Annotated in this window: 53 protein-coding genes, 7 tRNA genes and 1 other RNA gene (1 of these 61 cut by a window edge); 31 read left to right on the top strand and 30 right to left on the bottom strand. The window is 73.5% G+C overall.

The annotated features are described in order from the left end of the window. Window positions 1-1364, bottom strand: the 5' portion of a protein-coding gene (purF, locus tag ABT160_RS19275; protein WP_351648859.1) for an amidophosphoribosyltransferase. Its footprint begins 163 nt before the window's first position; only the first 1364 of its 1527 coding nucleotides appear in the window; it begins with the start codon at window positions 1362-1364; its stop codon lies off the left edge, out of view. A 447-nt stretch (window positions 1365-1811) separates the two neighbouring features. On the opposite strand from purF, the gene ABT160_RS19270 reads away from it, so the two are divergent. Further along, complete coding sequence (locus ABT160_RS19270) at window positions 1812-1904, top strand: putative leader peptide (protein WP_351648858.1); 93 nt, start codon at window positions 1812-1814, stop codon at window positions 1902-1904. Window positions 1905-2025: 121 nt separating this feature from the next. Further along, complete coding sequence (locus ABT160_RS19265; RefSeq protein ID WP_351648857.1) at window positions 2026-3429, top strand: sulfatase family protein; 1404 nt, start codon at window positions 2026-2028, stop codon at window positions 3427-3429. A 4-nt stretch (window positions 3430-3433) separates the two neighbouring features. Here ABT160_RS19265 and ABT160_RS19260 read toward each other — a convergent pair whose 3' ends face one another. From ABT160_RS19260 to purS, 7 genes are all read right to left on the bottom strand, one after another. Beyond that, on the bottom strand, window positions 3434-4255 hold the full coding sequence (locus tag ABT160_RS19260; RefSeq protein ID WP_351648901.1) for an META domain-containing protein: 822 nt from the start codon (window positions 4253-4255) through the stop codon (window positions 3434-3436). A 134-nt stretch (window positions 4256-4389) separates the two neighbouring features. Next, entirely contained in the window at window positions 4390-5184 is a 795-nt protein-coding gene (locus ABT160_RS19255; protein ID WP_351648856.1) for a maleylpyruvate isomerase family mycothiol-dependent enzyme, read from the bottom strand. A gap of 23 nt (window positions 5185-5207) precedes the next feature. Then, entirely contained in the window at window positions 5208-6041 is an 834-nt protein-coding gene (locus tag ABT160_RS19250) for a M23 family metallopeptidase (protein ID WP_502984264.1), read from the bottom strand. Between the two features lie 44 nt (window positions 6042-6085). Further along, entirely contained in the window at window positions 6086-6583 is a 498-nt protein-coding gene (locus ABT160_RS19245) for an ArsR/SmtB family transcription factor (RefSeq protein ID WP_351648854.1), read from the bottom strand. Between the two features lie 104 nt (window positions 6584-6687). Further along, a complete protein-coding gene (gene purL / locus ABT160_RS19240; RefSeq protein WP_351648853.1) occupies window positions 6688-8937 on the bottom strand; it encodes a phosphoribosylformylglycinamidine synthase subunit PurL in 2250 nt (749 codons plus the stop codon). Beyond that, a complete protein-coding gene (gene purQ / locus ABT160_RS19235; RefSeq protein ID WP_351648852.1) occupies window positions 8937-9626 on the bottom strand; it encodes a phosphoribosylformylglycinamidine synthase subunit PurQ in 690 nt (229 codons plus the stop codon). The genes purL and purQ overlap by 1 nt, the downstream gene beginning before the upstream one ends. After that, complete coding sequence (purS, locus tag ABT160_RS19230) at window positions 9623-9868, bottom strand: phosphoribosylformylglycinamidine synthase subunit PurS (RefSeq protein ID WP_351648851.1); 246 nt, start codon at window positions 9866-9868, stop codon at window positions 9623-9625. Before purS ends, purQ begins: the two co-directional genes overlap by 4 nt. Window positions 9869-10208: 340 nt before the next feature. Here purS and ABT160_RS19225 point away from each other — a divergent pair, with 340 nt between their 5' ends. From ABT160_RS19225 to ABT160_RS19190, 8 genes are all read left to right on the top strand, one after another. After that, complete coding sequence (locus ABT160_RS19225) at window positions 10209-10559, top strand: histone-like nucleoid-structuring protein Lsr2 (protein WP_351648850.1); 351 nt, start codon at window positions 10209-10211, stop codon at window positions 10557-10559. Window positions 10560-10670: 111 nt separating this feature from the next. Next, a tRNA-Gly gene (locus tag ABT160_RS19220) sits at window positions 10671-10742 on the top strand. Window positions 10743-10822: 80 nt separating this feature from the next. Next, window positions 10823-10895: transfer RNA gene (locus ABT160_RS19215), tRNA-Gly, on the top strand. Window positions 10896-11032: 137 nt separating this feature from the next. Next, entirely contained in the window at window positions 11033-11950 is a 918-nt protein-coding gene (locus tag ABT160_RS19210) for an ABC transporter ATP-binding protein (RefSeq protein WP_351648849.1), read from the top strand. Window positions 11951-11953: 3 nt separating this feature from the next. Further along, a complete protein-coding gene (locus ABT160_RS19205) occupies window positions 11954-12760 on the top strand; it encodes an ABC transporter permease (protein WP_351648848.1) in 807 nt (268 codons plus the stop codon). Between the two features lie 50 nt (window positions 12761-12810). Next, window positions 12811-14100 (top strand): sensor histidine kinase, encoded by a 1290-nt coding sequence (locus tag ABT160_RS19200; RefSeq protein WP_351648847.1) that lies wholly within the window; start codon window positions 12811-12813, stop codon window positions 14098-14100. Next, window positions 14097-14735 (top strand): response regulator transcription factor, encoded by a 639-nt coding sequence (locus ABT160_RS19195; protein WP_351648846.1) that lies wholly within the window; start codon window positions 14097-14099, stop codon window positions 14733-14735. The genes ABT160_RS19200 and ABT160_RS19195 overlap by 4 nt, the downstream gene beginning before the upstream one ends. A gap of 22 nt (window positions 14736-14757) precedes the next feature. Continuing rightward, window positions 14758-14830, top strand: a tRNA-Gly gene (locus ABT160_RS19190). A 55-nt stretch (window positions 14831-14885) separates the two neighbouring features. Here the strand turns inward: ABT160_RS19190 and ABT160_RS19185 are convergent. From ABT160_RS19185 to ffs, 6 genes are all read right to left on the bottom strand, one after another. After that, the gene (locus ABT160_RS19185; RefSeq protein ID WP_351648845.1) at window positions 14886-15785 is read right to left on the bottom strand and encodes a phosphoribosylaminoimidazolesuccinocarboxamide synthase; all 900 of its coding nucleotides are present in this window, start codon (window positions 15783-15785) and stop codon (window positions 14886-14888) included. A gap of 140 nt (window positions 15786-15925) precedes the next feature. Then, on the bottom strand, window positions 15926-17380 hold the full coding sequence (locus ABT160_RS19180; RefSeq protein ID WP_351648844.1) for a N,N-dimethylformamidase beta subunit family domain-containing protein: 1455 nt from the start codon (window positions 17378-17380) through the stop codon (window positions 15926-15928). A gap of 234 nt (window positions 17381-17614) precedes the next feature. Next, entirely contained in the window at window positions 17615-19234 is a 1620-nt protein-coding gene (locus ABT160_RS19175) for a M48 family metalloprotease (protein ID WP_351648900.1), read from the bottom strand. A 248-nt stretch (window positions 19235-19482) separates the two neighbouring features. Further along, entirely contained in the window at window positions 19483-20733 is a 1251-nt protein-coding gene (purD, locus tag ABT160_RS19170) for a phosphoribosylamine--glycine ligase (protein WP_351648843.1), read from the bottom strand. Between the two features lie 49 nt (window positions 20734-20782). Continuing rightward, on the bottom strand, window positions 20783-22915 hold the full coding sequence (locus ABT160_RS19165) for a DNA polymerase III subunit gamma and tau (RefSeq protein WP_351648842.1): 2133 nt from the start codon (window positions 22913-22915) through the stop codon (window positions 20783-20785). A gap of 42 nt (window positions 22916-22957) precedes the next feature. Beyond that, window positions 22958-23056, bottom strand: an RNA gene (ffs, locus tag ABT160_RS19160) — signal recognition particle sRNA small type. A 108-nt stretch (window positions 23057-23164) separates the two neighbouring features. On the opposite strand from ffs, the gene ABT160_RS19155 reads away from it, so the two are divergent. The 4 genes from ABT160_RS19155 to ABT160_RS19140 all read left to right on the top strand — a co-directional run bounded on the left by ABT160_RS19155 (window position 23165) and on the right by ABT160_RS19140 (window position 26473). Then, window positions 23165-23252: transfer RNA gene (locus tag ABT160_RS19155), tRNA-Ser, on the top strand. Window positions 23253-23377: 125 nt separating this feature from the next. Further along, a complete protein-coding gene (locus tag ABT160_RS19150; RefSeq protein ID WP_351648841.1) occupies window positions 23378-24139 on the top strand; it encodes a class I SAM-dependent methyltransferase in 762 nt (253 codons plus the stop codon). A gap of 58 nt (window positions 24140-24197) precedes the next feature. Then, window positions 24198-24824, top strand: a complete 627-nt coding sequence (locus tag ABT160_RS19145) for an HhH-GPD-type base excision DNA repair protein (protein ID WP_351648840.1) — start codon at window positions 24198-24200, stop codon at window positions 24822-24824. A gap of 164 nt (window positions 24825-24988) precedes the next feature. Next, the gene (locus ABT160_RS19140) at window positions 24989-26473 is read left to right on the top strand and encodes a M28 family metallopeptidase (protein ID WP_351648899.1); all 1485 of its coding nucleotides are present in this window, start codon (window positions 24989-24991) and stop codon (window positions 26471-26473) included. Between the two features lie 89 nt (window positions 26474-26562). On the opposite strand, the gene ABT160_RS19135 is transcribed toward ABT160_RS19140, so the two are convergent. Continuing rightward, window positions 26563-28272 (bottom strand): helicase HerA-like domain-containing protein, encoded by a 1710-nt coding sequence (locus ABT160_RS19135; RefSeq protein WP_351648839.1) that lies wholly within the window; start codon window positions 28270-28272, stop codon window positions 26563-26565. 105 nt (window positions 28273-28377) lie between these two features. Between ABT160_RS19135 and ABT160_RS19130 the strand changes: the two genes are divergently transcribed. Further along, window positions 28378-28674, top strand: a complete 297-nt coding sequence (locus ABT160_RS19130) for a type II toxin-antitoxin system VapB family antitoxin (RefSeq protein WP_351648838.1) — start codon at window positions 28378-28380, stop codon at window positions 28672-28674. An 86-nt stretch (window positions 28675-28760) separates the two neighbouring features. Next, window positions 28761-29390, top strand: coding sequence for a LytR C-terminal domain-containing protein (locus ABT160_RS19125; protein ID WP_351648837.1), 630 nt, complete (start codon window positions 28761-28763; stop codon window positions 29388-29390). A gap of 82 nt (window positions 29391-29472) precedes the next feature. Here ABT160_RS19125 and upp read toward each other — a convergent pair whose 3' ends face one another. Continuing rightward, window positions 29473-30108, bottom strand: a complete 636-nt coding sequence (upp, locus tag ABT160_RS19120; protein WP_351648836.1) for a uracil phosphoribosyltransferase — start codon at window positions 30106-30108, stop codon at window positions 29473-29475. Between the two features lie 88 nt (window positions 30109-30196). On the opposite strand from upp, the gene ABT160_RS19115 reads away from it, so the two are divergent. The 4 genes from ABT160_RS19115 (at window position 30197) to ABT160_RS19100 (ending at window position 31751) form a co-directional block, all read left to right on the top strand. After that, complete coding sequence (locus ABT160_RS19115) at window positions 30197-30397, top strand: hypothetical protein (protein ID WP_351648835.1); 201 nt, start codon at window positions 30197-30199, stop codon at window positions 30395-30397. Window positions 30398-30601: 204 nt separating this feature from the next. After that, window positions 30602-31147, top strand: coding sequence for a tRNA adenosine deaminase-associated protein (locus ABT160_RS19110; RefSeq protein WP_351648834.1), 546 nt, complete (start codon window positions 30602-30604; stop codon window positions 31145-31147). 41 nt (window positions 31148-31188) lie between these two features. Further along, window positions 31189-31617 carry a tRNA adenosine(34) deaminase TadA gene (tadA, locus tag ABT160_RS19105; RefSeq protein ID WP_351648898.1) on the top strand — a complete coding sequence of 143 codons (429 nt, stop codon included), beginning with the start codon at window positions 31189-31191 and terminating at the stop codon, window positions 31615-31617. A gap of 46 nt (window positions 31618-31663) precedes the next feature. Then, window positions 31664-31751, top strand: a tRNA-Ser gene (locus tag ABT160_RS19100). Window positions 31752-31853: 102 nt separating this feature from the next. Here ABT160_RS19100 and ABT160_RS19095 read toward each other — a convergent pair. After that, on the bottom strand, window positions 31854-32249 hold the full coding sequence (locus ABT160_RS19095; RefSeq protein ID WP_351648833.1) for a hypothetical protein: 396 nt from the start codon (window positions 32247-32249) through the stop codon (window positions 31854-31856). Beyond that, window positions 32246-32530 carry a hypothetical protein gene (locus tag ABT160_RS19090; protein WP_351648832.1) on the bottom strand — a complete coding sequence of 95 codons (285 nt, stop codon included), beginning with the start codon at window positions 32528-32530 and terminating at the stop codon, window positions 32246-32248. Before ABT160_RS19090 ends, ABT160_RS19095 begins: the two co-directional genes overlap by 4 nt. A 386-nt stretch (window positions 32531-32916) precedes the next feature. On the opposite strand from ABT160_RS19090, the gene ABT160_RS19085 reads away from it, so the two are divergent. The 5 genes from ABT160_RS19085 to ABT160_RS19065 all read left to right on the top strand — a co-directional run bounded on the left by ABT160_RS19085 (window position 32917) and on the right by ABT160_RS19065 (window position 36423). Then, the gene (locus tag ABT160_RS19085; protein ID WP_351648904.1) at window positions 32917-33072 is read left to right on the top strand and encodes a hypothetical protein; all 156 of its coding nucleotides are present in this window, start codon (window positions 32917-32919) and stop codon (window positions 33070-33072) included. Between the two features lie 26 nt (window positions 33073-33098). Then, window positions 33099-33392, top strand: coding sequence for a Dabb family protein (locus tag ABT160_RS19080; protein WP_351648831.1), 294 nt, complete (start codon window positions 33099-33101; stop codon window positions 33390-33392). A gap of 191 nt (window positions 33393-33583) precedes the next feature. After that, window positions 33584-34423, top strand: coding sequence for an RNA polymerase sigma factor SigF (locus ABT160_RS19075; RefSeq protein ID WP_502984260.1), 840 nt, complete (start codon window positions 33584-33586; stop codon window positions 34421-34423). Window positions 34424-34659: 236 nt separating this feature from the next. Beyond that, the gene (locus ABT160_RS19070; protein WP_351648830.1) at window positions 34660-35538 is read left to right on the top strand and encodes an RNA polymerase sigma factor SigF; all 879 of its coding nucleotides are present in this window, start codon (window positions 34660-34662) and stop codon (window positions 35536-35538) included. Window positions 35539-35634: 96 nt separating this feature from the next. Next, window positions 35635-36423, top strand: coding sequence for a hypothetical protein (locus ABT160_RS19065; protein WP_351648829.1), 789 nt, complete (start codon window positions 35635-35637; stop codon window positions 36421-36423). A 33-nt stretch (window positions 36424-36456) separates the two neighbouring features. Here the strand turns inward: ABT160_RS19065 and ABT160_RS19060 are convergent, their stop codons facing one another. After that, window positions 36457-36678 (bottom strand): hypothetical protein, encoded by a 222-nt coding sequence (locus tag ABT160_RS19060; protein WP_351648828.1) that lies wholly within the window; start codon window positions 36676-36678, stop codon window positions 36457-36459. A 180-nt stretch (window positions 36679-36858) separates the two neighbouring features. On the opposite strand from ABT160_RS19060, the gene ABT160_RS19055 reads away from it, so the two are divergent. The 3 genes from ABT160_RS19055 to ABT160_RS19045 all read left to right on the top strand — a co-directional run bounded on the left by ABT160_RS19055 (window position 36859) and on the right by ABT160_RS19045 (window position 40752). Further along, on the top strand, window positions 36859-37314 hold the full coding sequence (locus tag ABT160_RS19055) for a MarR family winged helix-turn-helix transcriptional regulator (protein WP_351648827.1): 456 nt from the start codon (window positions 36859-36861) through the stop codon (window positions 37312-37314). 80 nt (window positions 37315-37394) lie between these two features. Then, window positions 37395-39785, top strand: coding sequence for an MFS transporter (locus ABT160_RS19050; RefSeq protein ID WP_502984263.1), 2391 nt, complete (start codon window positions 37395-37397; stop codon window positions 39783-39785). 148 nt (window positions 39786-39933) lie between these two features. Next, the gene (locus tag ABT160_RS19045; protein WP_351648825.1) at window positions 39934-40752 is read left to right on the top strand and encodes a YceI family protein; all 819 of its coding nucleotides are present in this window, start codon (window positions 39934-39936) and stop codon (window positions 40750-40752) included. A gap of 105 nt (window positions 40753-40857) precedes the next feature. Here ABT160_RS19045 and ABT160_RS19040 read toward each other — a convergent pair whose 3' ends face one another. Continuing rightward, window positions 40858-41541, bottom strand: a complete 684-nt coding sequence (locus ABT160_RS19040; protein WP_351648824.1) for a GAF and ANTAR domain-containing protein — start codon at window positions 41539-41541, stop codon at window positions 40858-40860. A gap of 246 nt (window positions 41542-41787) precedes the next feature. Here ABT160_RS19040 and ABT160_RS19035 point away from each other — a divergent pair, with 246 nt between their 5' ends. Beyond that, entirely contained in the window at window positions 41788-42189 is a 402-nt protein-coding gene (locus tag ABT160_RS19035) for an STAS domain-containing protein (RefSeq protein WP_351648823.1), read from the top strand. On the opposite strand, the gene ABT160_RS19030 is transcribed toward ABT160_RS19035, so the two are convergent. The 10 genes from ABT160_RS19030 to ABT160_RS18985 all read right to left on the bottom strand — a co-directional run bounded on the left by ABT160_RS19030 (window position 42186) and on the right by ABT160_RS18985 (window position 52628). Continuing rightward, entirely contained in the window at window positions 42186-42938 is a 753-nt protein-coding gene (locus tag ABT160_RS19030; RefSeq protein ID WP_351648822.1) for a TetR/AcrR family transcriptional regulator, read from the bottom strand. The two genes, ABT160_RS19035 and ABT160_RS19030, sit on opposite strands and share 4 nt — an antisense overlap. Before the next feature lie 80 nt (window positions 42939-43018). Further along, window positions 43019-44548, bottom strand: coding sequence for an MFS transporter (locus ABT160_RS19025; protein ID WP_351648821.1), 1530 nt, complete (start codon window positions 44546-44548; stop codon window positions 43019-43021). Window positions 44549-44664: 116 nt separating this feature from the next. Then, complete coding sequence (locus tag ABT160_RS19020; RefSeq protein ID WP_351648820.1) at window positions 44665-46776, bottom strand: glycosyltransferase family 39 protein; 2112 nt, start codon at window positions 46774-46776, stop codon at window positions 44665-44667. Beyond that, on the bottom strand, window positions 46773-48080 hold the full coding sequence (locus tag ABT160_RS19015; protein ID WP_351648819.1) for a bifunctional glycosyltransferase family 2/GtrA family protein: 1308 nt from the start codon (window positions 48078-48080) through the stop codon (window positions 46773-46775). Before ABT160_RS19015 ends, ABT160_RS19020 begins: the two co-directional genes overlap by 4 nt. A gap of 25 nt (window positions 48081-48105) precedes the next feature. Continuing rightward, window positions 48106-49611 carry a sensor histidine kinase gene (locus tag ABT160_RS19010; RefSeq protein ID WP_502984262.1) on the bottom strand — a complete coding sequence of 502 codons (1506 nt, stop codon included), beginning with the start codon at window positions 49609-49611 and terminating at the stop codon, window positions 48106-48108. Beyond that, on the bottom strand, window positions 49608-50366 hold the full coding sequence (locus tag ABT160_RS19005; protein WP_502984259.1) for a response regulator transcription factor: 759 nt from the start codon (window positions 50364-50366) through the stop codon (window positions 49608-49610). The genes ABT160_RS19010 and ABT160_RS19005 overlap by 4 nt, the downstream gene beginning before the upstream one ends. Before the next feature lie 75 nt (window positions 50367-50441). Then, on the bottom strand, window positions 50442-51317 hold the full coding sequence (locus tag ABT160_RS19000; protein WP_351648818.1) for an amidohydrolase family protein: 876 nt from the start codon (window positions 51315-51317) through the stop codon (window positions 50442-50444). Between the two features lie 30 nt (window positions 51318-51347). After that, on the bottom strand, window positions 51348-52205 hold the full coding sequence (locus ABT160_RS18995) for a DUF2797 domain-containing protein (protein WP_351648817.1): 858 nt from the start codon (window positions 52203-52205) through the stop codon (window positions 51348-51350). Between the two features lie 67 nt (window positions 52206-52272). After that, window positions 52273-52345: transfer RNA gene (locus ABT160_RS18990), tRNA-Arg, on the bottom strand. A gap of 192 nt (window positions 52346-52537) precedes the next feature. Further along, window positions 52538-52628, bottom strand: a tRNA-Ser gene (locus ABT160_RS18985). A 188-nt stretch (window positions 52629-52816) separates the two neighbouring features. Between ABT160_RS18985 and ABT160_RS18980 the strand changes: the two genes are divergently transcribed. Both ABT160_RS18980 and ABT160_RS18975 read left to right on the top strand, forming a co-directional pair. After that, window positions 52817-53290, top strand: a complete 474-nt coding sequence (locus tag ABT160_RS18980) for an SSI family serine proteinase inhibitor (RefSeq protein WP_351648816.1) — start codon at window positions 52817-52819, stop codon at window positions 53288-53290. Between the two features lie 217 nt (window positions 53291-53507). Next, window positions 53508-55456, top strand: a 1949-nt coding sequence (locus ABT160_RS18975) for a PAS domain-containing protein (RefSeq protein ID WP_351648815.1), incomplete at its 3' end; no start/stop codon positions are given.

The raw sequence follows: 55456 nt of genomic DNA, 5'->3' as shown, positions 1-55456 counted from the left end.
TCGATCATGCCGTCGATGGAGATGTACGACAGCGAGTCGGCGCCCAGGGACTTGCCGATCTCGTCGATCGTCATGCCGTTGGCGATCAGCTCGGCGCGGGTGGCGAAGTCGATGCCGAAGAAGCACGGCCACTTCACCGGCGGCGACGAGATCCGGATGTGGACCTCGGCGGCACCGGCCTCGCGGAGCATCTTGACCAGGGCGCGCTGGGTGTTGCCGCGGACGATCGAGTCGTCGACGACCACCAGGCGCTTGCCCTTGATGACTTCCTTGAGCGGGTTGAGCTTCAGCCGGATGCCGAGCTGCCGGATGGTCTGGGACGGCTGGATGAAGGTCCTGCCGACGTAGGCGTTCTTGACGAGGCCCGCGCCGAAGGGAATGCCGCTGGCCTCGGCGTACCCGATCGCGGCGGGGGTGCCGGACTCGGGCGTCGCTATCACCAGGTCCGCGTCGACCGGGGCCTCGGCGGCCAGCCTGCGGCCCATCTCGACGCGCGAGAGGTAGACGTTGCGGCCGGCGATGTCGGTGTCGGGGCGCGCCAGGTACACGTACTCGAAGACGCAGCCCTTGGGCTTCGCTTCCGCGAATCGTGAGGTGCGCAGTCCGTTCTCGTCGATGGCGACGAGCTCGCCCGGCTCGATCTCGCGCACGAAGCTCGCGCCGCAGATGTCGAGGGCGGCGGACTCGGAGGCGACCACCCAGCCGCGCTCCAGGCGGCCGAGCACCAGCGGGCGGATGCCCTGCGGGTCACGGGCCGCGTACAGCGTCTGCTCGTCCATGAAGACGAGGGAGAAGGCGCCCCGGACCTCGGGGAGGACCTTCGTGGCAGCCTGCTCGATGGTGAGCGGCTTGCCGTCGTCGTCCGTCTGGCCCGCGAGGAGCGCGGTGACCAGGTCGGTGTCGTTGGTGGCGGCGACCTGGGTGGCGCGGCCGTTCTCCTTGGGCAGGGCGGCGACCATCTCGGCGAGCTGCGCCGTGTTGACCAGGTTGCCGTTGTGTCCCAGGGCGATGGAGCCGTGCGCGGTCGCCCGGAAGGTGGGCTGCGCGTTCTCCCACACCGAGGCTCCGGTGGTGGAGTAGCGGGCGTGTCCGACCGCGATGTGGCCCTGGAGGGAGCCGAGGGAGGTTTCGTCGAAGACCTGGGAGACGAGGCCCATGTCCTTGAAGACGAGGATCTGGGAGCCGTTGCTGACCGCGATTCCCGCGGATTCCTGACCCCGATGTTGGAGGGCGTAGAGCCCGAAGTACGTGAGCTTTGCGACCTCTTCGCCCGGCGCCCAGACCCCGAAGACGCCGCAAGCGTCCTGGGGGCCCTTCTCGCCGGGGAGCAGATCGTGATTGAGTCGACCGTCACCACGTGGCACGGCTCCGAGTGTAGGCGAGATCGACCACTGGTCCGAATTGGGGACGGGGGCGGACCGGGGTCGCACGGCGCGCTGGACGGCGCATCGGCTCGTACGTTCCTACGACCCGGCGCTCCGTTCGCGCCTGTGGAAGTGCCCGAAAAAGGGCCTCCCCCGCGTCCGTTCTTTGCTATTACGCCCCGGTTGGCGCGGGCGCCCCGGCTCCGCCCCGCCGCCACCCGCACCCCTCTGACCAGCCCTTTCACCCCACCTGTCACGGACAGCCGCCGAGTGCGCACGCAACTGCCCGGCGGGGCCCTCCCGAGGGCGCGCGGCGCACGGGGCCGACGGCCCCCGACCGGGGCCCGGAGTGTGACGGAGTTCGCAGCCGCACCGACGGCTCCCGGCCGCCCGGTCGCCCCGGGGCGACCTTGACAGGGGCACGGCCCCTCGGTCAGGCTCCGGGCCATGCAGCCCCTCGGTGACGGGTCCGTCACGCTCGTGGAGCGCCGCCACGTCGACCTGGTCCGTGTCGCGAGCGCCATCTGTCGCTGCCCGTAGCCGGAGCGCGCCGCCCGAGCGGCCACCGCGCTCCGTCCCGTACGCCTTCCCCTCCCCCCTTCTCCAGCCGCGCGCCCCGAGGCGCCCGCGGCCGGGTCGACGTACCGCTACAGGAGTCCCCTTGTCCCCGCACGACCGCACCCTGTCCCGGCGCGCCCTGGGCGGCGCCGCCCTCGCGGGCGCAGCCACCGCGGCCCTCGGCGAGGGCACCGCCCACGCCGCCGCCGAGCGCCCCTTCCGCGCCGCCCGCTCGCTGGGCCGCGGCGCCCGGCGCCCCAACATCCTGTTCGTCCTCGGCGACGACCTCGGCTGGGCCGACCTGTCCTCCTACGGCTCGCCGCACATCAGGACCCCGCACCTGGACCGCCTCGCCCGCCAGGGCGTCCGCTTCACCGACGCCTACTCCGGCTCCGCCACCTGCTCCCCCACCCGCTTCAGCCTCTACACCGGCCGCTACCCCGGGCGTACGAAGGGCGGGCTCGCGGAGCCGATAGCCGACCGGTCCGTCGGGCTCGACCCCACCCACCCCACGCTGGCCTCGCTGCTGCGCGGCGCCGGGTACGCCACCGCCCTGATCGGCAAGTGGCACTGCGGCTACCTCCCGGACTACAGCCCCACCCGGTCCGGCTGGGACGAGTTCTTCGGGAACTTCGGCGGCGCCCTGGAGTACTACTCCAAGCTCGGGCTCGGCGGCGAGTACGACCTGTACGAGGGCGACGCGGAGTACCGGGACCTGCGCTACTACACGCGGATCCTGACCGAGCGTGCCGTCGAGTACGTCGGGCGCGACCACGACCGGCCCTGGCTGCTCAACCTGAACTTCACCACCCCGCACTGGCCCTGGATCGCCGACGGCGACACCGCGACCAGCGCCGAGGTGGTGCGCCGGATCAAGGCGGGCGACGGCGGGGCCCTGTGGCACCAGGACGGCGGCTCGCTGGCCACGTACAAGAAGATGGTCGAGGACCTCGACCGCTCGGTGGGCCGGGTGCTCGACGCGCTGCGGCGCTCCGGGCAGGAGGACGACACCCTGGTCGTCTTCGCCAGCGACAACGGCGGCGAGCGCTTCTCCTACACCTGGCCGCTGAGCGGCAACAAGGCCTCGCTCCTCGAAGGCGGCATCCGGGTCCCCACCGTGCTGCGCTGGCCCGCCCGGATCGAGGGCGGCCAGGTCAGCCACGAGCCGGTGTTCTCCCCGGACTGGACGGCCACCCTCCTGGAGCTGGGCGGCGCCCGCCCGCACCCGGCCCACCCGCTGGACGGACACAGCCTCGCCGGCTACCTGCTGCGCGGGGCGGAGCTGCCCGAGCGGGACCTGTTCTGGCGGGTGCGCGGGGAGCGGGCGCTGCGGCGCGGCCCGTGGAAGTACTACCGCGGGAAGTCCGGCCGCGACCAGCTCTTCGACCTCTCGGCCGACCAGCGCGAGCAGGCCGACCGGGCCCCGTTCGAGCAGGCCAGGCTCGCCGGGCTGCGGGCCGCCTGGGAGCGGGTGGACGCGACGCTGCTGCCCTACCCGGCCGCCTGACGGCTCAGGACCCGGCGCCCTCCGGGGCGGCTCCGGCCGTCGCGCTCAGGCCCTGCCCGGACGGTCCGGTCAGGGTCAGGGTGCGGTGGTCCAGCTTGTACGCGACCTTGCCGTCGAGCACCTTGAGCAGGGCCTGCTCCAGCTCCTGGGCCGGGCCCTGGCACAGCTTGCGGGTGGTGGCCAGGCGGCCGAAGGCGAAGGTGGAGCCGGTGGCGGGCGCGGTGGCGGTGAAGGTGTTGCAGCCCAGGCTGCCGCGCACCGACCCGTCCTCGCCGAGGACCAGGTGCGCCCCCTTCTCCGTACCGGCGGGCAGGGAGCGTGCCGTGCCGCCCGAGGTGAGCGCGTCGACGGTCCAGGTGGTGCCGGTCAGCGGGGCGTCCGGCTCGGCGGTCAGCGCCACGGCGTCGCCGGAGGCGGTGGTCAGCGTGAGCCGGTCGTCGGTGACCTTCGCCGTCAGCTTCCCGGTGAGGGCGTGCTTGAAGGCGGTCTCGAAGTCCTGGACCTTCTGCTCGCAGGCCATCTGGGTGCTGACGCCCGGCTTCACGGTGACGGTGTCGCCGGAGACGGCGGCCGTGGCCTGGAAGTGGTTGCAGCCGTAGCTGCCCCGGGCCCCGCCCTTGGTGTCGATCTCGACGTGGGCGCCCGCCGGGGCGGCGGTGCGCCGGCCGCCCGCGGTCACGCTCTCGACCGTCCAGTGCAGTCCGGTCACGGGCGCGTCCTCGGCGACCGAGTCGCCCGCCTTCGGACCCGAGGCCGATTCGGTCCCGCAGGCGGTCAGGGCGAGCAGGGCTACGGCGGTGACGGCGGTGATGCGCTGCTTCTCCATGGGGGTGGGACGGGCCGGGGGAGCCTCCGGTTCCACCTTTTCTGTCATGCGCGGCTCAGGCTGCGACCCGGCCCGCCGCCCGACGGGCCCTCGTCTTCCGTCCTGCGCGGCCCAGGCCGCGGCCCGACGGACCCTCACCCCATCAGGGGCAGCAGCTCCGAGAGGTCCGCGCGCTCCCCGCTCGCGCTGATCCGCGCCGCGTCCTTCTCGTGCGCCCAGGTGGTGCGCCCGGTGGCGAGCCGGATCCAGGTCAGCGGGTCGGTCTCCACCACGTTCGGCGGGGTGCCCCGGGTGTGGCGCGGACCCGCCACGCACTGCACCACGGCGTGCGGGGGCACCCGCACCTCCACCGAGCCGCCGGGGGCCCGCACCGCGAGCGCGTCGGCGAGCAGCCGGGTGCAGGCGGCGAGCGCCTGGCGGTCGTACGGGACGCCGAGGCCCGGCACCGCGTCGTTCAGGTCGTCGGTGTGGACGACGAGTTCGACGGCCCGGGTGACCAGGAAGTCGCCGAGCCGCATGGCGCCGACCCGCACCGGCACGACCCGCTCGTCGCCGGCCGCGTCCAGGACCGCGCGGCAGTCCTCCTCGGCGCGGGCGAGCAGCTCCGCCGTCGTGGCGCCCGCCGCCAGGGCCCTGGTGTCCTCGTCGATGCTCCCGGAGACCGCGGCCGTGGCGAACGGCCAGTCCAGGAGCGCCAGCCCGGCCTTCGGCGGCTCGGGCAGCGCCAGCGCGCGCGGCACAGACCCGAGCACCATCGCCAGGTGCGCGGCCAGGTCCCGCACCGTCCAGTCGCCCAGCCGGGTCGGCGCCGCCAGCCGCTCCTCGTCCAGCGTGAGCAGGGCGTCCCGCACGTGCCCGAACTGGGCGAGCACGGCGGCGCGGGTGCGGGCGGGGTCGTAGCTGCGGGGGCGCTTCCTGGCGGGTGGCATGGGGGCGAGCCTACGCAGTCGGGTCAGCGTCCCGCGGCGCCGACCGGGCCCGGCACCGTGAACTCCTCGCCGTTGCCCGGCACCCCGACACCGGACCAGCTGAAGGGCACGCCCCGGGCCGTCGTCAGGTCGGGTCCGTCCATCAGCTGGAAGTGCACGTGCGGCTCGCTGGAGTTGCCCGAGTTGCCGCACTCGGCGAGCACCTGGCCCCGCGCCACCCGGTCCCCGGGCCGCACCCGGAGCGAGCCGCGCCTGAGGTGCGCGTACACCGCGTGCGTACCGCCGCCCAGGTCGAGCACGACGTGGTTGCCCAGGACGCGGCGCGGGCCCGCGAGGCCGCGCACGTCCGACTCGACCAGCAGCAGGTAGAGCACGCCCGGCAGCGAGGTGCGGCTGAAGTGGTCGCGCTGGCGGTCCTCGGCGTGCACCACCGTCGCGTCGGCGACGGCGAGCAGCGGCGCGCCGAACGCGGGGTAGGAGCCGTTGCGCCGCAGCAGCGGCCACAGCCAGGAGAAGCCGGGGCGCGGCCGCTCGTCCGACTCGGCGGTGACGTCGATCGCGTACGTCTGCGCCAGCAGGTGCGTGCCGTGGCTGGGGACCCGGTCCGCCGGGCTGTTCAGCGCCGACCAGCGGCCGGCCACCGGGGCCGCCACCTCCACCGGCTCCGGCACGGGCAGGTCCGGGTCGGGCCGGGCGCCGCGCCGCAGCGCGAACTGCAGGGCCAGCGCGGCGAGCAGCGGGAGCCACCCGCACCAGTAGCCGTACGGCAGGTCGACGAAGAACGAGGCGACCGCCTGGGCCACGAAGGCCAGCACGAGCAGCCGGACGAGCAGCGCGGTCGACTTCCGTCTGTGCAGGGCCATGTTCACGGCGACTTCCCCCGGTTCCTTGTTCCCGCCCGCTACGGGCGGGCGGCGGTGAGCGCCACGAGCAGCGGCACCACGCGGGCCGCCGGGACCTCGTAGTGCCCGCGGCCCGCGGCGTGCAGCCAGCCCGCGCCGGTCAGCTGGCGCAGGTGGTGGTAGACCTGCCCGGTCGTGCCGGTCTCGGGCAGCTCGGCCAGTTCGGCGGCGGTGCTGCGGCCGCCGAGCACCTCGCGCAGCAGCCGCAGCCGTACGGGATGACCGAGCGCGGCGAACGCGTCGGCCGTCGCGGACCAGTCGTCGTCGAGGAGCTGCTCGGTGAGCGCGCCGTACTGCCACTCGTACCGCTCCCCGCGCGGCAGCCGTACGGCTCCGGTGAAGAGCACCCCGCCGGACTCGCTCCCCGCCTGCTCCAGCTGGGACTTGAGCCCTTCGAGCGCCCAGAGCGCGCCCTCGCCGGGCGCGGCGGGCGGCGCGGAGCCCTCCAGTGCGGCCATGCGCCGCTCCAGCTCGGCGACGCGCTGTTCCAGGTCCATGCCGGTAGATTACGTAATTACGTAAGTACGCACAAGAGTGGGTGCGGACATGCCGGGAGCCCCCGTCCGCGCACCGGCGGACGGGGGCTCCCAGGGGTGGAACGTCAGGCCAGCAGGCCCGGGATCGTCGCCTCGTGGGCGTCCCGCAGCTCGCTCAGCGCGATGCTGAACTCGCCCTGCACGTCGACCTCTTCGCCGTCCACGACACCGATCCGGGTGGCCGGAAGACCGCGCGCGCCGCACATGTCGGTGAAGCGCAGCTCCTCGCTGCGCGGCACGGACACCACGGCACGGCCCGCGGACTCGCTGAACAGCAGCGTGAACGCGTCCAGGCCGTCCGGGACGACCAGCCGCGCGCCCCGGCCGCCGCGCAGGCACGACTCCACGACCGCCTGGACCAGGCCGCCGTCGGACAGGTCGTGCGCGGCGTCGATCATCCCGTCGCGGGAGGCCGAGATCAGGATCTCGCCGAGCAGCTTCTCGCGGTCCAGGTCCACCTGCGGCGGCAGGCCGCCCAGGTGCTGGTGCACCACCTCGGACCAGGCCGAGCCGCCGAACTCCTCGCGGGTGTCGCCCAGCAGGTAGAGCAGCTGGCCCTCCTGCGAGAACGCCATCGGCGTACGCCGGTTGACGTCGTCGATCACGCCGAGCACCGCGACCACGGGCGTCGGGTGGATCGCCACGTCACCGGTCTGGTTGTACAGCGAGACGTTGCCGCCGGTCACCGGGGTGCCCAGCTGCAGGCAGCCGTCCGCGAGGCCGCGGGTGGCCTCGGCGAACTGCCACATCACGCCCGGGTCCTCCGGCGAGCCGAAGTTGAGGCAGTCCGAGATCGCCAGCGGCTTCGCGCCGGTCGCGGCGACGTTGCGGTACGCCTCCGCCAGCGCCAGCTGCGCGCCCGTGTACGGGTCGAGCTTCGCGTACCGGCCGTTGCCGTCGGTCGCCAGCGCCACCCCGAGGTTGGTCTCCTCGTCGATGCGGACCATGCCCGCGTCCTCGGGCTGCGCCAGCACCGTGTTGCCCTGCACGAACCGGTCGTACTGGTCCGTGATCCACGCCTTGGAGGCCTGGTTGGGGTGCGCGACCAGCTGCAGGACCTGCGCGCGCAGCTCCTCGGAGGTGGCCGGGCGGGGCAGCTTGCCCGCGTCGTCCGCCTGGAGCGCGTCCTGCCACTCGGGGCGGGCGTACGGGCGCTGGTAGACCGGGCCCTCGTGGGCGACGGTGCGCGGCGGCACGTCCACGATCTGCTCGCCGTGCCAGAAGATCTCCAGCCGCTCGCCGTCGGTCACCTCACCGATGACGGTGGCGATGACGTCCCACTTCTCGCAGATCTCCATGAACCGCTCGACGTGCTGCGGCTCGACCACCGCACACATCCGCTCCTGCGACTCGCTCATGAGGATCTCCTCGGGCGAGAGCGTGGCGTCGCGCAGCGGTACGGAGTCCAGCTCCACCCGCATGCCGCCGGAACCGGCCGAGGCCAGCTCGCTGGTGGCGCAGGACAGCCCGGCGCCGCCGAGGTCCTGGATGCCCGCGACCAGCTTCTCCGCGAAGATCTCCAGGGTGCACTCGATGAGGAGCTTCTCCTGGAAGGGGTCGCCGACCTGGACGGCGGGGCGCTTGGTGGGCTTGGCGTCGTCGAAGGTCTCGGACGCGAGGACCGAGACGCCGCCGATGCCGTCGCCGCCGGTGCGGGCGCCGTACAGGATGACCTTGTTGCCCGCGCCGGAGGCCTGGGCGAGGTGGATGTCCTCGTGCTTCATCACGCCGATGCAGCCGGCGTTGACCAGCGGGTTGCCCTGGTAGCAGGAGTCGAAGACGACCTCGCCGCCGATGTTGGGCAGGCCCAGGCAGTTGCCGTAGCCGCCGATGCCCGCGACCACGCCGGGCAGCACGCGCCGGGTGTCGGGGTGGTCGGCCGCGCCGAAGCGCAGCGGGTCGACCACGGCGACCGGGCGGGCGCCCATGGCGAGGATGTCGCGGACGATGCCGCCGACGCCGGTGGCCGCGCCCTGGTAGGGCTCGATGTACGAGGGGTGGTTGTGCGACTCGACCTTGAAGGTGACCGCGTACCCCTGGCCGACGTCGACGACGCCCGCGTTCTCGCCGATGCCGACGAGGAGCGCGTCGTTCTCCGGGGCCTTCTCGCCGAACTGCTTCAGGTGCACCTTGCTGCTCTTGTAGGAGCAGTGCTCGGACCACATGACGGAGTACATGGCCAGCTCGGCGCCGGTCGGGCGGCGGCCGAGGATCTCGCGGATACGCGCGTACTCGTCCTGCTTCAGGCCCAGTTCGGCCCACGGCTGGTCGGTGTCCGGCGTCCCGGTGGCGTGCTTGACGGTGTCGAGGCTCATCAGACGCTGGCCTTGTTCATGAGGTTCTTGAGGATCGAGGTGAAGAACCCGAGGCCGTCCGTCTTCCCGGTGCCGATGAGCGGCTCGACGGCGTGCTCGGGGTGGGGCATCAGGCCCACGACGTTGCCCGCCGCGTTGGTGATGCCGGCGATGTCGCGCAGCGAGCCGTTGGGGTTCGTGTCCAGGTAGCGGAACGCCACCCGGCCCTCGGCCTCCAGCTCGTCGAGCGTGCGCTCGTCGGCGGTGTAGCGCCCGTCCATGTTCTTGAGCGGTACGGAGATCTCCTGGCCCTGCTCGTAGTCGGCGGTCCAGGCGGTGTCCGCGTTCTCCACCCGCAGCTTCTGGTCGCGGCAGATGAAGTGCAGGTGGTTGTTGCGCAGCATCGCGCCGGGCAGCAGATGGGCCTCGGTGAGGACCTGGAAGCCGTTGCAGATGCCGAGGACGGGCATGCCCGCCTTCGCCTGCTCGATGACGCTCCCCATCACCGGCGAGAACCGGGAGATGGCGCCCGCGCGCAGGTAGTCGCCGTAGGAGAAGCCGCCGGCCAGGACGACCGCGTCGACCTGCTTGAGGTCCTTGTCGCGGTGCCACAGGGAGACCGGCTCGGCGCCCGCGAGCCGGGCCGCGCGCAGCGCGTCCTGGTCGTCGAGCGTGCCGGGGAAGGTGACGACGCCGATGCGTGCGGTCACGACTCGACCTTCACGACGTAGTCCTCGATGACGGTGTTGGCGAGGAAGGTCTCGGCCATCTCGTGGATGCGGGCGAGGGCGGCGTCGTCGACCGGCCCCTCCACCTCCAGTTCGAAGCGCTTCCCCTGGCGGACGTCGGCGATCCCGTCGAAACCGAGGCGGGGCAGTGCACGCTGCACCGCCTGTCCCTGCGGGTCGAGGATCTCCGGCTTGAGCATGACGTCGACTACGACGCGTGCCACTGGCACTCCCGGTGGTGTGTTGCGTGGGCGGTTCCCTCAGCGTACCTGCCTCCAAATTCTACGCGGGTAGACATCTGGAGGACCCTACAAAGAGCCTGTTAGGGACCGGCAAGGAAAATCCTGGTGAAATATCGAGGCGGCCATTGCGGCCCCCGGGACACGCTGATGGAATTGCCGGGGCTTCACAATACGCCGCCCGCCGCTGTACAAAGGTTTCCAGAGGAAAGCAACATTGCTCCCTCAGTAGCCGGGAATCCGGCATCGCCGCACGTCAAACGCGTGCCTAGGGTGACGGACACACGTCGGCGCCCGGCGGTGCCACAGGAAAGGACCGATATCCGTGGCGCAGCGCGTAGTGGTCACGCTCTCCGACGACATCGACGGAGGAGAAGCGGCGGAAACGGTCACGTTCGGCCTGGACGGGAAGTCGTACGAGATCGACCTCAATCCCGCCAATGCAAAGAAACTGCGCAAGGCCCTGGCCCCCTACATGGCGGCGGGCCGAAAGCGTGCGGCCGGGGCGAGGGCGGGCAAGCCGGGCAAGAACGGCGCGGACAAGGCGCGCACCTTCACCTCGCTGGAGCCGGACCCGGCCGCCGTCCGCGCCTGGGCGCTGTCGCACAAGATGGACGTGCCGGCCCGCGGCCGCATCCCCAAGCGCGTCTACGAGGCCTTCCACCAGGCCGGTTGAGACCGCCCGCTGACGGTCCGCCAGCAATCGATTTGCATCGCACCCCCGGTCGTGGGCTAGAGTTTGGACCACGCCGAGGGGCGAGGCCGAAAGGCCCGGCCAGCGGATCGTGCGGGTGTAGTTCAGTAGCAGAACATCTCCCTTCCAGGGAGAAGAGGCAGTGTGCAATTCCTGTCACCCGCTCTCATCACTCTCCAGGGCCACTTCGGTGGATGAGGTAGAGTGGTGGACGCACCGCCCGGTGAGAGCCGGTCGGAGGCACTGCGGACGTGGCTCAGTTGGTAGAGCATCACCTTGCCAAGGTGAGGGTCGCGAGTTCGAATCTCGTCGTCCGCTCAGAGTGAAGGCCCTGATCGAAAGATCGGGGCCTTCGTCGTGTCCGGGGCCGGTGGATCCGTACCGCTGACATTTGTCATGCGGGCTCGTGAAGGACCGCACTGCCGACGGCGCCGGTCCGGGCCGAGCCTGGAGGCATGACCAGCGACCACTGCGTGATCGAAGCGGACGGCCTGCGCCGCACCTACGCGGGCGGATACGAGGCGGTCGGCGGGATCTCCCTGCGCGTGACGCGCGGCGAGGTCTTCGCCCTCCTCGGCACCAACGGCGCGGGCAAGACCTCCAGCGTCGAACTCCTCGAAGGACTGGCCCCGCCCACCGCGGGCACGGTGCGCGTCCTCGGCCACGACCCCTACCGCGAGCGCGCCGCCGTGCGCCCCCGGATCGGCATGATGCTCCAGGAGGGCGGCTTCCCCTCCGACCTGACCGTCGCCGAGACCGTACGGATGTGGGCCGGCTGCACCAGCGGCGCCCGGCCGCTCGGCGAGGCCCTGGCCCAGGTCGGCCTCGGCCACCGCGCCAAGGTGCGGGTGAAGCAGCTGTCCGGCGGCGAGCGGCGCCGCCTGGACCTGGCGCTCGCCCTGCTCGGCCGGCCCGAGGTGCTGTTCCTGGACGAGCCGAGCACCGGCCTCGACCCCGAAGGGCGGCGCGAGACCTGGGAGTTGGTGCGCTCGCTCAGCGAGGAGGGCATGACCGTCCTGCTCACCACCCACTACCTGGAGGAGGCCGAGGAGCTCGCCGACCGGCTGGCGATCATGCACGAGGGCCTGGTCGTCGCCTCCGGCACCCCGGCCGAGGTGACCGCCTCCCGGCCCTCCCGGATCACCTTCACGCTGCCCGCGGGCGTCACCCCGGCGCGGCTGCCGCTCTCGCTGCGGGCCGCCGCCGACGGCTCCCGGGTCAGCGTGCGCACCGAGAGCCTCCAGCACGACCTGACCGAACTCCTGGTCTGGGCGCGGCAGTCGGACGTACGGCTCGACGGCCTCGACGCCCGCTCGGCCTCGCTGGAAGAGGCCTTCCTCGACATCGCCCGCACCCAGAAGACGGGGGTCTGACCGATGGGCACCACCACGCTCGACCGCACCACGCGCGCCGGCGCCACCACCCGCGCGCCCGCCCGGCTGGCCGCCCTGGGCCGCGCCGAACTGACCCTCCTGGTCCGCAACCGCACCGCCCTGTTCGTCGGCCTGCTCATGCCCCCCGGCATGGTCCTGGTCACCAAGTCCGCGCTGAACGGCATGGACCTGGGCAAGGCCGGGCTCAACCTCGGCCAGGCCCTGGTCATCAGCGGCATCGGGCTGGCCCTGGTCCTGGTGGTCCACCTCAACCTCGTCTCCGCGTACGTCTCGCGGCGCGAGGAGCTGGTCCTCAAGCGGCTGCGCACCGGCGAGCTCTCGGACCGCGAGATCCTGGCCGGCACCGCGCTGCCGTCCGTCGGGCTCGCGCTCGCCCAGGTGGTCCTGGTGTCCGTCGCGGGCATCGCCTTCCTGGACGCGGGGGCGCCGCAGCGGCCCGAACTCCTGCTCGTGGGGCTGGCCCTGGGCGTCGTACTGCTGGTCGCGCTGTCCGCGGCCACCGCGGTGGTCACCCGTACGACGGAGAGCGCCCAGGTCACCACGCTGCCGATGTTCTTCGTGAGCATGTTCGGCTCCGGCCTGCTGATCCCGCTGGACGTGCTGCCCGACAAGGTGGCCTCGGTGTGCGAACTGCTGCCGCTGACCGGTGCGATGACGCTCGTACGGGCCGGCTGGGCCGGTGGCGTGGGCGGCGGCGAACTGCTCGGCGCGGCGGGGACGGCACTGGCCTGGACGGTGCTCGCGGTGTTTGCTGTCCAGCGGTGGTTCCGCTGGGAGCCGCGCCGCTGATCCGGCACGGCGCGACCGGGACGAGACGACGGGACGGGTACGGGAACGGCATGGGCGTGAGGGACTGGCGCGGCGGCAGCGGCCTGGCGAAGGTCGCGCTCTACACCCGCGGGACCGTGTACTTCCTGGTCTGGTCGGCGGTGTTCGTCCTCGGGGCGCTGCTGCTGATCCGGCCCGTCCGGCAGGAGGTGCCGGTGCTCGCGGTCGTGGCGCCGCTGCTCAACCTCCTCAACGGCTGGCTCTGCCACCGCCTCGCCCGCGCCTCCATGGCCGCCTACCTGGCCCGCACCTCCGCCGACCGCCGCACCGTCGCCGCCGCGGCCGCCACGACCGCCGCCCTGGTCGGGTGCGTGGTCGCGCTGGCGTTCCTGGTCGACCTGCACGGCCTGCTGCCGCTGATGGCGGGCGCGGCGCTCGCCCCGTTCTTCAGCGGGCACGTGCTCGTGGTGCGCCGCCGGGTCAGCGCGCTGCTGCACGCGTGCTGCCTCACCGCGCTGGGCTTCGTGGTCTGGCTCAGCGGCCAGACCCAGTCCGGGCCCGAGCCGGGGCGGACCCGGTCGGTCCTGGTCAGCGTGCTGGTGACGGCGTCCATCGCCTGGGTGGTCAGCTGGTTCGCGGTCAGCGTCCGGCTCTCGATGTGGGTCCTTGCGGTGATGTACGAGCTGAAGGACGCCCGGGACCTCCAGGGCCGGCTCGCCGTCGCCGAGGAGCGGCTGCGCTTCGGGCGCGACCTGCACGACGTGATGGGCCGCAACCTGTCGGTCATCGCCCTCAAGAGCGAACTCGCCGTCCAGCTGGCCCGGCGCGGCCGCCCCGAGGCCGTCGACCAGATGACCGAGGTCCAGCGCATCGCCCGGGAGTCCCAGCGCGAGGTGCGCGCCGTGGTGCGCGGCTACCGGGAGGCCGACCTGCGGGTCGAGCTGGAGGGCGCGCGGGGCGTGCTGACGGCGGCCGGGATCGGCTGCTCCGTCGAGCAGGGGGCGCCGGGCGGCCCCGGCGACCTGCCGCTGTCGGACGGGGCCCGGGCCGCCCTGGCCTGGGTGGTGCGCGAGGCCACCACCAACGTCCTGCGGCACGGCGAGGCCCGGCACTGCCGGATCGCGCTGCGCCGCGCGGGCGGGCGGGCGGAACTGGTCGTGGAGAACGACGGGGCCCGCACCGGCGCGGACCCCGAGCGGTCCGCCGGGTCCGGGCTCGCCGGGCTGCGCGAGCGGCTCGCGGCGGTCGCGGGGACCCTGGAGGCGGGTCCGGTGGAGGGCGGGAGCTTCCGGGTGACGGCGCGCGTCCCCCTCGTACCCCTGGAGTCCGGGCGGGAGCCCGAGGAGGAGGCGGCGCGGTGAGCGAGGAGACCGGGAGCGGGCGGGACGGTGCCGTGCGGGTGCTGCTCGCCGACGACGAGCACCTGATCAGGGGCGCGCTGGCCGCGCTGCTCGCCCTGGAGGACGACCTGGTGGTGGTCGCCGAGGCCGCGTCGGGGCCGGAGGCCCTCGCGATGGCCCGCGCCCACCGGCCGGACGTCGCGGTCCTCGACCTGCAGATGCCGGGCGCCGACGGTGTGAGGGTCGCCACAGTGCTGCGCACCGAACTCCCCGGCTGCGCGACCATGATCGTGACCAGCCACGGCCGCCCCGGGCACCTCAAGCGGGCCCTGGCCGCGGGCGTGCGCGCCTTCGTGCCGAAGACCGTCAGCGCCCAGCGGCTCGCCGAGATCATCCGCTCGGTGCACGCCGGGAACCGTTACGTGGACCCGGAGTTGGCGGCCGACGCGATCTCCGCCGGGGACTCCCCGCTGACCGCGCGGGAGGCCGAGGTGCTGGAACTGGCGGGCGACGGGGCGCCGGTCGCGGAGATCGCCGAGCGCGCCTCGCTGTCCCAGGGCACGGTGCGCAACTACCTCTCCTCGGCCGCCGCGAAGCTCGGTGCGGAGAACCGTCACGCGGCCGCCCGGCTCGCCCGCGAGAAAGGTTGGGTATAGTGGGCAGCGCGCTTCGGCGCATGCGGACGTGGCTCAGTTGGTAGAGCATCACCTTGCCAAGGTGAGGGTCGCGAGTTCGAATCTCGTCGTCCGCTCAGCTCAGGAAGCCCCCCGGTCCTCTCGGACCGGGGGGCTTCCTGGCGTTCCGGGTCAGCTCCAGGTGTTGCCGGTCAGCTGCTCGTACGCCTCGATGTACTTGGCGCTGGTCGCCTCGGCGACCTCGGCGGGCAGCGCGGGCGGCGGCAGTTCGCCGTGCCGGTCCCAGCCGGAGGCGTCCGAGGTCAGCCAGTCGCGCACGAACTGCTTGTCGTACGACGGCTGGGCGTGGCCCGGCTCCCAGGAGGCGGCCGGCCAGAAGCGCGAGGAGTCCGGGGTGAGCACCTCGTCGGCCAGCACCAGCGTCCCGCCGTCGAAGCCGAACTCGAACTTGGTGTCCGCGAGCAGGATGCCGCGCTCGCGGGCGATGTCCCGGGCCCTGCCGTACACCGCGAGGGTCGTCTGGCGCAGCTGCGCGGCGGTCTCCGCGCCGACCTGGCGGGCCACCTCCTCGTAGCTGACGTTCTCGTCGTGGTCGCCGACGGCGGCCTTGGTGGCGGGCGTGAAGATCGGGGCGGGCAGCTCCGAGCCGTCGGTCAGGCCCTCGGGCAGCGCGACGCCGCAGACCGTGCGGGACTCGCGGTACTCCAGCAGGCCCGAGCCCGCCAGGTAGCCCCGGGCCACGCACTCCACCGGCACCATGTCCAGCTGCTTGCAGACCAGGGTGCGGCCCGCCCAGTGCGCCGGGGCGCCCTCGGGCAGCTCGGTGGAGACCACGTGGTGCGGGACCAGGTCGGAGAGCCGGTCGAACCACCACAGGGAGAGCTGGGTGAGCACCCGGCCCTTCTCGGGGATCTCGGTCGGCAGCACCCAGTCGTAGGCGGAGATGCGGTCGCTGGCGACCATCACGAGGTCGCCCGCCTCGTTGCGGTACAGCTCGCGCACCTTGCCGGTGTGCAGGTGCACCAGGCCCGGGACCTCAAGGGGTTCGGGCTTTTCGACGAATCCGGACACGGTTCCTCCCCGTGGTTCTGTCCAATCACCACGATTCTCGCCCATGCCCGCGGCCCGCACCGCCCCGGCCCCCGCCCGTGGCCTGGGGATCTCCACGGGCGGCCGTCCGCCGGATCGTTACGGCAGGTGTCGTACGGGGCTCAGTCCCGTTTGCAGATACGGTCCAGCAGGTTCGCCGTGGCCCGCTGCACCCGCGCGTCCACGTGGCCCGGGCGGTCCAGCGCGGGGGACCAGGCGAAGGTGCCGGACGCGAAGACCAGGGCCCCCGAGGGCGCCCGGTACAGGCTGGTCTCCTGGTGGCGCCGGGCGCCGTCGCCGTCCTCGTAGGGCGAGTGGGCGAGCAGGATGCGGCCCTGGTTCTCCGGCAGCGCGGTGCGCGGGAAGTAGCGGTCGGCCTCGCCCGCCACCAGGCCCGGGACCTCCTCGCCCTCGGCCGCCCCGCTGGCCTCCCACAGCCAGTGGTCGGCGTTGCGCACCACCAGCGGGGACGGCTCGGGGACCCGGCCCGCGTACTGGATGCCGAGCAGCTGCTGCTCCGGCCGGTCCACCTCGCGCCACAGCGCCGGGCGGCCGGGCCCGCGCCGCTTGCGGCAGGTCAGCAGCCGGTCGGGCACGCCCGAGGGCGACGGGCCGAGCTCCACCTGCCAGTACATGGTGTTGGCGGACAGGAAGACCAGCGAGGTGCCCGACTCGCGGGCCAGCTCCACGGTCCGCCGCATCGGCGCCGACCAGTACTCGTCGTGGCCGGGGAAGACCAGGCCCCGGTAGCGGGTCGGGTCCACCCGGCCCGCGTGCAGGTCCCGGGCGTCGGCGTAGGCCAGGTCGTACCCGTACCGCTCGGCCCAGCGGATGAAGTCGTACGCGTGCCCCACGTGCAGCGGCAGTCCCGCGCCCGCGTAGGGCCGGTCGAAGGAGACCGTGGTGGCCGCCTCGGACTCGCCGAGCAGGTGCCCCTGCTCGTCCCACGCGTGGTAGAGGCTGGCGCCGGTGCGGCCGTCCTCCGGGTAGAGGTTGTACGCCTGCCAGGTCACGTCCGGCAGGAGCAGCAGCAGGTCCGCCGGGTGGTTGTCACGGACGGTGAAGGGGATGTGGGAGCGGTAGCCGTCGGCGGTCGTGAGCACCGCGACGTACGCCCCCAGCGACCAGTACGACGGGATCTGCAGCCGCCAGGACAGCCACCAGTGGTGGCAGGAGACCGTGCGGTCCGCCGTCAGCGGCGGCGGCTGGACGATCCCGGAGAGCCGCGGACTCGTGGTGATCTTCGCCGCGCCGTCGCCGCCGTAGTGCCCGATCCGGTACACGTCGACGAAGAACTGCTGCGGCGGGTCCACCGTGATGTGGAAGTCGATCGCCTCGCCCGGCGTCGCGGCGCCCGGGGAGACGAACCCCTTGATCTGCCGGTGCACGTCGTCCGCGCTGCGCGGGCCGCTGGTGCGCGCCCGGTCCGGGTCCGCGTACCAGGCGACCGCCTGCCCGTTGCCGTCGAAGTAGTGCTCGCTGCCGCGCAGCCACGGCAGCGGTCCCTGGCCGAACGGGTCCGTCACCGCGTGCGCGAGGGCCCCGGACTCCCAGCGCCGGATCTGCTCCGCCCCCATGACGCGCCCCTCCCTCGACTCCCCGTCGATCGTGGCCGGTTGGTGCTGTCCGGCACGTGCCCCCGCGGCCGTCCCCGAACGTGCGCGGTACGACGCTGCGCAGTCAGTGCCGGTCTCCAGCACATCACATAACGCACGGTCTCCGTCACTGTTCGTCGCGCATTGAATGCCGCCGGAGCGAAATTTCCGGGGCGGATTTCACGCAGCGTGACGGCTTCGCCCCACGATTCCCGCTCACACCAGGCGTACCGGCTTCTCGGGGCGCACCCCGACCGTCGTCAGCCAGGCCCGCAGCGGCTCCGGATCGGCCTCCTCGACCAGCGCGAGCACCCGCCCCGCCAGGTCCGCGTGCCGCTCCCCGGCCACCAGCAGCGTCGGCCCGTCCAGCCAGTCCAGGCCCGGCACCGCACCCGCCGTGTCCACCGCCGCGCAGCACACCATCGCCGTCACGTGGTCCGCGAGCAGCTCCCGGCCGCCGCGCGGCGGCTGGAGCGGGAACAGCGGCAGCGGGTCCGGGCCGCCCAGCGCGGCGCCGTCCGCCGCCGGGCGGGCGGCCTCCTTGGCGCTCTCCTCGCGGGCCACCTCGGCCGTGATGCCCGCGGCCAGGCTCTCGCCGCCGGTGGTGTCCCGGTCCGCCAGGTGCTCCATCACCCGGGCCAGCGTGGGCCCCGGCGCACCGCCCGGCGCGCCCTCGGCCGGGCCCCGGGCGCCGAGGCGGTCCAGGACGCGGTGCAGCCGGGCGGCGTCGGTGCGCCACTTGCGGTCCACGACCTCCTCCGGATACTGCTGCCAGTCCACCGGCGCCCAGTCGGGCCCCGGCTCGGCCGGGCCGCCGTGGAACAGCCGGGCGGCCAGCAGCGAGGCCGCCTCGTCCACCGCGCCGGGCTCCTCCAGGAGGTCGCAGGCCGGGCGCTCGCCCAGCCGGGAGGCGAAGCCCTCGGCGAGCCGGTCGCGGCGGGACAGCTCGGTCAGCGCGGAGACCACGCCCGCGTCCAGCCGGGAGGGCCAGCGGCCCATCCGCCAGGCGGGCAGGGCGACCCGGGTCAGCAGCCGGTCCCAGCCCGCGTAGGCCAGGCCGACCTGCTCCTGGGCCACGATCCGCAGCCCGTAGTCCACCGCCTGGGCCCGCTCGGAGGCGGCCGCCGCCACCCCCCGCTCCATCTCGGCCGCGTGGCTCCGGCAGCCGCGCAGCAGCACCCGGGCGAACCAGCCGACGGCCCGCGCGCCGAGCCGGCGGACGGGGTCGAGCCCGGGGCGGGAGGCCACCGCGGCCGCGGCGTCCAGGCCCCGTACGAAACGGCGTGCGGCGGCTATGTCCGGGTGCGCCGAGGGGCCGGTGCCCGCGACCACCGGGGCGAGGACCGCCCGGAGCTCGGCGACCCGCATCCACCACAGGAACGGCGAGCCGATGACCAGGACCGGGGCGTCCGAGGGGCGCCGCACCCCGCCGTGCGCCGGGTGGGTGCGGTCCTCCAGCCAGCTGTCGCAGTCGGGCGTGAGCGCTATCGCGGAGGGCGCCGGCACGTCGAGGCGGTCGGCCAGGTCCCGCACCATCCGGTACAGGTCGGGGGCGGACGACTCGGCGAGCTCCACCGTCGGGCTGAGCGCGGGCCGGGCCCGGGCGATCACCAGGCCGACGACGGCGGCGACCACGAGCACGGCCGCCGCGACGACCCCGGACACCCAGCGCGCGGTGTCCCAGCCACCGCCCGTCAGATGGCCGGTGGCGCCGCCCGCGTACAACACGACGGCGACGGCGGCCGGCAGCAGCGCCACGGCGAGCGCCCTGCCGCGGACGCGGAGCACTGCGAGGGCCCTGGCGCGCGCGTGGCGCGCACCGAGCTCCTCACCCATACCGGCGCGGCCGCTGTGCGGCCCGGGTCCGGACACGGTCGTACGTCACCCCCTCTGCCCTGCGGTGGCGTTGTCCACTCCCCCACTGTGGCACCCCCCACCGACATCGCAATGCCGGTGGGCCAAGTGCCGGAACGCCTGCGCCGCACCCTAGTTGGGGCATCGGCGGCCGTCATCCGGATGGGTCAGCCGTCACTCGATGGAATGGCTCTGGGCAAAGGTGATGACGGTTTCCGCGGGTTACGGGTTCACTCCCCGGCGGCCTCGCGCGCGATGTCGGTGCGGTACTGGGAGCCGTCCAGGCGGATTCGCGCCACCGCGGCGTACGCCCGCCCGCGGGCCCGCTCCAGGTCCGCGCCGGTCGCCGTGACCGACAGGACCCGGCCGCCCGCGCTGACCACGGCGTCGCCGTCCTGCCTGGTCCCGGCGTGCAGGACGTACGCGTGGGGGGCGTCGAGCTCCGCGACCTGGTCGAGCCCGTCGATCGGGTCGCCGGTGCGCGGGGTGCCCGGGTAGTTGTGCGAGGCGATCACCACGGTGACGGCGGCGTCCTCGCGCCAGGCGAGCGGGGGCAGCGCGTCCAGGGTGCCCTCGGCGGCGGCCAGCAGCACTCCGGCCAGCGGCGTCCGCAGCCGGGCGAGCACGACCTGGGTCTCCGGGTCGCCGAAGCGGGCGTTGAACTCGATCACCCGCACCCCGCGGCCGGTGATCGCCAGGCCCGCGTAGAGAAGGCCGGAAAACGGCGTACCGCGGCGGCGCAGTTCGTCGACCGTCGGCTGGAGCACGCTCTCCATGACCTCGTCGACCAGCTTGGGGTCGGCCCAGGGCAGCGGCGAGTAGGCGCCCATGCCGCCGGTGTTGGGGCCCTCGTCGCCGTCCAGCGCGCGCTTGAAGTCCTGGGCGGGCTGGAGCGGCAGCACGGTGGTGCCGTCGGTGATCGCGAAGAGGGAGACCTCGGGGCCGTCCAGGAACTCCTCGATGACGACCCGGCCGCAGGCCAGCGCGTGGGCGCGGGCGGCCGCCAGGTCCCCGGTGACCACGACGCCCTTGCCCGCGGCGAGGCCGTCGTCCTTGACCACGTACGGGGCGCCGAAGGCGTCCAGGGCCTCGTCGACCTCCTCGGGCGTGGTGCACACGTAGGAGCGGGCGGTCGGCACGTTGGCACCGGCCATCACGTCCTTGGCGAACGCCTTGGAGCCTTCCAGGCGGGCGGCTTCGGCACTGGGCCCGAAGACCGGGATCCCGGCGGCGCGCACGGCGTCGGCGACGCCCGCCACCAGCGGGGCCTCCGGGCCGACCACCACGAGGTCGGCGGCCAGCTCGCCGGCCAGGCGCGCGACGGCGTCCCCGTCCAGCTGGTCGACGGCGTGCAGCTCGGCGACCTCCGCGATGCCCGCGTTGCCGGGGGCGCAGTGCAGGGAGCTGACGTCGGGGTCGAGGGAGAGAGAGCGGCACAGGGCGTGTTCGCGGGCGCCGCCGCCGATGACGAGGACCTTCACGGCAGCCAGGGTAGCCCGCGTTTCGTACGGGACGCCGAGCGGGCCCTGCTCACTCGTTCGTATATTCCTCCACCACCGTGGCCCCCAGCTCCCGCACGATCAGGTCGTGCCCGGAGAGCGCGGAGTCCACCAGGTCCGGGTCGTCCTCCTCGGGGATGTCGTCCTCCAGCGACACCGGCGGGGCCTGCGGCGGCTCCGGTGCGGCCGGGGCGGGGGCGGCGGGCGCGGACGGCCGGGGCTGCTGCTGTACGGGCGTGGGCGCGGGCGCCTGCTGGGGCGACGGGGCCGGGGCGGGCGCCGGGGCCTGCTGCTGCGGGGCCGGGGGGCGGGGGGCGAAGCCGCCGCCACCGCCGGGGGCGGGCGGCGGGGCGGAGCCGCCCGACGGGTCGACGATCGCCTCGATCTTCCAGTTGACGCTGAACTGCTCGGCCAGCGCCTGGCGCAGCACCTCCTCGCTGCCGCTGCTGGCGAAGTTGTCGCGGGCGCCCGCGTTGAGGAAGCCGAGCTGGACCGTGGTTCCGTCGAAGCCCGCCACCTGCGCGTTCTGACTGAGCAGGATCCAGGTGAAGCGGCGGCGGTTCTTCACGGCCTCCAGGATCTGGGGCCACATGGTGCGCACCTGGGCGGCGCCCTGGGCCATGGACCCGCCGCCGGCCGCGGGCGCGGGGGCGGCGGCCTGCGGGGCCGGGGCGGCGGGCGCGGCCTGCGGCGCGGGCGTGGAGGCGGGCGCGGAGGCGGTGGGCCAGCCGCCGGGGCGCTGGGCGGGTGCGGCGGAGCCGGATCCGGGCGCGGAGGCGCCGGGCCAGGCGCCGGGGGCGGGGCGCTGCGGCTCGGCGGCGGGCGGGGCGGCGGGCGCGGGGGCCTGATGCTGCGGGGCCGGGGCGGGCGCGGGGGCCGGGGCCTGCGGCGGGGCGGCGGGCGGCATGTGGGCGTCGGTCGCCGGTACGTACCCCATCGGCGGCGCGGACGGCGGCGCCTGCTGGAAGACCGGGGCGGCCGTCGGCATCGCGGCCGACGGCGCGACGGCGCCCCGCTCCAGGCGCTCCAGACGGGCCTGGAGCGAGCGCTCGTCGTCGAAGGCGGCGGGCAGCAGCACGCGCGCGCAGATCAGCTCCAGCTGGAGCCTGGGCGAGGTGGCGCCGCGCATCTCGGTGAGCCCGGTGTTGACCAGGTCGGCGGCGCGGCTGAGCTCGGCGGCGCCGAACACCTGGGCCTGCGCCTGCATCCGCTCCACCACGTCGGCCGGGGCGTCGATCAGGCCCTTCTCGCCCGCGTCCGGCACGGCGGCCAGGATCACCAGGTCGCGCAGCCGCTCCAGGAGGTCGGCGACGAAGCGGCGGGGGTCGTTGCCGCCCTCGATCACCGTGTCCACGACCTCGAAGGCGGCGGCGCCGTCCCCGGAGGCGAAGGCGTCCACCACGGAGTCGAGCAGCGACCCGTCGGTGTAGCCGAGCAGGGCCGTCGCCATGGGATACGTCACACCGTCCTCGGCGGCGCCGGCGAGCAGCTGGTCCATGACGGACATGGAGTCGCGCACGGACCCGGCGCCGGCGCGCACGACGAGCGGCAGCACCCCCTCGGCGACCGGGATGTCCTCCTTGCCGCACACCTCGCGCAGGTACTCCCGCAGGGTGCCGGGCGGCACCAGCCGGAAGGGGTAGTGGTGGGTGCGCGACCGGATGGTGCCGATGACCTTCTCGGGCTCGGTGGTCGCGAAGATGAACTTGAGGTGCTCCGGAGGCTCCTCGACCACCTTCAGCAGGGCGTTGAAGCCCGCCGGGGTGACCATGTGGGCCTCGTCGATGATGTAGATCTTGTACCGGCTGGAGGCGGGCCCGAAGAACGCCTTCTCGCGCAGGTCACGGGCGTCGTCCACACCACCGTGCGAGGCGGCGTCGATCTCGATGACGTCGATCGACCCCGGCCCGTTGCGCGCGAGGTCCTGGCAGGACTGGCACGTGCCGCAGGGCGTCGGGGTGGGCCCCTGCTCGCAGTTCAGGCAGCGCGCCAGGATGCGCGCGCTGGTCGTCTTGCCGCAGCCGCGCGGACCACTGAACAGGTACGCGTGATTGACCCGGTTGTTCCGCAACGCCTGCTGCAACGGATCAGTGACATGCTCCTGTCCGATGACCTCGGCGAACGACTCCGGGCGATAACGGCGGTACAGCGCGAGAGACGACACGCCTACGAGGTTATAGGCGACCACTGACAACCCCGCCCCGGAACGCGAAGCGCCCCCCACGCACCCGCCAGAGCCGACCTACCCTTGCTGCCTTCCGGCCCTGGGGGAGTTCAGTCAGATAGCGCCACGTGAGGGGCTGCGCCCAGAGTACCCGATCGAACCCCCGCCGATCGAGCCCGGCCCCACCTCGGAGGACCACCCGCGGAACGGGTTCGCGAGCACTCCCCAACGTCTTGTATTGTTTGCCGCGGAGGATTCGCCTAGTGGCCTAGGGCGCACGCTTGGAAAGCGTGTTGGGGGCAACCCCTCACGAGTTCGAATCTCGTATCCTCCGCCAGTGCCTCACCGGGCACGTTGTCGAAGGGCCCCACCGTTCGCGGTGGGGCCCTTCGACGTGCGTGGTCCCATTTGCCGTCCGCCCCTCGCGCCGCAGGATCCCGTCCGGGTTGGGACGATGTGTCCATGGTGGAGCGATCTTTCGATGAACTCGTGGCCGAGGCCGGTGCCGTTTCCGTGGACGGGTGGGACTTCTCCTGGCTGGAGGGGCGGGCCAGTGAGGAGCGGCCCTCGTGGGGCTACCAGCGGCTGATGGGCGAGCGGCTGGGGCGGGCGCGGGCGGCGCTGGACGTGCAGACCGGGGGCGGTGAGGTGCTGGCCGGGGCCGGGTCGCTGCCGCCGGTGATGGCCGCCACCGAGTCCTGGCCGCCCAATGTGGCGAAGGCCACGGCGCTGCTGCACCCGCTGGGCGCGGTGGTGGTGGCCGACGAGGACGAGCCGCCGCTGCCGTTCGCCGACGGCGCCTTCGACCTGGTGACCAGCCGTCATCCGGTGCGGGCCTGGTGGGAGGAGATCGCGCGGGTGCTCGCGCCCGGCGGGACCTACCTGTCGCAGCAGGTGGGGCCGGCCAGCGTGTTCGAGCTGGTGGAGTACTTCCTGGGGCCGCAGCCCGAGGAGGTGCGGCGGGCCCGGCACCCCGAGGACGCCCGGCGCGGGGCCGAGGCGGCCGGGCTGCGGGTGGTGGACCTGCGGGCCGAGTCGCTGCGCACCGAGTTCCACGACGTGGGCGCGGTCGTGTACTTCCTGCGCAAGGTGATCTGGATGGTGCCCGGCTTCACCGTGGACGGGTACCGCGACCGGCTGCGCGAGCTGGACGCGGAGATCCGCGACCGGGGTCCGTTCGTGGCGCACACGACGCGCTTCCTGATCGAGTGCGTCAAGCCGTAGCCCTTCGTACGGGTGCGTCCGCCGGGCCGGAGCGGGGCGCGCGGTGGATCATCGGTCCATGAGCGACCGGAAGAAGCCCGAGATCCACCTGGCCCAGGACGCCGACGCGGACGCGCTGCTCGCGCGCAGCCCGCTGGCCGCGCTGGTGGGGATGCTGCTCGACCAGCAGGTGCCGATGGAGTGGGCGTTCGCCGGCCCGTACACGATCGCCTCGCGGCTGGGCGGCGACGACCTGGACGCGCACGAGATCGCCGCGTACGACCCCGAGGCCTTCGCCGGGCTGCTGTCCCGCAAGCCCGCCGTGCACCGCTACCCGGGCTCGATGGCCAAGCGGGTGCAGCAGCTGTGCGCCTTCCTGGTGGAGGAGTACGAGGGGGACGCGGCGGCCGTGTGGGCGGACGCGGGGAGCGGCAAGGAGCTGCTGGCCCGGCTGAAGGCGCTGCCCGGGTTCGGCGAGCAGAAGGCGAAGATCTTCCTGGCGCTGCTCGGCAAGCAGTACGGGGTGCGGCCGCGCGGCTGGCGCGAGGCGGCGGGCGCGTACGGCGAGGACGGCTCGCGGCGCTCCGCGGCGGACATCACCGGGCCCGAGTCGCTGGCCGAGGTGCGCGCGTACAAGCAGGAGGCAAAACGTGCAGCCAAAGCGGGCGGCTCGGGCCCGTCCGTCCAGCGGAGTACTGCGTTGTGATGTCAATGGTGCGAAAAATGGCGTGAGTTGTGGCACATCTGTTCACAGAAAGCTCGGAGATCGCTAACTTCCCTTCATCCTCGTTCGCACCGGGAAGGACCTCTGTGAACGCATCCCGCAGAGCCGCGGCCACCCTGGCCGCAGCCGCACTCGCGACCCCGCTCATGCTGGCCGCGGCCTCGCCCGCCTCCGCCGCCAAGGACGACCCGGCCAAGGACGCCGCGAAGCTGTCCAAGGCGCTGGTCCGCGAGGCGTCCGCCAAGGACGCCTTCCAGCACCTGAAGAAGTTCCAGCAGATAGCGGACTCCGCGGGCGGCAACCGCGCCGCCGGCACGCTCGGCCACGACGCCTCGGCGGCGTACGTGTACCAGCTGCTGAAGAAGGCCGGTTACCGCGTCTCGTACCAGAAGTTCGAGTTCGACTACACGCAGACGCAGGCCGAGAAGCTCTCGGTGGTCTCGCCCGCGCCGCGCAACGTCGACATCAAGGCGATGACGTACACCAAGTCCACCGCGGTCGGCGGCGTCACCGCCCAGCTGGCCGCGGTCCCCGCCGACGACACCACGGGCTGCGAGCCCGCGGACTACGCGACCGGCAACTACGCCGGGAAGATCGCCCTGATCAAGCGCGGCGGCTGCCCGTTCGCCGACAAGCAGGCCCAGGCCGCCGCCGCGGGCGCGGTCGGCGCGGTCATCTACAACAACACCGAGGGCGCGCTCTCCGGCACCCTCGGCTCGGCCGCCGTCGCCAAGATCCCCACCGGCGGCATCACGCTCGCCGAGGGCCAGAAGCTGGTCGCCGACCTCGCCGCGGGCCCGGTCACCGTCACGGCCGACATCCGCCAGCTCCTGGAGAAGCGCTCCACGAACAACGTCCTCGCGGAGACGCCCGGCGGCAACGCCGCCAACACCGTGATGCTCGGCGCGCACCTGGACTCGGTCACCGCAGGCCCCGGCATCAACGACAACGGCTCCGGCTCGGCCGGTCTGCTGGACGTCGCCCTGAAGCTGGCCAAGAAGGAGAAGCAGCCGCACAACAAGGTGCGCTTCGCCTGGTGGTCGGCGGAGGAGCAGGGCCTGCTCGGCTCCGAGCACTACGTCGCGAACCTGGCGCCGCTGGCGAAGCAGGAGATCAAGCTCTACCTGAACTTCGACATGATCGCCTCGCCCAACTACGGCCTGTTCGTGTACGACGGCGACGACTCGGACGGCACCGGCGCCCCGGCCGGTCCGGCGGGCTCGGCCCAGCTCGAGCGCGACATCAACACCTTCCTCGACAAGCAGGGCAAGCCGCACGCGGGCACCGACTTCACGGGCCGCTCGGACTACGGCCCGTTCATCGAGGTCGGCATCCCCTCCGGCGGCACCTTCACCGGCGCCGAGGGCCTCAAGACCCCGGCCGAGGCGGCGAAGTTCGGCGGCCAGGCGGGCGTCGCGTACGACGTGAACTACCACGCGGCGGGCGACGACCTGAAGAACATCAACATGACGGCGTTCGACGTGAACATCGACGTCATCGCCAACGCCGTGGGCACCTACGCCCACGACATCAGCTCCCTGAAGAAGCCCGTCACCACCGTCCCCACCGACGGCGGCCAGGGCGGGGGCGGCGGCCTGCACGACGGCCACGACCACGAGGTCTCCTCGTGAGCTGACCCCACGTCACGGACGCGGCCCCGCGGGAACCTTCCCGCGGGGCCGCGCCCGTCCGCCCGCCGGTGCGCCCGGCCGCCCGTGCCTCAGCGGCGCCGGGTGCCGAAGATCGAGCGGGAGATCTCCCGCCCCAGCTGCGTGCCGATCGAGCGGGCCAGCGAGCGGAACATCCCGCTGCCCACCACCTGCTCCGCCAGCGACTCCTGCTTCGGCGCCGACCTGGCCGCCCGCGCCGCCTCCTTGGCCTGCTCGGCGTCGATCGCGGCCTGCACCGCCGCCGCCTCGGCCGCCTGCTGCTCGGCGCTCAGCTTCTCGTACGCCGACTCCCGGTCCACGGCCTCCGCGTACCGCGAGTACAGCAGCGAGCCCTTCACCGCCGCGTCCAGCGCCCCCGCGTCGATCGGGCCCATCAGCGACTGCGGCGCCCGCAGCCGGGTGGCCGCCACCGGGGTGGGCGCGCCCTTCTCGCTCAGTACGGTGATCACGGCCTCGCCCGTGCCGAGCCCGGTGAGCAGCTCCTCCAGGTCGTACTCCGAGTTCGGGAAGGTCTTCACGGTCGCCTTCAGCGCCTTGGCGTCGTCCGGGGTGAAGGCGCGCAGCGCGTGCTGCACCCGGTTGCCCAGCTGGGCGAGCACGTCGGCGGGCACGTCCTTGGGGGTCTGCGTCACGAAGAAGACGCCGACGCCCTTGGAGCGGATCAGCCGCACGGTCTGCGTGATCGACTCCAGGAACGCCTTGGACGCCCCGTTGAACAGCAGGTGCGCCTCGTCGAAGAAGAAGACCAGCTTGGGCTTCTCCACGTCGCCGACCTCGGGGAGGTTGTTGAACAGGTCCGCCAGCAGCCACATCAGGAACGTCGAGAACAGCTGCGGCTTGTCCTGCACCGCCGGCAGCTCCAGTACGGAGACGAGGCCGCGGCCGTCGTGCGCGGTGCGCAGCAGCTCGCTGGTGTCGAACTCCGGCTCGCCGAAGAAGTCGCCCGCGCCCTGCTGCTCGAAGGCGGTGATCGCGCGCAGGATGACCCCGGCGGTGACCGTGGAGAGGCCGCCGATGTTCTTCAGCTCCGCCTTCCCCACGTCGGAGACCAGGAAGGCGACGACCGCCCGCAGGTCCTTCAGGTCGTACAGCTCCAGGCCCTTGGCGTCCGCGTAGTGGAAGATCAGGCCGAGCGACTGCTCCTGGGTCTGGTTGAGCTGGAGCACCTTGGACAGCAGGACCGGCCCGAAGCTGGTGACCGTGGCCCGCAGCGGGATGCCGGGGCCGGTGCCGCCCAGGCCGTAGAACTCGCACGGGAAGCCGGTCGCCTCCCACTCCTGGCCGACCTGCGCGGCGCGCTCGGCGACCTTGTCGTTGGCCTGACCGGGGGCGGAGATCCCGGAGACGTCGCCCTTGATGTCGGCCAGGAAGACCGGGACGCCGTTGGCCGACAGCTGCTCGGCCATCAGCTGGAGCGTCTTGGTCTTGCCGGTGCCGGTGGCGCCCGCGACCAGGCCGTGCCGGTTGAGCATGCCGAGCGGGATGCGGATCTGCGCCCCGGGGTGGCACGCGCCGTCCCACAGCAGGGCCCCGAGGTCGAGCGCGGGCCCGTCGAAGGCGTACCCGGCGGCGATCGCGGCGGCGGGGGGCGGCAGGGGGGCGCCCGGGTCATCCGAGTCCTGCGGCGGGGCCTGCGGGGCCTGTGGGGCTTCCGGGGTGCCGGGCGCGTCCGGAGCCGTGGCTTCCGGGGGCGCGTCAACCGGAGGCTGCGCGACGGGCTCGTCCTGGGGGGTGGTCGGTGCCTGGTCACTGGCGCTCATCACGGCCCCTTTTGTCGGCTCTGGTGCGTTTTGCTCAGTTCTGCTCAGCATCGCACTGCCACCGCACGGCTGCGCCGGGAGCCGCTCGCCCGGTAGGCTTTCCGTGTGATCTTCAAGCGCATCGGCAACGGGCGGCCATACCCCGACCACGGGCGGGAAAGCACCCGGCAGTGGGCGGACGTCGCGCCGCGCCCGGTCCGCCTCGATCAGCTCGTGACGACCAAGGGGCAGCTGGACCTGGAGACCCTCCTCGCCGAGGACTCCACCTTCTACGGCGACCTCTTCGCGCACGTCGTGAAGTGGCACGGCGACCTGTACCTGGAGGACGGGCTGCACCGCGCCGTCCGCGCCGCGCTCCAGCAGCGCCAGGTGCTGCACGCGCGCGTGCTCGAACTCGACTGACCCGTTCGGGCTCATTCCCGCTCATCCGGCCGCGACCTGTTGATCATTTAGTAGGCATCGCCACCGGGCCGCACTACGCTGCGCCCATGAGCATGCTGACTCCCCCCGGCATGGGCGGAAAGTACCGCATCAAGGGTGACAAGTACCCGCGCATGCGCCGTCCCCGGAACCGCCGCAGGATCGTGCTCGCGGCCGTCGCCGCGGTGGTCGTCCTCGGCTTCGCCGGGTGGGGGACGCTGCAGCTCGTGCACGTCTTCTCCGGCGACACCGGCAACAAGGTGAACGCCGCCCGGGACAAGCGCGACTGCAAGCCCGTCGCCAAGCCCTCGCCCGCCGCCGCGGCCCTGCCGCCGAAGCCCGCGCAGATCACGGTGAACGTCTACAACGCGACCCCGCGCGGGGGCCTCGCCAAGTCGACCGCCGACGAGCTGAAGAAGCGCGGGTTCCTGATCGGGAAGGTGGGCAACGCCCCCGCCGCGTACGACAAGAAGGTGCCCGGCGCCGGAATGCTGCTCGGCTCCACGGCCGCCCAGGCCGGCTCCCTGCGCACCCTGTCGACCCAGCTCGCCGGCGCCCAGCTGAAGGCGGACACCCGCGCCACGGCGGACGTCGACCTGATCATCGGCACCGCGTTCAAGGCCCTGACGCCGCCGAAGGACTCGACGGCGGCCCTTGCGGTCCTGGCCAAGCCGGTCGCCGTGAAGCCGTCCTGTTAGTAGGGGCTCGGTTCGCCTCCGGGGCGCTGCGAGACCCTGCCGCCCCCTCGGCTCACCCGCCGAGGGGGGAAGTGCTTACGTCTTATTCAGCCGACCCGTACATGCGGTCGCCCGCGTCGCCGAGTCCCGGCACGATGTAGCCGCTCTCGTTGAGGCGCTCGTCCACCGAGGCCGTCACCACGGTCACCGGCGTGCCCGCCAGCTCGCGCTCCATGACCTCGACGCCCTCGGGCGCCGCGAGCAGCACGACCGCGGTCACGTCGTCGGCGCCGCGCTTGATCAGCTCCTGGATCGCCGCGACCAGGGTGCCGCCGGTGGCCAGCATCGGGTCGAGGACGTACACCTGGCGCCCGGAGAGGTCCTCGGGCATCCGCGTCGCGTACGTGGAGGCCTCCAGGGTCTCCTCGTTGCGGATCATGCCGAGGAAGCCCACCTCGGCGGTCGGCAGCAGCCGGACCATGCCGTCCAGCATGCCCAGGCCGGCCCGCAGGATCGGCACCACCAGCGGACGCGGGTACGACAGCTTCACGCCCGTCGTCCCGGTCACGGGGGTCTCGATGTCGACCTGCTCGGTGCGCACGTCCCGGGTGGCCTCGTACGCGAGCAGGGTGACCAGCTCGTCGGCGAGGCGGCGGAAGGTGGGGGAGTCCGTGCGCTTGTCGCGCAGGGTGGTGAGCTTGTGGGCGACCAGCGGGTGGTCCACGACATGGAGACGCATGCCTCCACAGTAGCCCGGGCTGGCATCAACCCCGACCCGAGAGGGAAGGTGGAGGCAGAACGGACCCAGCCGCGGGGTGGTGTGGCAGATGCCGAGCCAGGAACGACCGGACCGGGGGCAGCAGGCGCCGGACCGGGGCCAGGAGAGCGACGCGGAGCGACGCAAGCGCCGCGCGCAGTTCCTGCGCGAGCTGAACGAGGCGAAGGCGCTGCGCGACCGCGTCCAGCCCCGTCGCGCGCGGGCCGCCCGGATGCGCCAGCAGATGCGCATGCGGACCTTCCGCTGGTAGGCCCTCCGGCGAGACCTCCGGCGGGACGTGCCGACGGGCCCGCGCGGCCGATCTGAGACGCTGTCCGCGCTCGGACCGGACTGATGCACGACGCAAGCGCGGAAGACCTCTCGCGAACGCGTCGTTTCTGCCACGATTCCGAGTGGGCGGGGCACTCAGCGGCACCGCCGGATGGTCACACCTCTGATCAGTGGGAGAGTCACGGTGTACTTCGCCGCACTGCTCGCGCGCACCGAAGACGGGTGGGAAGCGAGCGACACGGAGCTCGACGACGTGGAGACGCTGTCGGACCTCGCCGACCTGGCCCGCGAGGCCTCGGTCGACGAGGACACGGTGCTCGTCTTCATCGAGCAGGAGGACGCGTGGTTCGCGGTCGTCCGGGTCGAGGGCGAGGACGACCCTCGCATCTACGTCTCGGACGCGGCGGCGGCCGCTCGGTCCTCCTACGGGGAGATCCTCACCAACGAACTGCTCGGTGACGGGCGGGACGACGCGACCGACGACCTGGACGCGCTGGACCTGGACGGGACCGAGGACGGGGAGCCGGACGCGGAGGAAGGGGACGACGACGGGGACGAGGACGGCGGCGGCGCCGCCGCCAACGACGCGCCGTCCGGGCCGGTGGGCGACCGCCTGATCCTGGACGACCTGGGCCTGTCGGAGAAGGAGCTGCTCGCCCTGGACTCCGACGCGCTCACCGAGATCGCGGACGTGCTGGGCGCCTCGGACGTCCTGGAGGCCGTCCGCTAGTGACCCCGCTCGACCCCGTACGCGACCCGTGGCAGGAGTCGATGCGGCATGCCCTGGCGCAGGCGGAGGAGGCCGCGCGGGCCGGCGACGTACCGGTCGGCGCGGTGCTGCTGTCGCCGGCCGGGGAGACCCTGGCCACCGGGCACAACGAGCGCGAGGCGGTCGGCGACCCCACCGCGCACGCCGAGGTCCTCGCGCTGCGCCGGGGCGCGGCCGCGCTCGGCGAGTGGCGGCTGACCGGCTGCACGCTCGTGGTGACCCTGGAGCCCTGCGTGATGTGCGCGGGCGCGCTGGTGCAGGCCCGGGTGGACCGGGTGGTCTTCGGGGCGCCCGACGAGAAGGCGGGGGCCGCCGGGTCGCTGTGGGACCTGGTGCGCGACCGCCGTCTGAACCACCGCCCCGAGGTGGTCCGCGGGGTGCTGGAAGAGGAGTGCTCCGCCCTGCTCACGGGGTTCTTCAGGGCCCGCTGAGATACGGATTTCCGAACGGCGGCCCCTGTGGTCTAAGCTCTCTCTCGGTAGCGTGTCCGAGCGGCCGAAGGAGCTCGCCTCGAAAGCGAGTGTGGGGAAACTCACCGAGGGTTCAAATCCCTCCGCTACCGCCAGCAACGCCCCTCCGGGCCACGGAAACGTGGAACGGAGGGGCGTTTCGCGTGTGTGGGCCCCCGCCCCCGGACGCGCTGGTGTTCCGGTGGGGACGGCGGACGTCAGTGGAAGCCGAGCGTCCCCGGCGAGTCGATGCCGATGGCGATGACGCCCGGTGGATAGCGGTCCTCGTCGTCGGTGAGCAGGATGGACATGCCGGTGAACTCGGGGCGCGGTAGCGCGCAGTACAGGGCGTGGCAGGTGTCGGCGCCGCCGTAACCGTCGCGGATCATGACCCCGACGGCCACCGCCTCGACCGTGCCGAGCGGTTCCACGGAGACCGAGGGGAAGCCGAGCACCCGGCGCGCGGCGTCCGCGTCGTCGGCCTCCGCCTGCGTCAGGCAGAGGGCGGGCACGGTGAGCTGGTCACTCGTGCCGGCCATGGTGGCCGCGAGCAGGTTGAGCGTCTTGTGCCCGTCGGCCAGCGCCCGTACCGCGCTGGTGTCGAGGATGATCACGCGGCTTCCCCGCGGGCCACGGCCACCTTCGCCGCGGCGGCCCGGTAGATGTTGCCGAGGATGTCGGGGGCGCCCTCGAACTCCTCGTCGGGGATGTCGAGGCCGATCACCTCGCGCACGTGGCGCCGCGCCTCGGCCAGTCGTGCGGCCCGCTGCTCCGCGGTCGGCTGCTGCTCGGCGAGCTGCTGGACCAGCTGCCCGAGGGTCAGCCCCCGCTCCCCGGCCAGCGCGGCGAGGTGGTCGCGCGTCTCACGGGACACCTGGATCGTCGTGGATGCCATGGCATCACCATAGCCACGCTGTGACCACCCGGCACGGGAAAACGAAGGAGCCCCGGCCTCAGGGGGGGAGAGGGCCGGGGCTCCGACGGGTTCGGGCGGGGGGAGCGGCATCGGGGGGACAAGCCGCTCCCCCCGATGAGAACCGGTCCTGCAAGTCGCGCGCCGCAGTCAGGGGGGAAGCTCGCGGCGCGGACCCCGCAGTGAGGGCCGGTTCCTCGCCCCGCGGATTCCTGCCAGATCCGCCGGGCTCATGGACAATCCTGCTCCGTGCGGGGGTGGTTACGGCCCGGCAAAGGGCCCCGATCGCCGGGCCCTTGGTCCTTAAAGGCTCGGTTAGACTCACGCGACCGTTTCCGGACGCAGGAGAGGCAGGGGCTGTGGTGCAGGTGAAGAAGATCGCTCTGTACGTGGTCGTGGTCTTCGTCCTGTACACGATCATCACGTCCCCGGCCCGGGCCGCCGACCTGGTCCAGGTAGGGTTCGAGGGCATTTCGAGCGCCGCGCAGGGCGTCGGCGAGTTCATGACCGAGCTCATCAAGTAGCTCATCAGACCGGCAGGGAGTGCCCGATGATCCGCCACCTGGTCCTGTTCAAGCTCAACGAGGGCGTGGAGCGCGACGAGCCGCGCGTCGCGGCGGGCGTGAAGGCCTTCCAGGAGCTCGACGGGGTCGTCCCCGAGCTGCGGTTCTGGGAGTGCGCCTGGAACATCACGGACCGCCCGATCGCCTACGACTTCGCCATCAACTCGGCCGTCGAGGACACCGATGCGCTCAAGCGCTACATCGAGCACCCGGCCCACCAGGCGGCGGCCGGACAGTGGCGTGAGTTCGCCACGTGGGTGATCGCTGACTACGAGTTCTGAGCCGACCCTTCACCACGCCCCCCGCCGCCACGGTGGGGGGCTTCGTGGTTCCCGGGCCCAACTCACGCTCAACACGGCGTTATACGGTGCTTGCACACAGTGGACATGTCTTGTGATGCTATGACCGCTTTTGACGGATGAGTTGACCGTAGTTGACCGCGAAGAGTTGACCGCAAAGGGGTGGCGTGAACGTGACGGCCAGCACTGCGCCTCAGGTGCCGCCTCAGAACGAGCCGGCCGATACCGGGCCGCGCCCCAGGCCGCAGAGCCGGGGCGCCGACACCCGGGCGCTCACGCAGGTGCTCTTCGGCCAGCTCAAGGGGCTGGAGCCGGGCAGTACGGAGCACACCCGGGTGCGCGGGGCGCTCATCGAGGCGAACCTCCCGCTGGTCCGGTACGCGGCCGCCCGCTTCCGCTCCCGCAACGAGCCGATGGAGGACGTCGTCCAGGTCGGCACCATCGGGCTGATCAACGCCATCGACCGGTTCGACCCGGACCGCGGCGTGCAGTTCCCGACCTTCGCCATGCCCACCGTGGTCGGCGAGATCAAGCGCTACTTCCGCGACAACGTGCGCACCGTGCACGTCCCCCGGCGGCTGCACGAGCTGTGGGTGCAGGTCAACGGGGCCACCGAGGACCTCACCACGCTGCACGGCCGGTCCCCCACGACCGCCGAGATCGCCGAGCGCCTGAAGATCTCCGAGGAGGAGGTGCTGGCCTGCATCGAGGCCGGGCGCTCCTACCACGCGACCTCCCTGGAGGCCGCCCAGGAGGGCGACGGGCTGCCCGGGCTGCTCGACCGGCTCGGCTACGAGGACCCGGCGCTGGCCGGCGTCGAGCACCGCGACCTGGTGCGCCACCTGCTCGTACAACTGCCCGAGCGGGAGCAGCGGATCCTGATGCTGCGCTACTACAGCAATCTGACGCAGTCCCAGATCAGCCAGGAACTGGGAGTCTCGCAGATGCACGTGTCAAGGCTCCTCGCCCGGAGCTTCGCGCGTTTGAGATCCGCAAATCGAATCGAAGCGTAACCGGATCAGGTAGACCGCTTCCGGGTGTTTTCGCGCGCCCCAAAAGCCTCACACCCCCTGTTTCCTGCGCAGATTTGCCCCATTCTTGTCGACAAGTCACTACAGCGCGTTGCCGACATGTGACATTCTGCTGGAACCGCGTTTGCCGCGGCCCCGCCTCCGGTATTCAGGTGGAGGCTGCGTTCCTCGGATGGTCGTGGCCCACCGCGACCGTCAGCGACCTCAAAGGGGGTGGCATGTCCGCAGAACAGGGCAGCTCGAAGGTGCTCACGCTCACGAAGCCCGTGAGCGAACCCTCCGTGCCCGTGGAGAACTCGACGCCCGTCGAGATCCCGACCTCGGGCGCCATCGACACCCGCACTCTGTCCCGCTCCCTGTTCCTGCGGCTGCGTGCGCTCGACGCCCAGGGCAACAAGGGGCCGGAGCGCACCTACGTACGCGACACCCTGATCGAGCTCAACCTGCCGCTCGTGCGGTACGCGGCGGCCCGGTTCCGCTCGCGCAACGAGCCGATGGAGGACATCGTCCAGGTCGGCACGATCGGGCTGATCAAGGCGATCGACCGGTTCGACTGCGAACGGGGCGTGGAGTTCCCGACGTTCGCCATGCCGACCGTCGTGGGCGAGATCAAGCGCTTCTTCCGGGACACCAGCTGGTCGGTGCGGGTGCCGCGCCGGCTGCAGGAGCTGCGGCTCGCGCTCACCAAGGCCAGCGACGAGCTGGCGCAGAAGCTGGACCGCTCCCCCACCGTGCCCGAACTCGCGGCCGTGCTGGGCGTGTCCGAGGACGACGTGGTCGACGGCCTGGCCGTGGGCAACGCGTACACCGCCTCCTCGCTGGACTCGCCCTCGCCCGAGGACGACGGCGGCGAGGGCTCGCTGGCGGACCGGCTGGGGTACGAGGACAGCGCCCTGGAGGGCGTGGAGTACCGCGAGTCCCTGAAGCCGCTGCTGGCCAAACTCCCGCCCAGGGAGCGGCAGATCATCATGCTGCGCTTCTTCGCCAACATGACGCAGTCGCAGATCGGCGAGGAGGTCGGCATCTCCCAGATGCACGTCTCGCGACTGCTCACCCGCACCCTGGCCCAGCTGCGCGAGGGCCTGATCGCCGACTAGGGAAGGTCCGGCGGGATGCCGCCGGACTTCCTTCGTACGTCACACAAGTACCGTGACGCCCTTCCTTGTTGACGGAGTGTCAGACACACTGGCGCGATGCGACGAAGGCGGGCGAGGCTGTTCGTGGCGGCGCTCTGCGTGGGCGGGGCGCTGACCGCGTGCGGCGGTTCCAGCGGCGGCGACGGCTACACGGCCCTCGGCTCGGCCGACGGCAGACCCGGCGGCTCCCCGACGGGCGCGGTCCCGCCGTCCGGCACGGTGCGGCTCGTCCCCCTGGACGGCTCCGCGCCGCCCTCCGCGGGCTCCTCCGCACCACCGGCGCCCTCCGGCTCCGCGGGAGCGCCCGCGAGCGGGACGACGGGCGGCGGTGCCGGTACGGGCGGTGGCGGCACCGGTGGCGGTGGGGCGAGCGGCGGAGGCGGATCCCCCGCGGGCGGCGCTCCCGGCACCACGGGCCCCGGAAGCGGTACGGGAGGCGGTACGGGCGGTACGAAGCCCGGCGGACCGGCACCGGGCACTCCGGCGCCCGGGACGCCCGGGCCGAAGCCGACGCCGGCCCCGGAGCCCACCCCGGCCGGGCCCGCCGTACTGCGCCTGGGCGAGCCCTCCCGGGGTGCGCTGGACCAGCGGTGGTGCGAGCGGGTGACCGTGGAGTTCCGCAACACCGGTGGCTCACCGGTGCGTTCGGGCACGGTCACCTTCGCGACGCACATCATCGGCGCGCTGGGCGTCGACTGGGCGACCCGGGAGTCGAGCCAGCCGCTGCCCGCGCCGATCGCGGCGGGGGCGGTGCGCACGCAGGCGTACACGGTGTGCGTGGACGCCTGGCGGGTGCCCCTGGGCATGCACATCGAGACCCGGGACGTCACCGCCGCCTGGAAGTAGGGACGGGGGAAGGGAAGGAGGGGACGGGCCGGGTCAGCCGAGCGCGAGCCAGGCCACCGCGGCGATGATCACGACGGCCGCGATCACTCCCGCGATGACGCCGACGCGCGGACCGGACCTGGCCGGGGCCGCCGCCGCGCGGGGACGCCCCTGCGGGGCCCCCTCGTCGACGAAGGCGCGGAACATCTGGGTGCTGCCCGCGGGGTCGTGGTTGCCCTCGGGGCCCGGCTGCGGGGCGTGGGGGTTGTGTGCCATGGGCCAGGACCCTAGCGAAGTGGGGTGAGTTGGCCCAACCCCGAGGCGGCCCCCGGTCTCCTTGACCGGAACATGAGACTCCTTTGCCAGGACTTTAGGGCCCTTCGCCCCTTTTTCGTTTGCCTTCAGCAACCAATCGCTTCTATGGTTGCCCTAAGCAACAAGATGTCGGGGGTGCCCATGGCCGAGCGGAGTCAGTACGAGGAACTGGCCCGGCAGATCAGTGCCGTGGGTGCCGTGAAGCGCGGCGTGGCCCGGATCCTCCCGCCCGAGTGCCCCTCGGGCTCCGCGGCCGTACTGACCCTCCTGGACCGGTACGGAGAGATGCGGCTCAGCCGTCTCACCGAACTGATGGCCATCGACATGTCGGTGACCAGCCGGCACGTGGCCCACGTGGTGGACCGCGGCTGGGTCGAGCGCTCGCCCGACCCGGACGACCGGCGCTCCCGCATCCTGCGGCTCACCCCCTCCGGGCAGGACCTGCTCGACGACCTCGGCCGTCGCACCACGGACCTGTTCGCCCACTACCTCAAGACGTGGTCCGACGACGAAGTCGGACAGCTCAACCAGATGCTGGCCCGCCTGCGCGCCTCCTTCGGAGACTGCCGGGTCGCCCACATATCCCGTACCGAATAAGGAAGTTCATGGCTACGACCACACCAGCCGGTGTGCGGGGCGGCCACCACGCCAAGACCCACGGCGGTGACGGCGCGCCCATGTCACACCGGCAGATCATGGAGGCGCTGTCCGGGCTCCTGCTCGGCATGTTCGTCGCGATCCTGTCGTCGACGATCGTCTCCAACGCCCTGCCGCAGATCATCAGCGACCTCGGCGGCGGTCAGAGCGCCTACACCTGGGTCGTCACCGCGGCCCTGCTCTCGATGACCGCGACCACCCCGCTCTGGGGCAAGCTGTCCGACCTCTTCTCCAAGAAGCTGCTCGTCCAGATAGCCCTGGTCATCTACGTCACCGGCTCGGTCGTCGCCGGTCTGTCCCAGAACACCGGCATGCTCATCGCCTGCCGCGTGGTCCAGGGCATCGGCGTCGGCGGCCTGACCGCCCTCGCCCAGATCATCATGGCCGCCATGATCGCCCCGCGTGAGCGCGGGCGCTACAGCGGCTACCTCGGCGCCACCTTCGCCGTCGCCACCGTCGGCGGCCCGCTGCTCGGCGGCGTCATCACCGACACCAGCTGGCTCGGCTGGCGCTGGTGCTTCTACGTCGGCGTGCCGTTCGCGATCATCGCGCTGCTCGTCCTGCAGAAGACCCTGAAGCTCCCGGTGGTCAAGCGCCAGGTCAAGGTCGACTGGGCCGGCGCCCTGTTCATCAGCGCCGCCGTCTCGCTGCTGCTGGTCTGGGTCACCTTCGCGGGCGACAAGTACGACTGGCTGTCCTGGCAGACGGCCGCCATGGTCGGCGGCTCCGTCCTGCTCGGCGCGGTCTTCCTCTTCGTGGAGTCCCGGGCCAGCGAGCCGATCATCCCGCTGCGCCTGTTCCGCAACCGCACCATCACGCTGGCCTCGCTGGCCTCGCTGTTCGTCGGCGTCGCGATGTTCGCGGGCACCGTCTTCTTCAGCCAGTACTTCCAGCTGGCGCGCGGCAAGTCGCCGACGATGTCCGGCGTCATGACGATCCCGATGATCGCCGGCCTGTTCATCTCCTCCACGGTCTCCGGCCAGGTCATCACCAAGACCGGCCGCTGGAAGGCCTGGCTGGTCAGCGGCGGCGCCCTGGTCACCGCGGGCCTCGGCCTGCTGGGCACCATCCGCTACGACACCGAGTACTGGCACATCGGCGTCTTCATGGCGGTCATGGGCCTCGGCCTCGGCATGATGATGCAGAACCTGGTGCTCTGCACGCAGAACCAGGTCGCCCCCCGCGACCTCGGCTCGGCGTCCTCGGTCGTGACCTTCTTCCGCTCCCTCGGCGGTGCGGTCGGCGTCTCGGCGCTCGGCGCCGTGATGGCCAACCGCGTCACCCACTACGTCAAGGACGGCATCGCCGACCTCGGCCCCAAGGGCGCGGCGTTCGGCCACGGCGGCACGGGCAGCGGCGGCATCCCGGACCTGGACAAGATCCCGGAGCCGTTCCGCACGATCATGGAGAGCTCCTACGGGCACGGCGTCGCCGACGTCTTCCTCTACGCGGCGCCCTTCGCCTTCCTCGCCTTCCTGGTGACCCTGTTCATCAAGGAGGTCGCGCTCAAGAGCTCGAAGACCGCCGAGAACGCCGAGGCCCCCGCCGCGGTGCCGGCCCAGGCCGGACCCGCCGAGGCGCTCGCCGCCCCGGCCGCCGTGACGGCACCGGCCGCGGCCGACACCCTGGAGGCACCCGTGCCCGACGGCACCCCCGTCACCGGCGTGGTGCGCGGCGCGGAGGGCGCTCCCGTCGCCCGCGCCGCGGTCACCCTCATCTCGCTGGGCGGCCGCCAGCTGGGCCGCTCGGTGGCCCGCGAGGACGGCTCGTACGCCCTGGCCGCCCCCGGCGCCGGTTCGTACGTCCTGATCGCCGCGGCCGACGGCTTCCAGCCGCAGGCGTCCACCGTCGTGGTGGGCGAGCAGCCGCTGGCGTACGACGTGCTGCTCTCCGGCACCAGCGGCCTGGCCGGCCTGGTGCTCGGCGCCGAGGACCGGGCCCCGGTCGACGGCGCGATGGTCATCGTCACCGACGTGCGCGGCGACGTGCTGGCCACCGGCAAGTCCGCCGAGGACGGCACCTTCGCCTTCGGCGAGCTGGTCCCTGGTCCGGTCACCGTCGCGGTGAACGCCGCCGGGTACCGCCCGCTGGCCCTGCCGGTCGAGGTCGGCGGCCAGGGCACCACCCGGATCGAGGCCGCGCTGCAGGCCGGTGCCCTGGTCCAGGGCACCGTGCGGGCCGGCGCCGACCGGCGCCCGCTCACGGACGCCCGGGTGACCCTGGTGGACGCCGCGGGCAACGTGGTCGCCACCTCGACGACCGGTGACGACGGCGCGTACGCCTTCGCCGACCTGACGTCCGGCGAGTACACCGTCATCGCGACCGGCTACCCGCCGGTGGCCGGGACGCTCTCGGTCGCGGGACGCGGCGTGGACGGCCACGACATCGAACTCGCCCACCCGGGCGAGTGAACGGCTCCCGGTCGCGCTTCGAGCGGAGGCGCGACCGGGCGGGGCGGCAGGCAGGGGACGGCCTGCCGCCCCTTCTTGATTTCCCGTCCGCGGGGGAAGCCTCCCCGCGACACGGGTACGGGCACGGAGAAGTACGGAGAGACCGGGCATGGGACTGCACGCACAGGTACGGACCCGCGACGGCTGGGCGGTCCAGCACGCCGTGGTGACCGTCACGGACGCGAGCGGCGCGCAGGTGCTGCGCGCCCAGGCCGACGAGAGCGGGACGGTGGGCGGCGCGACGGCGCTGACCCCGGGCCCGTACACCCTGATCGTCACCGCCGTCGGGTACGCGCCGGTGGCCTCCACGGTGATCGTCACCGCGAGCGGCCGCGCCGACGCGGGCACCGTGGTGCTGGCCCGCGCGGGCGGCGTCGAGCTGCCGCCGCCGGGCCCCTGGACGCTGGACCCGGCGCACTCGTCGGTGGGCGCGGTCGCCCAGCACCTGGGGATCTCCAGCGTGCACGGCCGGTTCACGGAGTTCGGCGGGCGCATCGAGATCGCCGAGGACGTGCTGTCCTCGCGGGTGGACGCGGTGATCGAGGCCGGCTCCATCGACACCGGCAACGGGCTGCGCGACAAGCACCTGAAGTCCCCCGACTTCCTGGACGTGGAGCGCTTCCCGCAGATCACCTACCGCTCCACCGGACTGGACCCGGCGGGCCCGGACCGCTGGACCGTGCACGGCGAGCTCGCGCTGCACGGGGTGCTGCGCCCGGTGGACCTGGACCTGTCCTACCTGGGCACCGGGCCCGACCCGTGGGGCGGGGTGCGCGCGGCCTTCCGGGCCACCGCGGAGCTGCGCCGCGAGGACTTCGCGATGAACTACAACCAGGTCGTGCAGGCGGGCGTCGCCGCCATCGGCACCACCCTGCGCGTCGAGCTGGACGTCCAGGCGGTGCAGGGCGACGGGCTGCCCCAGGCGTAGTCACGGCGACGGCACCACGGGGCCGGGGGCGCTCAGCGGCGCGGGTGGACGTCACCCGGCGGCGGGGCGCCCCCGGTGCGTTCCGCCCGGCCCCGGGGCGGTGGCTCACTCCGCGCGGGCCGCCTGGACGATCCGCACGGCGATGTCGCGCAGCTTCACGTTCTCCTTCTGGGAGGCCCGCACCAGCCGGTCGAAGGCCTGGGCCGCGTCCATGTCGAGCCGGGCCATCAGGATGCCGGTGGCCTGCCCGATGATGTCGCGGGTGTGCATGGCCTCGGTCAACTGCTCCTGGACCACGGCCGACTCCAGGGCGAGCGAGATGTGGGCGCACAGCAGCCGGCCGAGCCGGACGGCCGGCTCGCCGAAGGCCCTCGGCTTGCCCGCGTACAGAGTCAGGACGGTCAGCGCGCGGCCCCGGGCGCTGAGCCGCAGCGAGAGCATGGAGCGCAGCCCGAGCCCGACCAGCGCGGCCCCGTCGCCGTCGGCGGCGGAGGTGTCGTCCAGGACGGCCAGCGGGGCGGTCCACAGGCCGCTCCAGTGCGCGGCGGCCCCGGGGCCCGCGTAGTGCGCGTCGGCGGCCCGCACGGCGTCGGAGGTCCAGGCGGTGGTGCGGACGTCCTGCGGCTGGTGCACCAGGGCGACGCCGGCGTGGTCGGCCTCGGGGACGACGTCCTGGGCCAAGTGCACGGCGGCGCTCATGATCGCTTGTGGGCCGTCGCCCGGGCGCAGCCCCGCGGCGGCCTCGGCGATGGTCTCCGCCAGCCGGAATTCGGCAGGGGAAAACGGCACATTTCGATCTTCAGACGCAGTCACCACGAACCTCTTCGGCATGCACGGGCCGACCGGCCCGTGCGCAGGAGAGCTCCGCAGCACATTCCTGACTGCGAGCAAAGGACGGACAGACTCTATCCGCTTCTGACGTGCTGTGAAGCATTCTCGTCCCGCTCTGGATCCGACCGCCGCCGCGTGCTGCAATGGGCAGCGGGTCAGGAAGCGGCCGCGTCCGTCCGTGCCCGCCGACCACCAGGAGAGGCCGTGGCCCCCAACCCCCTGCACGCGCGAGATCTTTCGTACTGCACCCTCGTCACGATGCCGCCCGAGGTGGACCTGGCGAACTGCCTGGTCCTGTACGAACAGGCCGCCGCCATCGTCGCCGCCCGGGCCGGCGGGCTCGCCGTCCTGGTCCTCGACTTCACCGCCACCGAGTTCCTCGACACCCGCGGCACCTGGCTGCTGGAGACCCTCCTCGACCGGATCCGGGAGGCCGGGGCCGAGCTGCGCCTGGTGGCCCCGGAGGGCCTGGTGAACCGGGTGCTGGCGATGACGTCCGTACGACGGGACGTGCCGGTGTACGACGCCGTGCTCGACGCGGTCCTCGGCGAGGACCCGACCTGGCAGGACGGCCCGGAGCCCGACCCGGACCCGGACCCGTCCTAGGCGGTGCCGCCGCGGGCCACCAGCGCCTCGATCCCCGCGATCTGAAGCCCCAGCGCCACCTCGAAGTCCCGGTCGCGCATCTCGGCGACCGTGCCCCCGCCGCGGGCCTCCAGCGCCGACTCCGCCCAGCCGAACCGCTCGTCGTAGCCGGGCTCCTCGCGGACGGCCCCCATCGCGTACTCGACGTACTCGTCCTGGGTCTTGCCGGCCGCGGCGCAGCGCTGGCGGAAGTGCCCCTCGATCGTGCCGAACCCGTACACGAACTGCATGAGCGAGGCCAGCGCCCCGGAGCGCACCGGCAGGGGCAGCCCGGTGTCGGCGAGCAGTGCCTGGGTGGCGCGGGCGAACTCCAGCGCCTGCGGGCCGATGTTGAGGAAGGTGCCGGTCAGCGGGGAGACCCAGGGGTGGGAGACGATCAGGGAGCGGTAGGCGGTGGCCAGCTCCCGCAGCCGTACGCGCCAGTCGGCGCCGGAGTCCGGGTCGGGCAGGACCATCTGGCCGTGGACCCGGTCCAGGGCCAGTTCGAGCAGGTCGTCCTTGGTGTCCACGTACCAGTACACGGACATCGCGGTCACGTTGAGCTCGGCCGCCAGTTTGCGCATCGAGAACCTGGCGAGGCCCTCGGCGTCCAGCAGGCGCACCGTGACCTCGGTGATCCTGGCCAGGTCGAGCCCGGACGGCTGCTCGGCCCGCCGGCCCCTGGGCGCCTTGCCCTGGAGCCACACACTCGTCCGCCCTGCCGACGCCATGCCGGCCACCTCCCGCTTCCCGCTCGTTCCCGGGCGGGCGGCCCGGAATAGCCCGGTCCGCCCGCTTCGATGCTAGGCCCTCACAAAGCCCCCGCCCGCGCGTTCACCCCTTCCCCGGCCCCATCCCCGGACCGCTCCGCCCGGCGCAGCAGCAGCGCCGCGAGCAGGCCGCCCGCCAGCACCGCCGCCGCCCCCGCCAACTGGCTCGTCCGCAGGCTGTCGGCGAAGGCGTCCGCCACCCGGGCCCGCTCGGCCGTGCCCCGCGCCGCCGCCAGCGCCGCGGGCAGCGAGGCCGCCGGGACCGCGACGAGCGCGGCGAAGCGGGAGTTGAGGACGGCGCCGAGCACGGCGACGCCCAGGCCGTTGCCGAACTCCGCCAGGGTGCCGTTGATCCCGGCGCCCACGCCCGCCTTCTCCGGCGGGATGGCGCTCATGATCGCGTTGGCCATGGCGGGCATTGACAGGGCCACGCCCGCGCCCATCACGACCAGGCCGGCGAGCATCCCGGCGTACCCGTGCCGCCCGCCGAGCACCGCGATGGCGGCGAGCCCGGCCGCCACCAGGGCCATGCCCAGGGCGATGGTGGCGGGGGTGCCGAGGCGGCCCACCAGCCGCGGGCCGAGCCCGGTGAGGTTGAGCAGCACCACGGTGAGCGCCAGCGGTGCGGTGCGCAGTCCGGCCTGGAGGGGTCCGTGGCCGAGGACGAACTGCAGGTGCTGGGTGAGCAGGAACAGCGAGCCGGTCATGCCGAAGGCGACCAGGATCGCGCCCGCCACCGCCCCCACGAACCGCTTGTTGCGGAAGAAGTGCAGGTCCAGCATGGGGTGTTCGGTGCGCAGCTCCCACCACACGAAGGCGCCGAGGAACAGCAGCCCGGCCAGCGCGGAGAGGACCACCCGGGAGGACGTCCAGCCGTGCTCGGGCCCGGTGATGATCGCGAACACCACGGCGGTCATGCCGAGGGTGGACAGCAGGGCGCCCGGCAGGTCGGGACGGTCGCCCGCGCGGTGCTTGGACTCCGGCACCAGCGCGACGACGGCGACCAGGCCGATCACCGCGACCGGGATGTTGACCAGGAAGATGGCGCCCCACCAGAAGTGGTCGAGCACCAGTCCGCCGATCAGCGGACCGGCCGCGAAGCCGAGCGAACTGACCGTGGACCACAGGGCGATGGCCTTCACCCGCTCGGTGTCGTCGAAGATCTGCACGACGACGGCGAGGGTGGTGGTCATCAGCAGGGCGCCGCCGATGCCCATGCCCGCGCGGGCGGCGATCAACTGCCCGGAGTCCTGGGCGAGTCCGGCGGCCAGCGAGCCGACGCCGAACACGGCGAGTCCGGTGACCAGCATCAGCTTGCGGCCGTAGCGGTCGGCCGCGTTGCCCGCGCTGAGCAGCAGGCCGGACTGGACCAGGGAGTAGGCGTTGATCATCCACTGGATGTCGGCGGTGGAGGCGTCGAGTTCCCGGGTCAGGGAAGGGATCGCCACGCTGAGCACGGTGTTGTCGAGCAGCACGGTGAGCTGGGCGAGGCAGATGACGCCGAGGATCAGCCAGCGTTGGGGGTGGCCGCCGGCGGGGGCGGTGGGAGTCTCGGCGGCGGTGGCCGTCATGCGGGCTCCTTGCGCTTGTGCGGTGTACGGAACAGCTTCCCGTACACCGTACAAGTAATCACCCTACGCTGTATAAGAGTTTCCCGGCCGGTACGGTCCGGGCGGCGTCCCGCCCCTCACTTCTCCCGCGTGAGGTCGTACAACGTCACGCCGTCCACCGTGACCTGCCGGAACGTCGACTCCACCCAGCTCGCGATCGAGGAGCCGGCGCCGCCGCCGGGGCCCCCGCGATTCCCGCCGCGCTCGCCGCCGCCGATGAAGTAGCGCACCCGGCCCTGCGCGACGTACTGCTTGAACTGCGCGAGGGTCGGTGACGGGTCACTGCCGTTGAAGCCGCCGATCGCCATCACCGGCTCCCCGGTGGCCAGTTGGTAGCTCGCGGCGTTCTGCGAGCCGACCGCCGCGGCGGCCCAGGTGGAGGACCCGGCGCCCCGCTTCAGCGTCTCGGACACCTCCGAGGACACGGTCGCGCCGTTGAGCAGCCCGCCCATCCCGCCGGGCCCGCCGGTGAACAGCTCGGCCCGCCGGCCCTGACCGCCCCCGCCCGGGAACTGCCCGCCACCGGGCAACTGCCCCTGCCCTGGCCCGCCCTGGCCCTGCTGCCCGGCCTGCGGGGGCTGCCCGGCCTGCGGGGGCTGCCCGGCCTGCGGGGGCTGCCCGCCGCCGAACCGGCCACCGCCCGGGAAGCCGCCACCACGACCGCCCCGCATGCCACCGGGGCCGCCGCGCGCCGCCGCCGGGCCCGCCGTGACGATCGAGCCCGTGTGCGCGGTGCCCACCGTCGGGAGGGTGTACGCGACCGGGCCGGCCAGCCCCGCCACCAGCGCCGCGCCCGCCGCGCCCAGCGCCAGCCGGCGGCCCAGGCGCCCCGCGAGCAGCAGCCCGGCGGCCGCCGCGAGGCCCACGACCAGCACCGCCCAGCGCAGCCACGGCAGGAAGTCGGGGGTGCGGGCGAGCAGTTCGTACGCCCAGAGCGCGCTCACCGCGGACGCCACCGCCAGCGCGGCCGACGCGGCGAACCGGGAGCGCTCCTCCCACAGCACCGTCACGCCCATGCCGACCAGGGCCGCCAGGTACGGCGCCAGGGCCACCGTGTAGTACTCGTGGAAGATGCCCGCCATGAAGCTGAAGACCGCCAGGGTCGCCAGCAGCGCGCCGCCCCACACCAGGAACGCCGAGCGCGCGGTGTCGGTGCGCGGCGCCCGCCAGGTGACCACCAGGCCCGCGACGAGCAGCACCAGCGCGGCCGGGAGCAGCCAGGACACCTGACCGCCCACCGCGTCGTTGAACATCCGCCCGGCGCCCGTCTCGCCCCAGCCGCCGCCCCGGCCACCGCCCCCGCCGCCCACCGAGCCGGTCTCGTCGCCGCTGATGCGGCCGAGCCCGTTGTAGCCGAAGGTCAGCTCCAGGAAGCTGTTGTCCTGCGAGCCGCCGATGTACGGGCGCGAGGAGGCGGGCCACAGCTCCACGACCGCCACCCACCAGCCCCCGGTGACCAGCACCGCGAGACCGGACAGCGCCAGCTGGCCCAGCCGCCGCCGCAGCGGGGCCGGGGCGCACACCGCGTACACCACGGCCAGCGGCGGCAGGATCAGGAACGCCTGGAGCGTCTTGGCCAGGAACGCGAGCCCGACCGCGGCCCCCGCCAGGAGCAGCCACTTCGTGCGGGCGTCCTCCAGGGCGCGCAGCACGAAGTACACGGTGACGGCCATCAGCAGGGCGAGCAGCGCGTCCGGGTTGTTGAAGCGGAACATCAGCGCCGCCACCGGGGTGGTGGCGAGCACCGCGCCCGCGACCAGGCCCGCCGCCGCGCTGAAGCGGCGGCGCACCGCCGCGTACACCACGGCGACCGTGCCGACGCCCATCAGCACCTCGGGCACCAGGATCTGCCAGGAGCCGAGGCCGAAGAGCCGTACGGACAGGGCCATCGGCCACAGCGCGGCCGGGGGCTTGTCGACGGTGATGGAGTTGCCCGCGTCGGAGGAGCCGAAGAAGAACGCCTTCCAGCTCTCCGAACCCGCCTGGACGGCCGCCGAGTAGAAGGAGTTGGCGTAGCCGGAGGCGCCCAGGTCCCACAGGTAGGCGAGCGCGGTGACGAGCAGCAGGGCGAGCAGCGCGGGCCTGGCCCAGCGCGGGTCGCCGGGGCGCCCGCGCCACAGCCGGGCGGTCAGGGCGGCGGCGCGCGGGGCCGCGGGGGCCGGGCGGGCGCCGTCGTAGGTGGTGGTCATGGGTTCTCCCCCGTGGTGGTGGTCACGGCCGGCGCGCGGCCGGCCGGGTCGTCGGCGCCCCGGTCCGGGAAGACCCAGGCGCGCAGCAGCAGGAACCGCAGCACGGTGGCTGCCAGGTTCGCCGCGATCAGCACGGCCAGCTCGGTGGCGTGCGAGGGGTGCCCGGTCGCCGCGGCGAGCGCCGCCAGCGAGCCGCTGGTCAGGGCCAGCCCGATGCCGAACACCACCAGCCCCTGGGCCTGGTGGCGCACGGCCCGCTCCCGGCCGCGCACCCCGAAGGTGAGCCGCCGGTTGGCCGCGGTGTTCGCCACGGCCGACACCAGCAGCGCGCCCGCGTTGGCGAGCTGGGGCCCGGCGGCGGTGCGGAAGAGCGAGTACAGGAGCAGGTAGAGGAGCGTGGAGAGCGCGCCCACCACGCAGAAGCCGAGCAGCTGGCGGGCGAGGCCGCGCGGCACACCGCTCAGCCGCCGGTCGCGCGGGTCGTCGCCGAACGGCCGGACCAGCCGGTCCAGCGGCAGCGAGCCGGTCGCCAGCGCCCGCCCCACCCGCCACACGCCCCTGAGGTCGTCGGTGGCGGTGCGCACCAGGTGCACCGAGGAGTCCGGGTCGTCGACCCAGTCCACCGGCACCTCGTGGATGCGCAGGCCGGCCCGCTCGGCCAGGACCAGCATCTCGGTGTCGAAGAACCAGCCGGTGTCCTCGACCATCGGCAGCAGCCGCTGGGCCACGTCGCGCCGGATGGCCTTGAAGCCGCACTGGGCGTCGGAGAAGCGCGCGGCCAGCGAGCCGCGCAGGATCAGGTTGTAGGCGCGGGAGACGAACTCCCGCTTGGCGCCCCGCACCACCCGCGACGAGCGGGTCAGCCGGGTGCCGATCGCCAGGTCCGAGTGGCCCGAGATGAGCGGGGCGACCAGCGGCAGCAGGGCGTTGAGGTCGGTGGACAGGTCCACGTCCATGTAGGCCAGGACGGGCGCGTCCGAGCGGGACCAGACGGCGCGCAGGGCCCGCCCGCGGCCCTTCTGCTCCAGGCGCACGGCACGTACCGCGTCGAGGGACTCCGCGAGCTTCCCGGCCACCTCGGGCGTGCGGTCGGTGCTGGCGTTGTCGGCGACGGTGATGCGGAACCCGTACGGGAAGGTGCGGGTCAGGTGCTCGTGCAGACGCAGCACGCACGGCTCCAGGTCGTCCTCCTCGTTGAAGACGGGGACCACCACGTCGAGCACCGGTACGGGCGCGGGCCGGCCCGCGCCGACCGGGAGGTGTTCCCGGGCGGGCAGGGCCCCCGCTGTCGTGTCGATTGCCATGCCACGACCCTCACGGGCCGCGCTGTCACACCCGTGTGACGTCCCTGTGCCCCGCCTGTGAGTCCCGGGGCGTGGGTAGCGAGACCGCGAACACGGTGCGCCCGGGGGCGCTCCGGACGTCCACCGTGCCGCCGTGCGCGGCCACCACGGCCCGCACGATGGCCAGGCCCAGGCCGGTCGACCCGGCGGCCCGCGAGCGCGAGGCGTCACCGCGCGCGAACCGCTCGAAGACGTGCGGCAGCAGCTCCTCGGGGATGCCGGGCCCGTCGTCCTCGACCTCCACGGCGCACGCCCCGTCCAGCGCGCGCACCCGCGCGGTCACCGCGGTGCCGGGCGGGGTGTGCGTACGGGCGTTGGCCAGCAGGTTGACCAGCACCTGGTGCAGCCGGGCGCCGTCGCCGCTCACCTGCGCCGGCTCCTCGGGCAGCTCCAGGCGCCACCGGTGGCCGGGCCCGGCCGCGCGGGCGTCCGCCACGGCGTCCACCACCAGCGGGACCAGGTCGGTGTCCCGGCACGAGAGCGGCCGTCCCGCGTCGAGCCGGGCGAGCAGCAGCAGGTCCTCCACGAGCCCGGTCATCCGGGTCGCCTCCGACTCGATGCGGCCCAGGGCGTGCCGGGTGTCGGGGCCGGTCTCCTCGCCGCCGCGCCGGGTCAGTTCGGCGTAGCCGCGGATGGAGGCGAGCGGGGTGCGCAGCTCGTGGCTGGCGTCCGCCACGAACCGGCGCACCCGCGTCTCGCTGCGCTGGCGGGCGTCCAGGGCGTGGTGGACGTGGTCCAGCATCCGGTTCAGGGCGGCGCCCACCTGACCCACCTCGGTGCGCGGGTCGGCCTCGGCGGCGGGCACCCGCTCGTGCAGGGCCACCTCACCGCTGTGCAGCGGCAGTTCGCTGACCCGGGTGGCGGTCGCGGCCACCCGCCGCAGCGGGCGCAGCGCCACCCCGATCATGGCGGTGCCCGCGAGCGCGGCGGCCACCAGGCCGGCCCCGGTCACGCACAGCTCGACCACGACGAGCGTGGAGACGGTCTCGGCGACGGCCCCGGCGGGCAGGCCGACCAGGAAGGTGCCGCCGGAGCCCTCGGTGAAGCGCAGCCGGTAGGTGCCCAGGCCGCCGGGCAGGTCCACGGTGTGCGCGGCGCCGTCCCGGGGCACGGCGGCCAGCGCGCGGGACTGCTCGGTGCTCAGCGCCTCGCCCACGGCGCGCGGGTCCTCGGCCCTGACCCGGCTCACGACCGCCTGGCCGAGCCGCCCGTCGGACAGCACCTCCGCGCCGATCGCGCCGGGCCTGCTCAGCACGAAGCCGACCTTCCCCGGCAGCAGGTGGGGGCCGCTCCCCTGCTGCTGGCGGCGCGGCATCGGCGGGTTCGCGGCCCGGTCGGCGACCTCGCCCAGCTCGCTGTCGAGGCGGTCGTAGAGCGAGCCGCGCAGCGCGACGGTGGTCACCGTGCCGATGACGGCGGCGACGACCGCGATCAGCGCGACCGCCGACACCACGAGACGGGTGCGCAGCGACCAGCGCCGCACCGGGCTCACTCGCCCGGCTTCAGCAGGTATCCGGCGCCGCGGCGGGTGTGGATCATCGGGGTGTACCCGGCGTCGATCTTGCGGCGCAGGTAGGAGATGTACAGCTCCACCACGTTGGCCTGGCCGCCGAAGTCGTACGACCAGACGCGGTCCAGGATCTGCGCCTTGCTCAGCACCCGGCGCGGGTTGCGCATCAGGTAGCGCAGCAGCTCGAACTCGGTGGCGGTCAGCCGGATCGGCCGGCCGCCCCGGTCCACCTCGTGGCTGTCCTCGTCCAGCGTCAGGTCGCCGACCACCAGGACGGACCCGCCGCGCGCGGCGACGGCCGTGCCGGAGCGCCGGATCAGGCCGCGCAGCCGGGCCACGACCTCCTCCAGGCTGAACGGCTTGGTGACGTAGTCGTCGCCGCCCGCCGTCAGGCCCGCGATGCGGTCCTCCACGGCGTCCCTGGCGGTGAGGAACAGCACCGGCACGTCGGGCCGGTCGCGGCGCAGCCGGCCCAGCACGGAGAGCCCGTCCATGTCCGGCAGCATGACGTCGAGCACCACCGCGTCGGGCTTGAACTCACGGGCGGCGCGCACCGCGCCGGCCCCGTCGCCCGCGCTGAGGACCTCCCAGCCCTCGTAGCGCAGGGCCATCGACAGCAGTTCGGAGAGCGGGGCCTCGTCGTCCACGACGAGCACCCGGACCGGGGCGCCGTCCGGCCTGAGCAGTGCGGGGTGCCCCTGGGGCTTCCTGGGGGTGCTCGGCATCGTCGTCGTCATGGTGGCCACGCTCCCGGCGGGCCGTGAAAGGGATCTTGCGCGAATCTGTGAATTGCCTGAGAATCCGCGGCCCGGTCAGCCGATCAGGGCGAGCCCGTTGTCGTGGCAGACCCTCCGCAGCCAGTCGTCCCCCAGGTCGAGCCGCTCCAGGGCGCGGAGCTGGTGGAGGTAGGGGTAGGGGATGTTCGGGAAGTCGCTGCCCAGCACGACGCGGTCGCCCAGGTCGGCGAGCCGGGACCGCTCGGCGACCGGGAAGGGGGCGCGGCGCTCGCAGAAGTCGGTGAAGGCCATGGTGGTGTCCAGGCACACCCGCTCGTAGCGCACGGCCAGGTCGAGGAAGTCGCCGTACTCGGGCATCCCCAGGTGCGCGACGACCAGCCGCAGCCGGGGGTGGCGGGCCAGCACCCGGCCGACGGGTCCGGGTCCGGTGTGCTTGCCGGGGGCGGGCCCGGAGCCGCAGTGGGTGACGACGGGCAGCCCGGCCTCGGCGAGCAGGCCCCAGACCGGGTCGAGCAGCGGGTCGGCCGGGTCGAAGCCGCCGACCTGGACGTGGCACTTGAAGACCCGCGCCCCGCCCTCGACGGCCTCCCGCACGTACGCCTCCACGCCCTCCTCGGGGAAGAACGTCGCGGTGCGGGCGCAGTCCGGGGTGCGGGCGGCGAAGTCGGCGGCCCAGGCGTTCAGCCAGGCGGCCATGGCGGGCTTGTGCGGGTAGAGCATGGAGGTGAACCGCAGCACCCCGAACTCCCGCAGCAGGGCGAGCCGCCGCTCCTCCTCGACCCGGTAGGTGATGGGCCACCCGGTCCCGGTCAGCGGCCCGGCGGAGTCGAAGTAGGCCCACACCTTGTCGAGCACCCGCGCGGGCATGAAGTGGGTGTGTACGTCGACGAGCCCGGGAATCCCGAGCCCGGCGGCGAACTCCCGGACGCGCACTGCCTCCTGGTCATCCATGGCCCCCACACCTATCAGGTGGTACGGGACCTAGAACAGCCCCTCCTGGACGCCCGGGTCGATCGGCCGCACCGGGACGGTCACCGGGGCACCCGGGTCCGCGGCCGCCAGCTCCCAGCCCCGTACCAGCCGGGTGTCGAGGACCACCACGCCGCGCTCCGCCGTCCACAGGTGCAGGTCGGGCCCCGCCGCCGCGACCAGCCGGCCGCCCACCGTGCCGTCCGCCACCAGCTCCGTGACCACCGCCGCCACCGGCTCCGCCGCCTCCAGGCCGAACGCCGCCACCTGGTCCACCGGCGCGAACCCCAGCGGCTCCAGCGACTCCGCCCAGCCGGGCAGCGAGAGCGCGCGGGCGTGCAGCGCGGCCAGCTCCGCCTCCCGCTCACCGGGCCCCGGCAGCTCGGCGCGGACGGTGCGCTTGCGGGCGTACGGAACCCGGTCGGGCACGCCCAGCGCCGCCTTCAGCAGCTCCTCGGTGCGCCGGGCGGCCATCAGCGGCCCCCGCCCCAGCCAGGCGTACGCCACCGCGCCCTGCTCCAGGAGCCGGGTGCCGCCGCGCTCCTCGGCGGTGATCCCGACCTTCAGCAGCCCGGGCCCGAACCACGCCAGGTAGACCCGGAACACCCTGGGGTCGTCCGCCACCGTGTCCGCCGCGATCGAGTGGGCCCGGTCCAGGCGCGCGCACTCGGGGCACTGCCCCCCGGTGCTCCGCCCCGGCGTCCGCGCCGCCGACGGACAGTCGTGGCCCCGCGCGCCCAGGCAGCGCCGCTCCCCGACGGCCCGGAAACCGATCTCCCTGCCGTACGCGAGCGGACTGACCCTGCCGCCCCGCCACCCGAGCCCGGGCACCCCCTCGGCCCACCCCAGCCCCCGGCACACCCATCCCACGCCCGGCACCTCCCGCACTCCGGCAACGCGAAAGGCCCCCGGATCTCTCCGGGGGCCTTCCTGGCTGTGCACTCGGCAGGATTCGAACCTGCAACCTTCTGATCCGTAGTCAGATGCTCTATCCGTTAAGCTACGAGTGCTTGGCTTCCCGGCTGTTTTCTTGCCGGTCGGCGTTGCGGGAACAACATTACATGACCTGCGGCGTGACGCGAAATCCATCAGCCAGAGCCGACCTGACCTGCACAAATGCCTCTGGGGAGCCTCTGCCGGGCCGCGCCTGCGCACCCCGGGAACGACGAAGCCCCGGCCGACTGGCCGGGGCTTCGATCTTGCGGAGGCGGAGGGATTTGAACCCTCGATGGGCTTTAAGACCCAAACCGCATTAGCAGTGCGGCGCCATAGACCGGACTAGGCGACGCCTCCAGCACACCCACGCGTGCGCGGATGTTGCGTGCAGATGATGACACAGGCCGATGCCCTGTCACCAATCGTCGTCCACGGTACTAGGCGCGTGCCCCGCATCGCAAAGCCCCTCCGCCCGCGCAACGCCGGAGGCGCCCCCGCGTTAGACGGGGGGAGACGTCACCCGCCGGAAGCCCCCGGGAGTTCGCATGCCGCACCGCCTCGTCCTCGCCGCCGCCGCGTCCCTCGCCGTCCTCGGCGCCGCGGCGGGCACCGCCACCGCCGTCGGTGCCGGTGACTCCGGGCCCCTCCCGCTCCCCCTGCTCTCCCCGCTCTCCCCGCTCTCCCCGCCGGACTCGCTCACCGTCACGGTCGCCGACTCCCGCACCCCCGGCGGCGACGGCACCTGGACGCTCACCTGCGGGACGCCCGTCGAGGGCAGCCACCCGGCCGCCCGGGGCGCCTGCGACCGGCTGGAGCAGCTGGCCGCCGAGGGCCGGGACCCGTTCGCCCCCGTACCGCCCCAGCAGCTGTGCACCCAGCAGTACGGCGGCCCGGCCACCGCGCGGGTGACCGGGACCTGGCAGGGCCGCTCGGTGGACGCCCGCTTCAGCCGGACCGACGGATGTGAGATCGGCCGCTGGAACAACCTCGCCCCGCTGCTTCCGCGCACGGGGGCCTGAACGGCCGCCGCACGGCGTCATAGCGGCTGGTCAGTGCGGGGATTTCGTGCCGGTGTCCTACGCCACGCGCACAGAACCCCGGAAAGAGCTACGCCGCATCCGCCGTCACACCCGGCGCCCCAGCGCTTAGACTCCCCTCAGTGACAGGCCGCGGCCCGCCCCGAGCGGTGGGCCCGCCCGTCCGCAAGGTGCAGCAGGCCAGGGAGGAAGCGTCGTCGTGAGCAGCAGGCCATCCCGAGGCGCTGCTCGCCTCGCAGCCATACTCGACGCCCTGCCCGACGGGCTGGTGCTCGTCAACTGCAACGGCACGGTCGTCAGCGCCAACGCCGTCGCCCTGGAGATGTTCGAGTCCCCGGGCACCGCGCTCATCGGACGGGGCCTGCTCGACCTCCTCCCCGGCTTCGACTCCCGGCTGATCCCCGGCTCCATGCGCCGCGCCGACGTCGCCGACGACCGGGGCCGCACCAAGCCCGCCCGGATGGTCGCCCGGCGCACCGACGGCGTCGAGTTCCCCGTCGAGGTCAGCTCCGCCGGCCTGGAGGACGGCCGCGAGGCGTACGACGCGTACAGCGGCTACACCGGCGACGAGCTGCTGATGATCGTGGTGCGCGACCTCGCCGGCGCCCTGGACACCGAGGCCGAGCTGGCCCGCTCCCAGCGGCAGACCGAGATGATCCTGCGCGCCGCCGCCGAGGGCGTGGTCGGCACCGACACCGACGGCCGGATCGTGCTGGTCAACCCGGCCGCCGCGCAGATCCTCGGCTACCGGGCCAGCGACCTGGGCGGCAAGGAGCTGCACACGCTGGTGCTGCACTCCCGCGAGGACGGAGAACCGTTCCCCTACGAGGGCTCCCCGCTCTCCGACACCCTGAAGTCCGGCCGCAAGCACCGGGTGCGCGGACAGGTCCTGTGGGCCAAGAGCGGCGACCGGGTGCCGGTGGACCTGACGACCGCGCCGGTGCGCGACGGGGACCAGCTGGTCGGCGCCGTGCTGACGTTCACCGACCGGCGCCCCTACGAGCAGCAGGCCGAGGAGCACGCGGCCGAGCTCGCCGGGCTGCGCGCCGCGCACGAGGCCGAGCGGGAGAAGCACGCCGCCGAGCTGGCCGACCGGCGCGAGCGGGCCGCCGCCGAGCTGGAGAAGCAGGCCGAGCTGGTCGAGGAGCTGACCGCCCGGCACGCCCAGCTGACCGCCGTGCTGGGCGAGTCGCTGCGCGGCCCGCTGGAGGAGCTGCGCGGCGAGCTGGGCACCCTGGCCTCCGACCCGGCCGGACAGCTGTGGCCCGAGGCCAACCAGGTCCTGCACCACCTGGCCGCCGGGTACGCCCGGATGACGACCCTGATCGACAACGTGCTGGGCTTCCAGCGGCTCGGCGCGGGCACCGAGGAGCTGCGCAAGGACCTGGTGCTGCTCGACGCGGTCGTCTCGGCCGCCGTCGAGGGCGCCGTCGAGCTGATCGGCCCCGGCCGGGTGCAGTTCGCCGTGCACGCCCCGCCGATCGAGGCCGAGCTGGACGGCGGCCGCCTCGCCACCGCGCTGGCCCACCTGGTCGCGGACGTGGCCGGGGTGGACTCCACCGGCAAGGCCCGGATGGCGCCCGGCCAGGCGTACGGCGACTCCACGATCGTGGTGGCCGCCGCCCAGCGCGGTGACGTCGTACGCATCGAGGTGCGCGGCCCGTACGCCGGGGGCGACCCGGTGCACGCCCCCCTCGTGCGCGGCATCGTCGCGGCGCACGGCGGGGTGCTCCAGACCCACGAGGTCCCGGGCGCCGGCAGCGCGTACGTCCTGGAACTGCCCCTCGGCGACGGCTCGGGCACGGTCGCCCCGCCGGAGCCCGACGGCGACGACGAGCCGTCCGGCACGGCCGCGGACGGGCCCGCCCTGCCCGCGCAGCAGAACCGCGGGACCGCCCCCGAGGGCGGCACCTCCGGCGGCGGGCGCCGCCGCCGGGCCTCGACCGACGCGTTCCTGGACGCCCCGGTGCTGCCCGCACAGGACTCCACCGGACCCGCGCAGCCCACCGGGCGGCGCCGCGGGCGGCCCGCCGAGGGCGCCGTGGTGACCGCCGCCGAGGGCGCCCAGGAGCGTCCCGCGCTGGGCCAGACCGTGCCGCCGCAGGGCGTGCCCGGACCGGCCGGGCGGCGGGCGCGCGCCCGGGAGGC

Origin of the sequence: Streptomyces sp. NPDC001941, from assembly GCF_040296945.1 — a bacterium.
Taxonomy (GTDB): Bacteria; Actinomycetota; Actinomycetes; order Streptomycetales; family Streptomycetaceae; genus Streptomyces.
The sequence above is the reverse complement of the archived record's forward strand: the minus strand, read 5'-3'. Positions and strand labels throughout refer to the sequence as shown.

Excerpts from the sequence above, each read along its gene's own strand:
- ABT160_RS19175 (WP_351648900.1), bottom strand. The coding sequence starts at position 19,234 with ATGGGTGAGGAGCTCGGTGCGCGCCACGCGCGCGCCAGGGCCCTCGCA.
- ABT160_RS19065 (WP_351648829.1), top strand. The coding sequence starts at position 35,635 with ATGCGACGAAGGCGGGCGAGGCTGTTCGTGGCGGCGCTCTGCGTGGGC.
- ABT160_RS19180 (WP_351648844.1), bottom strand. The coding sequence starts at position 17,380 with ATGGGGGCGGAGCAGATCCGGCGCTGGGAGTCCGGGGCCCTCGCGCAC.
- ABT160_RS19050 (WP_502984263.1), top strand. The coding sequence starts at position 37,395 with ATGTCACACCGGCAGATCATGGAGGCGCTGTCCGGGCTCCTGCTCGGC.
- ABT160_RS19025 (WP_351648821.1), bottom strand. The coding sequence starts at position 44,548 with ATGACGGCCACCGCCGCCGAGACTCCCACCGCCCCCGCCGGCGGCCAC.
- purL (WP_351648853.1), bottom strand. The coding sequence starts at position 8,937 with ATGAGCCTCGACACCGTCAAGCACGCCACCGGGACGCCGGACACCGAC.
- ABT160_RS19045 (WP_351648825.1), top strand. The coding sequence starts at position 39,934 with ATGGGACTGCACGCACAGGTACGGACCCGCGACGGCTGGGCGGTCCAG.
- ABT160_RS19255 (WP_351648856.1), bottom strand. The coding sequence starts at position 5,184 with ATGCCACCCGCCAGGAAGCGCCCCCGCAGCTACGACCCCGCCCGCACC.
- ABT160_RS19125 (WP_351648837.1), top strand. The coding sequence starts at position 28,761 with ATGAGCATGCTGACTCCCCCCGGCATGGGCGGAAAGTACCGCATCAAG.
- ABT160_RS19090 (WP_351648832.1), bottom strand. The coding sequence starts at position 32,530 with ATGGCATCCACGACGATCCAGGTGTCCCGTGAGACGCGCGACCACCTC.
- ABT160_RS19245 (WP_351648854.1), bottom strand. The coding sequence starts at position 6,583 with ATGGACCTGGAACAGCGCGTCGCCGAGCTGGAGCGGCGCATGGCCGCA.
- ABT160_RS19145 (WP_351648840.1), top strand. The coding sequence starts at position 24,198 with ATGAGCGACCGGAAGAAGCCCGAGATCCACCTGGCCCAGGACGCCGAC.
- ABT160_RS19205 (WP_351648848.1), top strand. The coding sequence starts at position 11,954 with ATGGGCACCACCACGCTCGACCGCACCACGCGCGCCGGCGCCACCACC.
- ABT160_RS19115 (WP_351648835.1), top strand. The coding sequence starts at position 30,197 with ATGCCGAGCCAGGAACGACCGGACCGGGGGCAGCAGGCGCCGGACCGG.
- ABT160_RS19030 (WP_351648822.1), bottom strand. The coding sequence starts at position 42,938 with ATGGCGTCGGCAGGGCGGACGAGTGTGTGGCTCCAGGGCAAGGCGCCC.
- ABT160_RS19135 (WP_351648839.1), bottom strand. The coding sequence starts at position 28,272 with ATGAGCGCCAGTGACCAGGCACCGACCACCCCCCAGGACGAGCCCGTC.
- ABT160_RS18980 (WP_351648816.1), top strand. The coding sequence starts at position 52,817 with ATGCCGCACCGCCTCGTCCTCGCCGCCGCCGCGTCCCTCGCCGTCCTC.
- ABT160_RS19200 (WP_351648847.1), top strand. The coding sequence starts at position 12,811 with ATGGGCGTGAGGGACTGGCGCGGCGGCAGCGGCCTGGCGAAGGTCGCG.
- ABT160_RS19080 (WP_351648831.1), top strand. The coding sequence starts at position 33,099 with ATGATCCGCCACCTGGTCCTGTTCAAGCTCAACGAGGGCGTGGAGCGC.
- ABT160_RS19005 (WP_502984259.1), bottom strand. The coding sequence starts at position 50,366 with ATGACGACGACGATGCCGAGCACCCCCAGGAAGCCCCAGGGGCACCCC.
- upp (WP_351648836.1), bottom strand. The coding sequence starts at position 30,108 with ATGCGTCTCCATGTCGTGGACCACCCGCTGGTCGCCCACAAGCTCACC.
- ABT160_RS19070 (WP_351648830.1), top strand. The coding sequence starts at position 34,660 with ATGTCCGCAGAACAGGGCAGCTCGAAGGTGCTCACGCTCACGAAGCCC.
- ABT160_RS19020 (WP_351648820.1), bottom strand. The coding sequence starts at position 46,776 with ATGACCACCACCTACGACGGCGCCCGCCCGGCCCCCGCGGCCCCGCGC.
- ABT160_RS19055 (WP_351648827.1), top strand. The coding sequence starts at position 36,859 with ATGGCCGAGCGGAGTCAGTACGAGGAACTGGCCCGGCAGATCAGTGCC.
- ABT160_RS19060 (WP_351648828.1), bottom strand. The coding sequence starts at position 36,678 with ATGGCACACAACCCCCACGCCCCGCAGCCGGGCCCCGAGGGCAACCAC.
- ABT160_RS19150 (WP_351648841.1), top strand. The coding sequence starts at position 23,378 with ATGGTGGAGCGATCTTTCGATGAACTCGTGGCCGAGGCCGGTGCCGTT.
- ABT160_RS19140 (WP_351648899.1), top strand. The coding sequence starts at position 24,989 with ATGCTGGCCGCGGCCTCGCCCGCCTCCGCCGCCAAGGACGACCCGGCC.
- ABT160_RS19000 (WP_351648818.1), bottom strand. The coding sequence starts at position 51,317 with ATGGATGACCAGGAGGCAGTGCGCGTCCGGGAGTTCGCCGCCGGGCTC.
- ABT160_RS19015 (WP_351648819.1), bottom strand. The coding sequence starts at position 48,080 with ATGGCAATCGACACGACAGCGGGGGCCCTGCCCGCCCGGGAACACCTC.
- ABT160_RS19210 (WP_351648849.1), top strand. The coding sequence starts at position 11,033 with ATGACCAGCGACCACTGCGTGATCGAAGCGGACGGCCTGCGCCGCACC.
- tadA (WP_351648898.1), top strand. The coding sequence starts at position 31,189 with ATGCGGCATGCCCTGGCGCAGGCGGAGGAGGCCGCGCGGGCCGGCGAC.
- ABT160_RS19260 (WP_351648901.1), bottom strand. The coding sequence starts at position 4,255 with ATGGAGAAGCAGCGCATCACCGCCGTCACCGCCGTAGCCCTGCTCGCC.
- ABT160_RS19270 (WP_351648858.1), top strand. The coding sequence starts at position 1,812 with ATGCAGCCCCTCGGTGACGGGTCCGTCACGCTCGTGGAGCGCCGCCAC.